Origin of the sequence: Clostridium sp. AF34-13 (assembly GCF_003477845.1) — a bacterium.
Taxonomy (GTDB): domain Bacteria; phylum Bacillota; class Clostridia; order Lachnospirales; family Lachnospiraceae; genus Butyribacter; species Butyribacter intestini.
On record NZ_QUEB01000018.1, the window covers coordinates 1 to 57671 of the forward strand.

Annotated in this window: 75 protein-coding genes and 1 pseudogene (1 of these 76 running past the window's edge); all 76 read left to right on the forward strand. The window is 33.2% G+C overall.

The genetic code is table 11. From position 1 onward, the window contains the following. The first annotated feature begins 50 nt into the window (after positions 1–50). On the forward strand, positions 51–482 hold the full coding sequence (locus DWZ63_RS13410; protein ID WP_118500129.1) for a hypothetical protein: 432 nt from the start codon (positions 51–53) through the stop codon (positions 480–482). Continuing rightward, entirely contained in the window at positions 482–1075 is a 594-nt protein-coding gene (locus DWZ63_RS13415; protein ID WP_118500130.1) for a hypothetical protein, read from the forward strand. Before DWZ63_RS13410 ends, DWZ63_RS13415 begins: the two co-directional genes overlap by 1 nt. Before the next feature lie 104 nt (positions 1076–1179). Further along, the gene (locus DWZ63_RS13420) at positions 1180–1689 is read left to right on the forward strand and encodes an isochorismatase family cysteine hydrolase (RefSeq protein WP_118500196.1); all 510 of its coding nucleotides are present in this window, start codon (positions 1180–1182) and stop codon (positions 1687–1689) included. A 3-nt stretch (positions 1690–1692) separates the two neighbouring features. Then, positions 1693–2529 carry a ribose-phosphate pyrophosphokinase gene (locus DWZ63_RS13425; protein ID WP_118500131.1) on the forward strand — a complete coding sequence of 279 codons (837 nt, stop codon included), beginning with the start codon at positions 1693–1695 and terminating at the stop codon, positions 2527–2529. Positions 2530–2533: 4 nt separating this feature from the next. Further along, positions 2534–3994 carry a nicotinate phosphoribosyltransferase gene (locus tag DWZ63_RS13430; RefSeq protein WP_182431531.1) on the forward strand — a complete coding sequence of 487 codons (1461 nt, stop codon included), beginning with the start codon at positions 2534–2536 and terminating at the stop codon, positions 3992–3994. Beyond that, positions 3957–4403: a hypothetical protein gene (locus DWZ63_RS13435; protein WP_147353237.1), complete on the forward strand. Its 447-nt coding sequence runs from the start codon at positions 3957–3959 to the stop codon at positions 4401–4403. Before DWZ63_RS13430 ends, DWZ63_RS13435 begins: the two co-directional genes overlap by 38 nt. Beyond that, positions 4396–5139: an NAD(+) synthase gene (gene nadE, locus DWZ63_RS13440; protein ID WP_118500134.1), complete on the forward strand. Its 744-nt coding sequence runs from the start codon at positions 4396–4398 to the stop codon at positions 5137–5139. The genes DWZ63_RS13435 and nadE overlap by 8 nt, the downstream gene beginning before the upstream one ends. A gap of 88 nt (positions 5140–5227) precedes the next feature. Next, the gene (locus tag DWZ63_RS13445) at positions 5228–5518 is read left to right on the forward strand and encodes a hypothetical protein (protein WP_118500135.1); all 291 of its coding nucleotides are present in this window, start codon (positions 5228–5230) and stop codon (positions 5516–5518) included. Positions 5519–5526: 8 nt separating this feature from the next. Then, positions 5527–6021, forward strand: coding sequence for an SLOG family protein (locus tag DWZ63_RS13450; RefSeq protein WP_243020633.1), 495 nt, complete (start codon positions 5527–5529; stop codon positions 6019–6021). A gap of 172 nt (positions 6022–6193) precedes the next feature. Beyond that, the gene (locus DWZ63_RS13455) at positions 6194–6814 is read left to right on the forward strand and encodes an NAD(P)-dependent oxidoreductase (protein ID WP_118500136.1); all 621 of its coding nucleotides are present in this window, start codon (positions 6194–6196) and stop codon (positions 6812–6814) included. Further along, on the forward strand, positions 6802–7119 hold the full coding sequence (locus DWZ63_RS13460; RefSeq protein ID WP_118500137.1) for a DUF3848 domain-containing protein: 318 nt from the start codon (positions 6802–6804) through the stop codon (positions 7117–7119). Before DWZ63_RS13455 ends, DWZ63_RS13460 begins: the two co-directional genes overlap by 13 nt. Before the next feature lie 73 nt (positions 7120–7192). Next, positions 7193–7627: a hypothetical protein gene (locus DWZ63_RS13465; protein ID WP_118500138.1), complete on the forward strand. Its 435-nt coding sequence runs from the start codon at positions 7193–7195 to the stop codon at positions 7625–7627. Continuing rightward, a complete protein-coding gene (locus DWZ63_RS13470) occupies positions 7624–7854 on the forward strand; it encodes a hypothetical protein (RefSeq protein WP_118500139.1) in 231 nt (76 codons plus the stop codon). The genes DWZ63_RS13465 and DWZ63_RS13470 overlap by 4 nt, the downstream gene beginning before the upstream one ends. Positions 7855–7943: 89 nt before the next feature. After that, on the forward strand, positions 7944–8201 hold the full coding sequence (locus tag DWZ63_RS13475) for a hypothetical protein (RefSeq protein WP_118500140.1): 258 nt from the start codon (positions 7944–7946) through the stop codon (positions 8199–8201). Between the two features lie 10 nt (positions 8202–8211). Then, positions 8212–8388 (forward strand): hypothetical protein, encoded by a 177-nt coding sequence (locus DWZ63_RS15810; protein WP_182431532.1) that lies wholly within the window; start codon positions 8212–8214, stop codon positions 8386–8388. Positions 8389–8436: 48 nt separating this feature from the next. Continuing rightward, positions 8437–9072: a hypothetical protein gene (locus DWZ63_RS13480; protein WP_118500141.1), complete on the forward strand. Its 636-nt coding sequence runs from the start codon at positions 8437–8439 to the stop codon at positions 9070–9072. 68 nt (positions 9073–9140) lie between these two features. Next, complete coding sequence (locus DWZ63_RS13485; protein WP_118500142.1) at positions 9141–9767, forward strand: hypothetical protein; 627 nt, start codon at positions 9141–9143, stop codon at positions 9765–9767. Positions 9768–9859: 92 nt separating this feature from the next. Beyond that, entirely contained in the window at positions 9860–10054 is a 195-nt protein-coding gene (locus tag DWZ63_RS13490; protein ID WP_147353238.1) for a hypothetical protein, read from the forward strand. Between the two features lie 42 nt (positions 10055–10096). After that, positions 10097–10309 (forward strand): hypothetical protein, encoded by a 213-nt coding sequence (locus tag DWZ63_RS13495; RefSeq protein WP_118500144.1) that lies wholly within the window; start codon positions 10097–10099, stop codon positions 10307–10309. A gap of 18 nt (positions 10310–10327) precedes the next feature. Next, a complete protein-coding gene (locus DWZ63_RS13500) occupies positions 10328–10534 on the forward strand; it encodes a hypothetical protein (protein ID WP_118500145.1) in 207 nt (68 codons plus the stop codon). Positions 10535–10902: 368 nt separating this feature from the next. Next, on the forward strand, positions 10903–11985 hold the full coding sequence (locus DWZ63_RS13505) for a phosphoadenosine phosphosulfate reductase family protein (protein WP_147353239.1): 1083 nt from the start codon (positions 10903–10905) through the stop codon (positions 11983–11985). A 129-nt stretch (positions 11986–12114) separates the two neighbouring features. After that, on the forward strand, positions 12115–12891 hold the full coding sequence (locus tag DWZ63_RS13510) for a site-specific DNA-methyltransferase (protein ID WP_118500147.1): 777 nt from the start codon (positions 12115–12117) through the stop codon (positions 12889–12891). Positions 12892–12951: 60 nt separating this feature from the next. After that, on the forward strand, positions 12952–13341 hold the full coding sequence (locus DWZ63_RS13515) for a hypothetical protein (RefSeq protein WP_118500148.1): 390 nt from the start codon (positions 12952–12954) through the stop codon (positions 13339–13341). Between the two features lie 38 nt (positions 13342–13379). Next, a complete protein-coding gene (locus DWZ63_RS13520) occupies positions 13380–13721 on the forward strand; it encodes a hypothetical protein (protein WP_118500149.1) in 342 nt (113 codons plus the stop codon). 14 nt (positions 13722–13735) lie between these two features. After that, positions 13736–14203: a hypothetical protein gene (locus DWZ63_RS13525; RefSeq protein ID WP_118500150.1), complete on the forward strand. Its 468-nt coding sequence runs from the start codon at positions 13736–13738 to the stop codon at positions 14201–14203. A gap of 79 nt (positions 14204–14282) precedes the next feature. After that, entirely contained in the window at positions 14283–14594 is a 312-nt protein-coding gene (locus DWZ63_RS13530; protein WP_118500198.1) for a hypothetical protein, read from the forward strand. Next, a complete protein-coding gene (locus DWZ63_RS13535) occupies positions 14595–14882 on the forward strand; it encodes a hypothetical protein (protein WP_118500151.1) in 288 nt (95 codons plus the stop codon). A 15-nt stretch (positions 14883–14897) separates the two neighbouring features. Continuing rightward, positions 14898–15212: a hypothetical protein gene (locus tag DWZ63_RS13540; RefSeq protein ID WP_118500152.1), complete on the forward strand. Its 315-nt coding sequence runs from the start codon at positions 14898–14900 to the stop codon at positions 15210–15212. A gap of 51 nt (positions 15213–15263) precedes the next feature. Next, entirely contained in the window at positions 15264–15590 is a 327-nt protein-coding gene (locus DWZ63_RS13545) for a hypothetical protein (RefSeq protein WP_118500153.1), read from the forward strand. A 34-nt stretch (positions 15591–15624) separates the two neighbouring features. Continuing rightward, complete coding sequence (locus DWZ63_RS13550) at positions 15625–15909, forward strand: hypothetical protein (protein ID WP_118500154.1); 285 nt, start codon at positions 15625–15627, stop codon at positions 15907–15909. Between the two features lie 49 nt (positions 15910–15958). After that, complete coding sequence (locus tag DWZ63_RS13555; RefSeq protein WP_118500155.1) at positions 15959–16234, forward strand: hypothetical protein; 276 nt, start codon at positions 15959–15961, stop codon at positions 16232–16234. A 21-nt stretch (positions 16235–16255) separates the two neighbouring features. Beyond that, complete coding sequence (locus DWZ63_RS13560; RefSeq protein ID WP_118500156.1) at positions 16256–16615, forward strand: hypothetical protein; 360 nt, start codon at positions 16256–16258, stop codon at positions 16613–16615. A 52-nt stretch (positions 16616–16667) separates the two neighbouring features. Continuing rightward, positions 16668–17204, forward strand: coding sequence for a hypothetical protein (locus DWZ63_RS13565; protein WP_118500157.1), 537 nt, complete (start codon positions 16668–16670; stop codon positions 17202–17204). Positions 17205–17268: 64 nt separating this feature from the next. Next, complete coding sequence (locus DWZ63_RS13570) at positions 17269–17559, forward strand: S24 family peptidase (protein WP_270467181.1); 291 nt, start codon at positions 17269–17271, stop codon at positions 17557–17559. Between the two features lie 71 nt (positions 17560–17630). Further along, complete coding sequence (locus DWZ63_RS13575; RefSeq protein WP_118500159.1) at positions 17631–18035, forward strand: hypothetical protein; 405 nt, start codon at positions 17631–17633, stop codon at positions 18033–18035. A 37-nt stretch (positions 18036–18072) separates the two neighbouring features. Next, a complete protein-coding gene (locus tag DWZ63_RS13580) occupies positions 18073–18582 on the forward strand; it encodes a hypothetical protein (protein WP_118500160.1) in 510 nt (169 codons plus the stop codon). A 551-nt stretch (positions 18583–19133) separates the two neighbouring features. Further along, a complete protein-coding gene (locus DWZ63_RS13590; RefSeq protein WP_118500161.1) occupies positions 19134–20324 on the forward strand; it encodes a hypothetical protein in 1191 nt (396 codons plus the stop codon). Between the two features lie 70 nt (positions 20325–20394). Then, on the forward strand, positions 20395–21375 hold the full coding sequence (locus tag DWZ63_RS13595) for an AAA family ATPase (RefSeq protein WP_118500162.1): 981 nt from the start codon (positions 20395–20397) through the stop codon (positions 21373–21375). A gap of 63 nt (positions 21376–21438) precedes the next feature. Next, positions 21439–21897, forward strand: coding sequence for a hypothetical protein (locus DWZ63_RS13600; protein ID WP_118500163.1), 459 nt, complete (start codon positions 21439–21441; stop codon positions 21895–21897). Between the two features lie 11 nt (positions 21898–21908). Beyond that, positions 21909–23417 (forward strand): replicative DNA helicase, encoded by a 1509-nt coding sequence (locus DWZ63_RS13605; RefSeq protein WP_118500164.1) that lies wholly within the window; start codon positions 21909–21911, stop codon positions 23415–23417. Positions 23418–23557: 140 nt separating this feature from the next. Continuing rightward, positions 23558–24520, forward strand: a complete 963-nt coding sequence (locus DWZ63_RS13610; RefSeq protein WP_243020635.1) for a DNA primase — start codon at positions 23558–23560, stop codon at positions 24518–24520. Next, a complete protein-coding gene (locus DWZ63_RS13615; RefSeq protein ID WP_118500165.1) occupies positions 24493–25662 on the forward strand; it encodes a PD-(D/E)XK nuclease family protein in 1170 nt (389 codons plus the stop codon). Before DWZ63_RS13610 ends, DWZ63_RS13615 begins: the two co-directional genes overlap by 28 nt. Positions 25663–25680: 18 nt before the next feature. After that, positions 25681–28914, forward strand: coding sequence for a PHP domain-containing protein (locus tag DWZ63_RS13620; protein ID WP_147353240.1), 3234 nt, complete (start codon positions 25681–25683; stop codon positions 28912–28914). Between the two features lie 14 nt (positions 28915–28928). After that, positions 28929–31172 carry an AAA family ATPase gene (locus DWZ63_RS13625; protein WP_182431533.1) on the forward strand — a complete coding sequence of 748 codons (2244 nt, stop codon included), beginning with the start codon at positions 28929–28931 and terminating at the stop codon, positions 31170–31172. 8 nt (positions 31173–31180) lie between these two features. Then, complete coding sequence (locus DWZ63_RS13630; RefSeq protein WP_118500167.1) at positions 31181–31924, forward strand: HD domain-containing protein; 744 nt, start codon at positions 31181–31183, stop codon at positions 31922–31924. Between the two features lie 116 nt (positions 31925–32040). Next, entirely contained in the window at positions 32041–32781 is a 741-nt protein-coding gene (locus tag DWZ63_RS13635; protein ID WP_118500168.1) for a hypothetical protein, read from the forward strand. A gap of 47 nt (positions 32782–32828) precedes the next feature. Continuing rightward, positions 32829–33173 carry a hypothetical protein gene (locus tag DWZ63_RS13640; RefSeq protein WP_118500169.1) on the forward strand — a complete coding sequence of 115 codons (345 nt, stop codon included), beginning with the start codon at positions 32829–32831 and terminating at the stop codon, positions 33171–33173. Between the two features lie 34 nt (positions 33174–33207). Further along, positions 33208–33471 (forward strand): hypothetical protein, encoded by a 264-nt coding sequence (locus DWZ63_RS13645; protein ID WP_118500170.1) that lies wholly within the window; start codon positions 33208–33210, stop codon positions 33469–33471. 52 nt (positions 33472–33523) lie between these two features. Next, complete coding sequence (locus DWZ63_RS13650; RefSeq protein ID WP_243020637.1) at positions 33524–34255, forward strand: hypothetical protein; 732 nt, start codon at positions 33524–33526, stop codon at positions 34253–34255. Positions 34256–34288: 33 nt separating this feature from the next. Continuing rightward, positions 34289–36277, forward strand: coding sequence for an NAD-dependent DNA ligase LigA (ligA, locus tag DWZ63_RS13655; protein ID WP_118500171.1), 1989 nt, complete (start codon positions 34289–34291; stop codon positions 36275–36277). 13 nt (positions 36278–36290) lie between these two features. Next, positions 36291–36539 (forward strand): hypothetical protein, encoded by a 249-nt coding sequence (locus tag DWZ63_RS13660; protein ID WP_118500172.1) that lies wholly within the window; start codon positions 36291–36293, stop codon positions 36537–36539. Then, a complete protein-coding gene (locus tag DWZ63_RS13665) occupies positions 36536–36748 on the forward strand; it encodes a hypothetical protein (RefSeq protein WP_118500173.1) in 213 nt (70 codons plus the stop codon). The genes DWZ63_RS13660 and DWZ63_RS13665 overlap by 4 nt, the downstream gene beginning before the upstream one ends. Before the next feature lie 56 nt (positions 36749–36804). Continuing rightward, a complete protein-coding gene (locus tag DWZ63_RS13670) occupies positions 36805–37044 on the forward strand; it encodes an HPr family phosphocarrier protein (protein ID WP_118500174.1) in 240 nt (79 codons plus the stop codon). Between the two features lie 10 nt (positions 37045–37054). After that, a complete protein-coding gene (locus tag DWZ63_RS13675) occupies positions 37055–37276 on the forward strand; it encodes a hypothetical protein (protein ID WP_118500175.1) in 222 nt (73 codons plus the stop codon). 18 nt (positions 37277–37294) lie between these two features. Then, positions 37295–37438 carry a hypothetical protein gene (locus DWZ63_RS15815; protein ID WP_182431534.1) on the forward strand — a complete coding sequence of 48 codons (144 nt, stop codon included), beginning with the start codon at positions 37295–37297 and terminating at the stop codon, positions 37436–37438. Between the two features lie 13 nt (positions 37439–37451). Beyond that, positions 37452–37991 (forward strand): AAA family ATPase, encoded by a 540-nt coding sequence (locus DWZ63_RS13680; protein ID WP_118500176.1) that lies wholly within the window; start codon positions 37452–37454, stop codon positions 37989–37991. Positions 37992–38001: 10 nt separating this feature from the next. Continuing rightward, complete coding sequence (locus tag DWZ63_RS13685; protein ID WP_118500177.1) at positions 38002–38334, forward strand: hypothetical protein; 333 nt, start codon at positions 38002–38004, stop codon at positions 38332–38334. Between the two features lie 484 nt (positions 38335–38818). After that, the gene (gene nrdD / locus DWZ63_RS13690; protein WP_347474866.1) at positions 38819–40078 is read left to right on the forward strand and encodes an anaerobic ribonucleoside-triphosphate reductase; all 1260 of its coding nucleotides are present in this window, start codon (positions 38819–38821) and stop codon (positions 40076–40078) included. 232 nt (positions 40079–40310) lie between these two features. Further along, positions 40311–41270 (forward strand): annotated as a pseudogene (nrdD, locus tag DWZ63_RS13695) (anaerobic ribonucleoside-triphosphate reductase); the annotation flags it as partial. 5 nt (positions 41271–41275) lie between these two features. Next, positions 41276–41824, forward strand: coding sequence for an anaerobic ribonucleoside-triphosphate reductase activating protein (gene nrdG / locus DWZ63_RS13700; RefSeq protein ID WP_347474867.1), 549 nt, complete (start codon positions 41276–41278; stop codon positions 41822–41824). Positions 41825–41959: 135 nt separating this feature from the next. Continuing rightward, positions 41960–42709, forward strand: a complete 750-nt coding sequence (locus tag DWZ63_RS13705) for a hypothetical protein (protein ID WP_118500178.1) — start codon at positions 41960–41962, stop codon at positions 42707–42709. A gap of 13 nt (positions 42710–42722) precedes the next feature. Continuing rightward, on the forward strand, positions 42723–43172 hold the full coding sequence (locus tag DWZ63_RS13710) for a hypothetical protein (protein WP_118500179.1): 450 nt from the start codon (positions 42723–42725) through the stop codon (positions 43170–43172). A 33-nt stretch (positions 43173–43205) separates the two neighbouring features. Next, positions 43206–43643 carry a dUTP diphosphatase gene (locus tag DWZ63_RS13715; RefSeq protein ID WP_118500180.1) on the forward strand — a complete coding sequence of 146 codons (438 nt, stop codon included), beginning with the start codon at positions 43206–43208 and terminating at the stop codon, positions 43641–43643. Beyond that, on the forward strand, positions 43615–43893 hold the full coding sequence (locus DWZ63_RS13720) for a hypothetical protein (protein ID WP_243020639.1): 279 nt from the start codon (positions 43615–43617) through the stop codon (positions 43891–43893). The genes DWZ63_RS13715 and DWZ63_RS13720 overlap by 29 nt, the downstream gene beginning before the upstream one ends. 205 nt (positions 43894–44098) lie before the next feature. Continuing rightward, positions 44099–44233, forward strand: coding sequence for a hypothetical protein (locus DWZ63_RS16155; protein ID WP_270466965.1), 135 nt, complete (start codon positions 44099–44101; stop codon positions 44231–44233). Then, a complete protein-coding gene (locus tag DWZ63_RS13725) occupies positions 44211–44930 on the forward strand; it encodes a Stp1/IreP family PP2C-type Ser/Thr phosphatase (RefSeq protein ID WP_118500181.1) in 720 nt (239 codons plus the stop codon). The genes DWZ63_RS16155 and DWZ63_RS13725 overlap by 23 nt, the downstream gene beginning before the upstream one ends. 90 nt (positions 44931–45020) lie before the next feature. Beyond that, a complete protein-coding gene (pknB, locus tag DWZ63_RS13730) occupies positions 45021–47132 on the forward strand; it encodes a Stk1 family PASTA domain-containing Ser/Thr kinase (protein WP_182431535.1) in 2112 nt (703 codons plus the stop codon). Further along, positions 47132–48010, forward strand: coding sequence for a ribosome small subunit-dependent GTPase A (rsgA, locus tag DWZ63_RS13735; protein WP_118500183.1), 879 nt, complete (start codon positions 47132–47134; stop codon positions 48008–48010). Before pknB ends, rsgA begins: the two co-directional genes overlap by 1 nt. A 33-nt stretch (positions 48011–48043) precedes the next feature. Further along, positions 48044–48691, forward strand: coding sequence for a ribulose-phosphate 3-epimerase (rpe, locus tag DWZ63_RS13740; RefSeq protein WP_182431537.1), 648 nt, complete (start codon positions 48044–48046; stop codon positions 48689–48691). Position 48692: 1 nt separating this feature from the next. Further along, positions 48693–49499 (forward strand): PilZ domain-containing protein, encoded by an 807-nt coding sequence (locus DWZ63_RS13745; RefSeq protein WP_118500185.1) that lies wholly within the window; start codon positions 48693–48695, stop codon positions 49497–49499. Next, positions 49492–50184 carry a thiamine diphosphokinase gene (locus tag DWZ63_RS13750; RefSeq protein ID WP_147353241.1) on the forward strand — a complete coding sequence of 231 codons (693 nt, stop codon included), beginning with the start codon at positions 49492–49494 and terminating at the stop codon, positions 50182–50184. The genes DWZ63_RS13745 and DWZ63_RS13750 overlap by 8 nt, the downstream gene beginning before the upstream one ends. An 82-nt stretch (positions 50185–50266) precedes the next feature. Then, positions 50267–51832 carry a methyl-accepting chemotaxis protein gene (locus tag DWZ63_RS13755; RefSeq protein ID WP_118500187.1) on the forward strand — a complete coding sequence of 522 codons (1566 nt, stop codon included), beginning with the start codon at positions 50267–50269 and terminating at the stop codon, positions 51830–51832. 271 nt (positions 51833–52103) lie between these two features. Continuing rightward, a complete protein-coding gene (locus DWZ63_RS13760; protein ID WP_022013141.1) occupies positions 52104–53282 on the forward strand; it encodes a M20 family metallopeptidase in 1179 nt (392 codons plus the stop codon). A gap of 134 nt (positions 53283–53416) precedes the next feature. Next, entirely contained in the window at positions 53417–54835 is a 1419-nt protein-coding gene (locus DWZ63_RS13765) for an MFS transporter (protein ID WP_118500188.1), read from the forward strand. A gap of 111 nt (positions 54836–54946) precedes the next feature. After that, positions 54947–56986 (forward strand): ATP-binding protein, encoded by a 2040-nt coding sequence (locus DWZ63_RS13770; RefSeq protein ID WP_118500189.1) that lies wholly within the window; start codon positions 54947–54949, stop codon positions 56984–56986. Positions 56987–57127: 141 nt separating this feature from the next. Beyond that, a protein-coding gene (locus tag DWZ63_RS13775; RefSeq protein WP_118500203.1) for a phospho-sugar mutase crosses the window boundary here: on the forward strand, positions 57128–57671 show its 5' portion. 1169 nt of this gene lie beyond the right edge of the window; 544 of the gene's 1713 nt are visible here — the first part of the coding sequence; it begins with the start codon at positions 57128–57130; its stop codon lies off the right edge, out of view.

The following is a 57671-nucleotide window of genomic DNA, read 5'->3' on the forward strand; positions in this document are numbered from 1 at the left end:
AACCAAGTAGTCTTGTTTGACTACATCATTATTATACTAGGAGGTATTTTATGAAGATACGAAGTGATTATGTAACAAATTCAAGTAGTAGTAGCTTTGTTATTGCGTATAAGTCTCTTCCAGAAATTGACGATGAGACATTAAAGAAGTATCCATTTTTAAAAAACTACGGAAATTTAATTGAAAAAGTACTGTTTACAGAGGGTGATAATGAAACAACTGAAGGAACAGTTTCAAGAACAAAAGAGGAATATGATAAAAACTTCATAGAAGACTATGGATGGGGAGAATATAACACAGTAGAGAAGATTATTGAAGATGAAGAATATTTAGCAGATGAGTATAACAAAGCAGTTGAATATATTGGAAAAGGGTTCAATATCTTGAATAAATCGGTAGGTTATAGCGATACATATTGTTCAAATATGATTCGAGAACTGGCAAAGGATGAAGAAAATTTTGTTATATTGGAGGTTGAATAATGAAATTTAGAAAAGATTTTGTTACAAATAGTAGCAGCTCAAGTTATGTTTGTGAGATTTGTGGTCGCACTGAAAGCGGATGGGATATGGAACTATCTGAAGCAGAAATGATGGAATGTGTAAATGGACATACTTTTTGTTGTGATGAAGCGTTAGATAAACCATCAAAGAAGAATCTCATTAAGATGATTCTTGAAAATGAATGGAATAAGGAAGTATGGGATTCAAAGATTAAAGGCTGTAGAGATTATTCAGAAGATGAATTACTTGTTATGGAAGATGATGATTTATTTAATAATTTCTGTAGTGAGAATGGGTATTATGAAGTTCCAGAGTGCGTGTGTCCTATTTGTCAGTTTATTGAATACTCTGAATATGATTTAAGTGCTTATTTATTAAAAGAATATGGCATACCAAGAGATGATGTATTTGCAGAAGTAAAGAGGTTGAATAAGAGACGAAAGAAATTATATGAGAATGAATATATCACTTATGTATGTAAGAAATTCAATCTTAACCCTACTGAAATAGTGGCGAATTGGAAAGAAAAATTTGGCACATATAGCAATTTTAAGAAGTGGTTAAGAGAATAAGTAAGCAAGTATTGAAACCGACATTTCATGGCAAGTTTGAAGCTACATATAGTGGTTGAATGAATTGTAAAAGACAATATATAGTAAAGAAAGAAAGGAATATTATGAGTAAAACACTAATTGTAGTAGATATGCAGAATGATTTTATTGATGGCTCACTTGGTACAAAGGAAGCACAGAATATCGTACCTAATGTGGCAAAGAAAATCAACGAGTATCAGGATCGTGGAGATAAAATCATCTTCACTAGAGACACACATGATACAAATTATCTCAATACACCAGAAGGAAAGAAGCTTCCGGTAGAACATTGTATTTATGGTACTCAAGGTTGGGAAATTGCAGACGGATTAGAAGTAGAGAATTGTCACTATGTTGATAAGCCTACATTTGGATGGACACATTGGAGTGATTTAATCTTTGAAGACGAGATAGAACTTGTTGGTCTTTGTACAGACATCTGTGTAGTGTCAAATGCTTTAATCTTAAAGGCAACATACCCTAATGCAGATATTATAGTAGATGCAAGTTGTTGTGCAGGTGTAACACCTGAGACTCATAAGGCTGCATTAGAGACAATGAAGATGTGTCAGATTAACGTGATTGGAGAATAGAATATGATTAAAATTAATGGTGAAATTGTAGCAATCAACAAGTTCCCAGATGGAACACCAAGAGTAAATATTGATACAAACAACATTGAGGAAGACACTTATGATGGCTCTCCTTGCATTTGGATTGAATGGATTTATGAGAGTAACGATGAGATGTTTTATCTGATGTTAGTAAGGAAACATCTTGAAAGATTTTTTACTAATGTGGATTATTATTTATATCTTCCATATATTCCTAATGCACGAATGGATAGAGTAAAAAATGATGATGAAGTATTCACATTGAAGTATTTTTGCGATTTTATCAATTGGTTAGGATTTTCATCAGTTTATGTTTTAGATGCTCATAGCGATGTTTCTACTGCATTACTCAATAATTGTGTAAAAGAAAAACCAAAAGAGTATGTTGATAAAGCTATTTCAAAGATTGGCATGAGAAATCTTGTACTTTATTTCCCAGACGCAGGTGCAGCTAAGAGATATTCAGATTTATTCCCTGAGTTACCATATTGTTATGGTGAAAAGAAAAGAGATTGGAAGACTGGCAAAATCCTTGGATTAGACATTAGAACAAATGGTATTGACCTAACAAATAAGGCAGTATTGATGATTGACGACATTATTGCATATGGCGGTTCTCTTTATTATAGCGCAGAAGAATTAAAGAAGAGTGGTGTAAATGAGATTTATGCTTATGCAACACATACAGAAAATTCAATTCTTGATAAAGAAAAGGGTACGTTGATTAAGTCTTTGGAGAATAATACAGTGAGAGCATTATTCACAACAAACAGTATTTTTACTGGCAAGCATGAAAAGATTACAGTTATGGAGGTTTAAAATTATGGATAACACAATGGCTTTATTACTTAGTGATACTTATAAGCAGTGTCATGATCGTATGTACCCAAAGGGATTAACTAAGTTAGTCTCATATTGGGTGCCTCGTAAATCAATGTTGGAAAATCAGAATCATATGGTTTTCTTCGGATTACAGGCTTTTATTAAGGAATATCTAATGGGATATTTCCAGAAGAATTTCTTTGAATTATCAGAGAATGAGATGTTATCTCTTTATACAGATTCAATGGATGTGCAGATTGGCAGAGATAATTACGACTTAGAGAAGATTGTAGAACTTCACAGACTTGGTTATCTGCCACTTGAAATTAGAGCTTTACCAGAGGGAACACTTGTACCAATGGGAGTTCCTTGTATTGAAATTACCAATACAGATGACAAATTTGCATGGCTTGTTCAGTGGATTGAGTGTATCCTTCAGGTTGAATTATGGAAGCCTTGCTGTCACGCAACTATTGGTCATATGTATCGTGAGATTGCAGATTATTGGTATAACAAAACAACAGACGGTTCACCTGGCAATATGGCTTGTGCCGATTTTGGTATGAGAGGTATGTCTTGTATGGACGAAGCTACAAGATGTTCTGCTTCATGGTTATTATCTTTCAATAAGACTTCAACTATTCCTGCCATTACATATATTGATAAATATTACAATGCTGATTGTAAGAATAATGGTATTGGAATTGGTGCAGTATCAACAGAACATTCCGTAATTGGAGCAAATTACTCAATTGATGGTGATGAGATTACATTTGTTAAGAGATTGCTTACAGAATTATATCCAAATACTTCATTCAGTATGGTTTCAGATACTTATGATTATTGGAATATGGTAAACAATATTCTTCCACAGTGCAAGGAAGAAATTATGAATCATAATGGCAAGTTACTTGTTCGTCCTGATAGTGGTGATATTGTAGAGATTTCAGTCAAGACAGTAGAAAGATTATGGGATATTTTTGGCGGTTCTATCAACGGTAAGGGTTATAAGGTGTTAGATCCTCATATTGGCATTATCTATGGAGATGGATGTACTCTTTCTAATGTAGAGACTATTTGGAGAGAGTTAGAAAAGCGTGGATTTGCAGCCAATAACATTGCTTATGGTGTAGGTGCATTTTGTTTCACAGCTATTGTCGAAAATGGAAAGATGATTGTTGTTACAAGAGATACTTTTGGAATTGCAATGAAAGCTACTTATGGAGTTATTGATGGTAAGAAGCTTATGATTTTCAAAGATCCGAAGACTGATACAAGTCATTTAAAGAAATCTCATAAGGGATGTTGTAAGGTATATGGGGAAGATGGCGAACTGAAGTGTCAGGATCAGTTACTCGATATGAACGAAGATAGTTTGCTTACAACTGTATTCAAGAATGGAGAATTAGTAAGAGAGGATACATTTGAGGATATTAGGAACAGAATGTATGGAGGAAAGTAATATGGATTTTTATCTTCAAGCCAATAATTCCTACAATAGATTAGAGGAAGAATTTAAGAAATATGGCAAGCTTATTTTTTGTGTAGATTTCGATGATACGATTTATGACTTCCATAAGAAGGGTAGGACATATGAGAATGTCATTAATCTTTTACAAAGATGGGAGAATTATTCAGAGATAATTATTTTTACTGGGAATGGTGAAGATAAATACGGAATGATTGAGCAGTATCTAAAGGACAACAATATCAAGTATAGAGGTATCAATTGTGACGCATCTGTAGCTTTTGCTGGTAGAAAAATATATGCAAATGTTTATATTGATGACAGAGGCGGTTTAATTCAGGTGTACAATGAATTACTTACATTGATTGAAAAGATTGAAAAAGGAGAGATAAAGCATGAGTAATTTTGACGCAAAGACAGTAAAGAATGAAGTAGTACAGTGGATCAGAGATTGGTTTGAGAAGAATGGCAAGGATTGTAATGCAGTAGTTGGGATTTCAGGCGGTAAGGACTCAAGTGTTGTAGCTGCTCTGTGCGTAGAAGCTCTTGGAAAGGATAGAGTGTTTGGTGTACTTATGCCACAGGGAGAACAGTCAGACATTAGTTATTCTCATATGCTTGTTGAACATCTTGGAATTGATAGTTGTGTTGTTAATATTGGTAATACAGTTCGTACATTAAAGCATGAGATTAAGCCACAGTTAGGAGATCATTGGTCAAAACAGACATCTACAAATCTTCCAGCTCGTATCAGAATGGCTACACTTTATGCAGTATCTCAGACAATCAATGGTCGTGTTGCTAATACGTGCAATCTTTCAGAGGATTGGGTAGGTTATGCGACCAGATATGGAGATGCAGCAGGTGATTTTAGTCCGTTATCACAGCTTACAGTTTCGGAAGTTAAGGCTATTGGTCGTGAATTAGTGCTTCCATCAGAGTTAGTAGATAAGACACCTACTGACGGTCTTTGTGGAAAGACTGACGAGGATAACCTTGGATTCACTTATGACACTCTTGATAGATATATCAGAACAGGAGAAATTGATGAGGAGGATGTAAAAGCGAAGATTGATTCAATGCATGAGAAGAATTTATTCAAGCTTCAGCTTATGCCATCATTTCATCCAAATTTCTAAAAATATGTGCTATATATAGTAGCATATAGAGATGGATAACCACTATATATAGTGTTAAATTGAAAGCGATATTTCATTAGGAAGGATTATGGAAGTAAGAAAGCACAGAGTAAAAAATAGATGGATATATGGTGAATATGATTTCTATATTGGAGAAGAATTGGTAGCTCAATTAACTACACAGCTTGTAGGTGTTGATTATGCTTATCTATACTTTCTTCCTAAGATATATAGAGATAATGATAGAACCAGAATTGATTTGAGATACATAACATACGATGAAGTGCTAGAAGAAGCCATTAAAATTGTAACAAAAAAGTTGTATCTACAATCAATGAACATTCTTGGCAGCTTAAAAAGTATTGAGGTTGAGGAGTGAATCCAACCGTGAAAGGGCAAAATATGAAAATATGTGTAACAGGTCACAGACCAAGTAAATTATATGGTTACAACTTATCTGATCTACGTTGGCAGAACTTAAAAAAACAGTTTAAATCAATTCTAAAAGAGAATAATTGTACAGAAGCTATTACAGGAATGGCTCTTGGAGTTGATACAGTATTTGCATTGGCAGTATTAGAACTCAAAGACGAAGGTTATGATATTAAATTACATTGTGCTATTCCTTGTAAGAATCATTCTTGTAAATGGATCAAGGAAAGTGTTGACCAGTATAACGAAATTCTTTCTAAAGCAGATATAGTAAAACTAGTATCTGAAGAAGAATATAAGCCTTGGCTAATGCAGAAAAGAAATGAATATATGGTTGATTTGGCAGACAAAATAATTGCAGTTTGGGATGGTACAAAAGGTGGTACTGCAAATTGTGTTAAGTATGCTGAAAAGGTTGGAAAAGAAATCATTAAAGTCAATCCATATTAAAATAACAAGTAGGTAAAGAATAAAACAAGAAGAAATTTTGGTTTCTTGGCTTGTCACGAAAACTATACAATATTTGAGACAAAAAGAGAATATATCAATGTAATTACAATTAAGGAAAGGATAAAAGTTCACATGTGAGTAAAGCTGCGCAGCTACTAATGGTGAACAAAAATTGAGTAATAATACAGAAAAAGATTGGACAGGCAATAAGAATAGTATTTTTAAGACTTTAGGTGCAAGTAATCATACTGATAAGGAAAGACAGAATGAAGATTATTATGCGACAGATCCTATTGCAATTGATGTTTTATTGAAAGATGGTAATGTCACATTTGACAAACCTATCTGGGAATGTTCTTGTGGCGAAGGACATTTATCTGAAAGATTAAAGAGCTTCGGTTGTGAAGTTCGATCCACTGACCTGATCGATAGAGGTTATGGTGAAGGTGGAATTGATTTTCTTACATATAATCAGCCTTGGAATGGCGATATCTTAACAAATCCCCCATACAAATATGCAAAAGAATTTATTGAACATGCAATGACATTAATTCCTGATGGTTGCAGAGTATTTATGTTTCTTAAAGTTCAGTTTCTTGAAGGAAAAGCTCGTAAGGAATTATTTAAAAAGTACCCACCAAAATGTGTTTATGTTTCAAGCAGTCGTATCTTATGTGCGAAGAACGCTCTTTTTGATGAAATGAGAGCAGGTGGTGGTAGTGCGGTCGCTTATGCGTGGTACGAGTTTGAAAAGGGTTATACAGGTGAAAGTAAACTAAAATGGATAAACTAACGCAAAGATTAAATGAAGAGATGAATAGTTGGATTGGTGATTTAGTCACCAATTCTGACTTATCAAGTGAGAAACTATTAAAACAATATTCATATGAGTATTGCATTAAAGAAGAAATTATTAACTATTTTTCAGAGAATATTATATCAGACAAATTTGAAGAGTTCTTATTAGATAAAGAAGATACATTATCTTACTTATATGTTGAGTATATGAAAGATGATACGGCAAATATTCATAATGAGATAGAAGGATTTGTAAGTAATCTCTATTATCGACTTAAAGCAATCTCTGAAATGCCCTAAAATCAAGGCTTTTAGAGGTTGAAAAAGCTATTGAAAACCACGTTTCTTTTGGTTATGAAAGTAGGTGAGAATAATGTATTTTGATTTAAACATTGGAGAGTGGGAGTTTGCAAACGATTATGAAGATATCTACTTTCTTATCCATTGTTTATATAATGCAAAAACTGAGTTGTATGACAGAACTCTTACTGATATGAGAAGTAGATATGATCCGACTGAGGCTTATATAAATTCTTATAACAAAAAATGGTCAGACTGGTACGCAATTAACCTTTATAAGAAATGTCGCAAATGTATAGAATTGGCTACACTCAAACCATTTAATAATCAAAAATGGATAAATTATAAGTGGAGATACAAGGTTTCTGCACAGGGTTGGATAAATTTATATCAACAGCTACTGCAAGATAATAAATATGCAGATTGGATAATTAAAGAAACATGTATCATTAAGGATGAAGAATTAGTTATAGAGTATCATGGATTAGATAGGAGAATAAAATTATGAGCAAGGTTGTAGATATGAGTAATTTTGATCCATTATTTGATAATTTGGAAAAGTATGTGAATAAACAAGGGTGTACTCTCGGTAAAGACGCTGAGAGGTTACAAGAGTTATTACATTCAATTCAGTATTGTTATATACATGGAGTATTAACAGATAGTCAAAATGAATCGGCTTGTAAGAAATTTAGAAAACAGTTTCAGAAAGCTTTATACGAAATACAGGAATGAAGCATTTCTTTTGGATTTTATCTAAGAGCGTTTCTGCTCACAATTTCCAAATAAAAGAGAGAATAATTAAATATAAGGAGGTATAAAACTTGCAGATAAGAATTGTTGGTTTTAGTGACAGATATGATGATTATAAACTTCTTGGATACACAGAAGTAGAGAATATATCAGAAGTTTTTAAGACACTAGATTACATGAGAAAGAATGAAATTCCGCTAATAATCAACACAAACGATATCATTGATACAGACGGAGAAGAATATTACATAGATAGTATTACAATGGTATTCCCAAAAGTGAGTGGTGAGATTGGAAGTTGTATTACTGTTTATGTAGAAGATGTTTAGGAGAATAAATATGTGTAACCGTTGTAATTATGACTCACCCGACAATCAGATATATGTTGATCCACTGACAAATGAATATTATTTGGATATAGAAACATCAGAATGGGACGAATATGACGACGGTTTTGTTCATCAGCAAGAATATATTTCGTATTGTCCTTGGTGTGGAAGGAAGTTGGGAGAATAAATTTAAAAGTAAATTCAGGTTTCTTGGTTATAATATGGAGGTGAAAATTTGAAAGACATTTTAGGTAGAGAGATTAAAGATGGTGATATGTGTATTGGAATGGCAATAGGTAGAAATTCACCAGGAATGCATATTGGAGTTTTTCAAGGTAGCTCAGTTGTTTATTTAGGATATAGAGAAGAATATATTAATAAAAGTTGTACAAGCAATACATATCTGATCGAAAATCCAACGAAAAAGGAGTTGGAAATTAGAGATAAAATAAATATACTCCTTCAGAAAGAAGCAGAAGATCGAGAGCGAAAAGCAAATTTAAAAACAATTCCGTTAAGTAAATTAGAAGTGGGTGGAATTTACAAATCAACTCAAGGGGAAATGTATTTATATCTTGGTAAGAAAAAAGTAATTTTCGAAGATTTTGATTATGGTAATACTGATATAAAAGAAGGGTACTGTTTTGCTTATGTATATAATAGTGATTATGAATCAGATGAAAAAATTTTAGAAAGAGCTTTGAAAATTGATACATATCGAAGAAGCCATTCTATTTCAGTTTTAAAAGGCAATAAAAAGTTGACAGATATTGTTAGAAAGGTTGATTTGAAGTTTCCACTAATCAAAGAGGAAAAGCAAGAAGGTAATTGGAGAAATCATGGAAGCAACATGAAATTGACCATCAAGTAGAGAATATTAAAGCAAGAATAAAATCAATGATTTTTATAATTAGGAAAGATAAAAGAGGTGAACGATTAATGTCTTTGGCATATAAAAATGACACATACAACTATAATGGCGAATATGAAATGGGTTCATTAAATAAATTTGCACGAGTAGAAAGAAGATTGTCTGCAAAGAAGCAGGCATTGGATGATATGAAGAACGAATATGACCTTATTGAACAACAGGCATTTCGCACTTATAAAGAAAATATTCAGTATATGTTACTCGATCAGACATCTACAATTAAAACGTGTAGAGAATGGTTAAATATGTTATCAAAGAATCAGGATGCTGATGGGAACAAACTTGATAAGAGAAAGAAGTATAAAGAAAAGGAAATGTACGACTGGTATATTGATTATATTAAAAAGCTTCTTGATATTGAGTATATGAATAATGTTAAATTCATTGATTTTAATTTTGGTCAAGCTACTAATATTCAGTTTGAATACAAAGAACATAATTGGTATTTAGAAATTCCTCATATTAATGCTATTAAATTAGATGCATATAGGAATTATGGTGGCAGTGTATTTAAACTTGCGTTAGTACACAATGATACAGAATGTAGTTGTAGTTGGTCACAGTTTGGCTCTACATATGAAGAAGATGAATTAAAAGATATTATGACACAAGGTATTGAGAAATATTGCAATTAGTTGGGGGAGGTGACTTCACAAGAAAGTAACATATTATCCGATTTACGAAAGGACAAATACAAATGAATTTAAAGAAGATTAAAAGCGAAGATTTGATTTTTAGTAATGAAATTGAAGACGATAGAACCAATACATATCTCACATTAAATGATTACGACTGGATAAATTATAATCTGTCTACTCGTTTTAAAACAGAAGAGATGGGTGTATTAGAAGTCGAGTTTGAATTTTTTGGCTTCTCTACTTCACAAATGAATGTAAAACAGACATTAAACGGTAATGTGTAGGAAATTACATATGAATATCCAACTGACATCTTCAGTAAAAATTTGATTAAGTTCTTAGAAAAGCATATTAGATATTGGAACGAGAAGTATGCATTTAATGGCGAAGAAGAAGTCATAGAATTTTTTAATGAAGTTCTTGATAAAGGAACTGTTAAAAATGCTACTGAAATCAATGAACACGATAACAGACCACAATGCTGTATAGACCATGATAAGTATTTTTCAACATGTGACATTTGTGAGTTTGGAGAATAATACATTGGAGGTGGAATTATGGATAATTATAAGAATTATATTGTAATTGGATATAGATATAATTGGTTAGGAGAATCTGATGATACTGATAGTTGGGACAATGTAAAATATGATTTTAATACAGAAGATGAAGTAAAAGATTTTCTGAGCATGAATCCATCATATTTATTTCATTTAAAAGCAATTTACAAAGTAAAAAAATTGGATATTAGTCATTTTGTTTAAGCATTAAAGGTTAAAAACACAAGAATCCAATCTTTCAAGCGAATTTTCAATCTTTACTCGATAGAATTTATGTTCATTTCCTTGCTTATCAAATCCTTTAATAATGGATTTATCTAGCCAAAAGTATCCTTCTTTCAGATCTTCTAATGGCTGTTTGGTCGTATCTCGCAAGAACGTAAGATACTCGTTATAAATTGGGTTCACTCATATACCTGAGTGTTATGTACATAACCTTTTACCTAGGATTATCTTTACCTTTCTTTGATTTTATGGTATTTGCAACTACCATTTATGTTGTTATTTGACCAAAATTTTCCAATGAAAGATTGGATTGTACCAAATTGAAATCCTATGACAATATATCAGATGTGGATTTAGCAAGTTGGCAAGATTTAATCGAATTACAGAAAGAACATCTAACGCAGCTTGAAGCTGATTCATTAGAACTAATCAAAGAAAAGATGGAGAAGTTTAATACATATACTTCAATAATTCCAGTATCTATGGGTAAGGATTCAATGCTTACCTGTCATCTAGTCAGAAAATTATATCCAACCAAAGCAATATTTAATAATACATCGCTTGACTGTGCTGATACATACAGAATGGTTAAGACTTTTCCTAACTGTGAGATTATGAATCCTGAGAAGGGATTTTACCAATATATTAAAGAACAAAATATTATATTTAATAGAATTTCTCGTGGTTGTTGTAGAATCTTCAAAGTAGGTGAAATGGTTAGGCGTTTAGACCATAACAAACCATATTTAATGTGGATGGGTATGCGAAACGAAGAATCTAATACTAGAAGCGGATATCAAGATGAATGGGTAAACGAAGCTGAATGGGGAAATACATGTTGGCAGGGAATACTACCAATAAGAAAATGGGACGAAATAGATGTCTGGTTATATACAATATGGAAAAATATTGAAATAAATTCAAAGTATAAAAAGGGATATTCAAGGGTTGGCTGTGCCGTATCGTGCCCTTACTACACCAAATCAACGTGGATTCTTGATAAATATTGGTATCCAACAATGAGAAATCGTTGGGAGAATATTTTAAAAGAAGACTTTATAGACAATTCAAAATGGTTAGTTATGAATTGCACAGTAGATGAATATATCAATCAAGCTTGGAATGGTGGTGTGTTTAGAGATGAACCAACAAAAGAGGTTATTAAAGAATATGCTAAGTATAGCAATTTGGATGAGAAAATTGCTGCACAGTATTTTAACAAATATTGTGATAATGGATGCAAGTCTCAATCTGGTAAATTGAAGCGAATCAAAGCAAAGGATGTTATTGGTATGAATTTAAAATATCATGGAAGAAATATCAGTAAATTTTACTGTAAGAAGTGTCTTATGAAAATGTATAACATGGATGAAGAAAAATGGAATAAACAAGTCGAAAGTTTTAAACAATCAGGATGTGATTTGTTTTAAGAGAGAATAATGTTATGTAACAGTTAAATATATCTAAGCCATTCGGCTATGGGAATCCCAATTACTATAGAAAATCAGAAAGGAAAAGTTAGGTAGCTACTAAGGACATGTCACTTTCTGAATAGATAAATGCAAAATATTGAATTATGGCAAGGAGATTGTCTTGTAAAACTACAGGAATTAATTGATAACGGTGTAAAAATAAATTCAGTCATATGTGATATTCCATACGGAACAACAGCTTGTTCTTGGGATGAAGTAATCCCATTTGATAAGATGTGGGACTTACTTTATAAAATCACATACGATGATTCGCCAATCGTTCTATTTTCTAGCCAACCATTTACTTCAAAATTAATAAATTCCAATATTAACAATTTTAGAGAAGAGATAATCTGGCTTAAAAATAAATCTGCGAGTGGTATGCAATATAAACAGAAACATTTGAAAGTACACGAAAATATCATTGTCTTTGCTAAGAATGGTAAATATACATACAATCCTCAGAAATGGGAAGTTAAAGAAAAAGAGTTTTTAACACAGAGAAAAACAATGAGTATTTATGGTGAAACAAATAATGTCTATGGGAATATGAAACGCAATCGAAAGCCTGATGATGGTACAAGAAATCCAATCAGCGTAGTAGCATATAAATGTCCTATCACAGCAGCCAAATCCAAAACATATAGTCCAGATATTGATATTAGAGTTCACGAAACACAAAAACCATTGCTTTTAATGGATTATCTTGTAAAAACATTCTCAAATGAGGGCGATGTTGTACTTGATTTTTGTATGGGAAGTGGAACGACAGGTGTAGCATGTATGAATAATAAACGTAAGTTTATTGGAATTGAACTTGACGAAAAGTATTTTGATGTTGCAAAACAGAGAATAAATAATTAGAGGTCACGAAAGCCTTGAAAAATAAGGCTTTTAGAACCTCAAAGACTGAGAGGTGATCATTTGATAGAAGAACCAGAGTTTTATGTGCAGGAATTAATATCTACGGAATATATGGACAAAAGAGTTTTAATCCTATATCCGTATGAACTTAGCAATGAGCCGATATTAAAAGACAATATTCCCCAAATGGCAAAAGTGATAAGAGAATATATAAAAGAGTCTGAAATGTATAGAAAATGTGTAGATACAATTCCAAATCTTATATGGGATTCTCAAAAATTGTCTATACAGAATGAAGCTGATGAGTATCAAAGAAAAGCCGATGAACTTGCAGAGAAAATGAATGAAGGTATTAGTCCTTATGCGTGGTATGTCAAAGGTAGGTTTAATGGAGAGATAGGTGGATTTCATTATAATGTAGATAATATAGTTTATTTGGATAAAAAATAAAAGGAAATTTTTCTTTCATTTGGAGGTGATATATAAAGATGACAGAAAAAGAAATGATGATAATATCTGAACAAATCAGTAAACAAGAAGGCAGGAAATATCCATGTAGTAATCAGGTTGTCGTTTGCGGATTCTTTTCTACAGAAGAAGACTGGAACAAATTTGTAAATGATAATTTAGACAAAATTAAAATCCGAAGAAAAGACGAAGTTGTATTTAATAACGGTGAGAGATGGTGTTATTTTAGTTATTTTGATTTTTCGCAAAGAGGATACAGGTTTTATAAAATAAAAGTATCTCGAAATATTGATAGACAAATATTTTTAGAACATATTTATCCTTTATGTGCATTGTATTGTAATGAAATCGAATGGCTTTAATGGAGAATAAATATATGAGACTAAGTGAAATTGCAGAATTTATAGTTGAACATAACCAAGATTGCTGTATGTATTACAACAATAATGTTGTTAAAGGTTGTCGAGAAGATTGGTATGAAGAATATTTGATTGATCCGTTAATGGGTTATTACATGTACGAAGAATTGAACTTATGTGGATGTGGAAATCCAGAATTTACATATTCAGCAATTAGAAAATATTTACATATTAGAGAAGATTGGTGTATGGACAAACTTGGATATGATGGTGTTGTGCAAAGATACAAAGAAGATTTACATATTGATGATAACGATTCACTTCAATCAGGATTATTACAGTTTATGATGTATGTTCTTGATTATAAAGGATTTACTGAACACGGTGGTAGCATTGGTGGTTGTTGGCTTACAGATAAAGGTAGGAGATTATTAACTGTGCTAGATGCATGGAATAATGTTAATAGTAATGAAGATGAATTATAGGAAAGCTAAAAAATCCATTGAATCGAAAGTTTCAAGGCTTTCACAAAAAATAAAATATAAATATAAGGAGAATAAAATTATGGAGACAATTTTAAGATTATTAATGGAGAACCCTGAGAATTTAGGAGAGGTAGTAAAGAGTTACATTACAAAGTACAAAGAGCCTGTATATGATGTTTTGAAGGAGCTTATGGTAATTATGAAAGATTATTCTGAGAACACTGAGTATCCTGCTATTTGTGCAAAGATTAAGAAGAATACATATGATGCATATGTAAATGCTGGATTTACAGAGGATCAGGCATTAGCACTTATGATTAACGACAACATCCGATTAATAGAGAATATTAAGAAGTCAAGCAATAGAGTTTCTGCAAAGAAGGACAAATAAATGTCAATAGGTGATGGAAGAAAAACTTATTCAGACAGCACATTAAAATCTATGACGAAAGATGGGCTAATTGAAGTTATTCGTTGTTTGGAAAGTAATCTTAGAAATGCTCATGAAACAAATGATATTCAATATGAGAATTGTAAAAGGTTGTTGAGTGAAGAAAGAAACAAAACTCTTGATGAAGTTTTGCGTACTTGTGACATTGAGTGTGGATTATATAGTGGTGATGTTAAAAATCTTACAAGACACGTTTTGATGAGAGTGTTAGATGGATTGAGAAAATAAACAAGAGTGCGCATTATGAAAATTATAGCAGGTAATTATTTTGGCAAAAATATTCAGTTTGTGTGTAGATGCTGCAACTGTGTATATGAAGTTGAATCAAAGGATGATTGGAATATTCGAATGGTATTTCCTAACTATTGTAGTTTTAAATATAAAGTTCCTGAATATGAAGTAGCTTGTCCTAACTGTGGTCATAGAGAATATCTTGGTTTTGATCAAGATGACTTAATAGGAACTGAATCTGAAAACTTACACTGCCCTTGGATTCCATTGCTAAAGAAGAGAGAAGATTGGAATAAACGATATAGAGTTGAGCCAATAAGAGAATAAATTGACAGGAAAGATTCGTTTCTTGCGGAAATTTGAAAGGAGAATAAATATATGACTGGTAAAGAATTATGCAAAGTACAGTTTATGAAAATCTTTGAAGATTACTACGATTTTGAGCAGAAAAACATTATCTTAAATTCAATTAGAGTAGCAGTATTGTATGATGATAAACATTTTAAAAAGATTCCATTTGATATTCAAGTAGCAGGTGAAAACGGATTTCGTGTTAAGCCATGTTTTTCAAAAGGAAAGTTTCTTGTAATGTATGAATGTATGATGGAAGCATATAAGGTTACAATTCCAGCTAATGCGTTTCCTTATCATATGAATGAGAATGGGGATTTTGACATCTGCATTCCGAGTGAAGAGCATAAATAAGTAGGAAGTATCGGTTTCATGTGGAGGTGAAAAAGTGAGAATAGAAGAAATTGCTTTAAGACAGGAAGCAAGACAAATGTTATGTGAAGCTGGTTTAAGTAAAGAGGAACTTAAAGAACTGGTATTGAAAGATATGGATGATAAAGTAATTCAAGCGATTGAAAGTAAAATCAAGGGTGTTGATTTTGAACAAATGATTATGGATAGAGTCGATAGAGCTTTAGCCAAAGCAGTTGATGATGTTGTTCGAAGAGAAGTAGAAGGATATTTTTATAATAGAAGGCTCAACATTCGTGCAACTGCTTCATTTGAAGAATAAAAAATCGTAAGAATTTTCGATTTCTTTGGAATGAAAGGAGAATATATAAATGAACGAAGAATTTTTATTAATCGTAGAAAGCTTAGAAAAGTATAAGGATCTTTTAGAGAGTAAGAATAATGAAGTTTGCGATGGAATGACTGATGGCGAAAAGAGAGCATATCAGTTAGGAATTATAAATATGTATGAGATGCTGCGACAGATAATTGAACATGATCGTAACGAAGGTAATTATAATGTATTTGTTCCTGAAATTAAGGAAGAAGAATCTGGTGAATATGATTTAGAAGATTTTGTTAAATGGGATTCTAAGAACAGAGAATAAATAAACAAGGAGAATATATCAATGAATGAAGAAATTAAGAATGACGAAGCAAAAGTAGAAGAAGTTAATCCAGCAGATGAATATTTGAATAATTACAAAGAACAGAAACTTGCTGAATTTTGTGTTCAGAAAGATAAAGAGATTGCAAGCCGTAAAGAAGAAAGGCAGAAACTCATGGAACAGATTTCAAGTATGAAAGTTACGGTTAAGCAGCATGACGAAACGTGGAAGAATATGGATAGTTTGTATGCTAAGATTAAGAAATTATCTGTAAATGATTATTTGAAGTTATATCATATGATGAATAACGATATTGCAGGAAATTACTCAACAATTACAACTGTACTTCCTAGTCATGTTGGTATTAATGGCAATTGGTAAAATAAGAGTACATGAAACTGACATTTCTTGGTGCAGATTGGAGAATATTATTATGGAATATAAAAGAGGTCGTAGGGCGTGTCTTAATTTAATACGAGATCCAGTAGATAATTATATAGAACATAGAGATGAAATCGAAGAAGTTCTTAAACCATTCACAGTATTTCCACGAAATAAAATATCTAAAATAGATACAGACCAATGGTTATATATTAGTTCGGCTTGGCAAGATAAAAATTATGTAAGAGCTGTCGAGATTTGTAAAGGTAGTAAGATTTACAGTACAGATGAAAATGACCTATGTAAATTAGACAAAGAATTGAATGAACTTGGATTTAAGACAAGAATGGGTAGAAATTGTGATACAGGAACTTTGAGCATTGCAGTCTTGGAAGAACTTGAAGAGGAGGATTATAAAATGAGCGATATTTGTAAAGATAGAGAAGCTTTAAGACCTGAATACGAACAGTTTGTTCAGACTGAGAGAGGTAAAGAGTGGAAACATTTTTGGCAGAGTCAAACAGGTTCAGAAAGAAGTGGAGATTTTGGTGATTATTTGTATGACTTTTATCCAGAAATGTTGCAGTAAATAGAGAATATATAGTTGGAGGTGAGAAATTATAGAATACGATTTTGAAGGAAAAGAAAACGCTATTACGGCAGAACATTTAAGAAATGGTCAAACTTGTAAAGTAGTTGGATTTGGTCAGTCAATGACACCAATACTTAAACCAGGTCAACCAGTAATTTGTAAGCCTGTGACAGAAGATACAGAGTTAAAAAAGAATGATATTGTACTCTGTAAGGTTAAAGGTAATTATTATTTACATAAAATTTCAGCAATCAAAAATGGTGTCAGTTACCAGATTTCAAATAATCATGGACATATCAATGGCACAATTACAAGAAGCAATATCTTTGGTATTGTTGTTGAAATTCTTTAAGATTCATTCGAATCACAATTCCCAATAAAAATGAAAATCGAATAGAGAATAAATATATAAAGGAGGATTTTATGTCAGAAGAAGTAATTAAAATTTTAGACGCTCTTGCAGAAAAGTTTGGTCTTGCAATTGACTGGACTTCTGCAAATGTACTTCCATATTTACAGCAACTATGTGGTAAGTATGTTACATACGAAATTGCAACAAGTGTTGTGTGGATATTAATTGGTATCTGTCTGTTGTTTGTTGGAAAATATGCGATTGGAAAAACAAAATATTGTTATGGAAAGTATAAGGAAGATTGGCATTCATGTTATGATGTGGCTACTATTTTGCTTGGAATCTTAACAGGATGTGTAATTGTTGGAGGAATTATTGTTATTTTATGTCAGACATTTGATATTGTTACATGCGTTACATTTCCTGAAAAGATTATCATTGAAGAATTACAGTCAGTTTATTCAAGTTTGAAATAAATAAATCACTGTTTCATTGGTTGTTAGGAGGTGAAAAATGATTGCAGTTAAAGCAAGCTTATCAGATGCAAATAAAATAATAAATGAATATGAAAGCTTGGGATATAGATTTATTAGGTCAACACAATATTCTGATTGTGTAAATCTTTTCTTTGAAGAAGTCCATATACCAAAAGAGAATAATGTAACAGATATAAAATTTAACATCGGAGATTTTGTAGAAAATAGAGATGGAAGAATTGGATACATTTCAGATATATGCCATTGCGATGAATGTAAAAAACGTGGGTTCTTTGAACCAACAATTCAGTATTCAGATGGTACAAGTGATTACATATCCAATTATTCTGTAAAACATGTTTCCAAAGACTATAAACAGATTGGCATTCAGAAGTTCGATAATGACTATTATGAGAAAGAAATTGAAAGCTTGAAACATCAATTAGAGATGGAGAAAAGTAAAAGTGCTTATTGGAAGATGAAAGCCAATGGAGAAGAACCTGTTTTAATGGGTACAAGAGAAGGAATGATTCACATTCTTCGATAGTAACAGAGAATATACAAGTGAGGTGATATGTATAGAAGTAATTGAAACAAATCTAATCATTGATGAAAATAATTTCATTCGAGATCATCAATCAAGAGTAGTCGAAGCAGACAGTTGGGACGAATATTGTAAAGCACATAAGAATTATGATGGTAAAGCAGTTTTGTTCAAATCAAAAGTTATGAAAGGTAACAGCATCCAATCTAATTGTAAAATTTCAAATCTGAAATATGATGAAATGCATTTGTCTTGTAATATCACAAAATTAAAAGATAATGGAGAAGAAATCTTTACAGATAAAAGATTAGCATATCGAATAGTTGATCCGACTTAATCAAGTCAAAAAAATTCCAAAAAATCAAAACTGAATAGAGGATATATGAATGGGTGGAAGAACAGCATACCCTTGAGTTTGTATACTCAAAAATCACTGATTATACATAGATGTTTACATAAATTAACTTCTGTGTTCCGCCCATTTAGGCGTTTAGATAGATTGTTTTATTAACAATATTTACATAAATTTTTTAATTTTAAGGAGGACAAGTAATTTGGCAAAGACAAAGGAAAGAAAAGCGTTAAAGAAAGGTAAGGCAGCATTTAATCTTATTGGACGTGTAAAAGTAACAGACAAGACATTCAATCTTGACAACAGTTATGATTCTGGTTGGACAGATAATAGTATGTATGTTGGTGTTGATTGTGGCAATGGTAATGTGGTTTATGCAGAGATGCGAAGTGGTTTCTTCCCTGATAAGGATAATGTCATTCGTGCGTATAGCAAGGATGAAAAGGATGATTCAGGAAAGAGTAAGTCAGTAGAGATTGCATGGGAAGATCGTCTTGATGAGTCTTTATATGACAGTATTTCAGATTCTTCTTTCTTAACAGTTGGTGTTGAGAAGGATGTTAAGGATAAGACTGTATATAAGAAGTTCCTTACAGCTTATGACGCAGTTGAATATCTCAATGAGCATCTTGAAGACGGAATGATTGTGAACGTAAAGGGAACAATGGGTTATAGCGAGTACGAAGGGAATGTATCTACAAAGAAGGAAATTACATCTATTGTTCTTTCAAAGGTTGATGATGAAGCAGATTTCAAGGCTACATTCTCACAGACAATCCTTGTAGATTCTAAGAGTATTGGAAAGAAAAATGAGGACAAGGGGACTATGGAGCTTTCTGCATATGTTGTTGATTATGTTGGCAAGCCTAAGATTGATGGAGAAAAGGTTGAGGTTAAGAAGAATGTTACATTCCCTAAGACATTTGAGGTTGCTATCAACGAGAATCCAGAAATTACAGCAAAGATGCTTCAGAGATTCTTCAAGCCTAAGAAGGGTAAGATTACTGAAATTACGGTTACAGGAAATTTAGTTGAAGGTGGTTCAGTAGTAAATATCACAGAAGATGACATTCCTGACGACATTAAGGAACTTATCGAAATGGGACTTTATTCAGAGGAAGAGGCTGAAAAGAAGTGTGCCGTAGGAAATGGTAATCGTGAGAGAAGAATGATTATTGTTAAGCCTGATATTACATATGTTGGTGATGGTGATGATAGAAAACCAACTGTAGCATTTGAAGATGGTAAGTATGATGAGGATGACCTGTATTTCTACGAACAGGCATTAAATGATGCTGGTGTAGAACCAAGTGATGATGGCGATTCTGAAACAAAAAGTGACAGCTCATCAGAAGATGATGATCTTCTTGCAATGCTTGAAGGTATGAACTAAAAAATATACTTGCCCTGTTATAAACAGGGTGAGCACTTTATAAAAAATTAAATTCTAGGAGGATAAACAATTGGCATTTAGAAAAGCAAGAGAAGCAAAGATTGGTGGAAAGTTTTTAGCATATGGTTATGAAGGTTCTGGAAAGTCATGGTTCGCACTTACATTCCCTAAAGTTGCATGTATTGACTCAGAGACTGGTATTGCACACTACGAGGGTAAGGATATTACATTGGCGAATGGTAAGACATACAATAATCTTATCTTAGTAGATGATACATCAGATCTTGATGATTTAGAGGATGATATTGATGAAGCAGTTGATTCTGATGAAATTCAGACACTTGATATTGACTCAGAGACAAAGTTTTATGCAACTATGCAGGTTGGAGCAACAGAGGTTGAAGAGAAGAAAACACGTAGAAAAGGTGGAGATGTTGATGATACAGTAGTTTCTCAGAGACAGTGGGGACGTATTAAGATTATTAACATGAAGCTTCAGCAGGCTAAGATTGATCTCTCTGCAAAGGGTAAGCATGTTGTGTCAGTTGCACAGGCAACAGAAGTGTATGAAGGAACAGGAGATAACCGTAAGTTAGTTGGCATTAAGCCTGATATGCATAAGTCAGTTAAATTTGATTATGATACAATCCTTGAGTTCTATAAGGAAGAGAATGGTGAGGATGTTCGTTATTTTGCAAAGGTTAAGAAGGATAGAACAAATGTAACTAAGGTTGGACAGATTATTGAGAACCCATCTTATGATATTTGGAAGGATTATTTTGAGTCAATGCATGATCTTGAGACAAATGAGACATCATACAAGAATGACTTAAAGACTTCTACAGATTCTATGGTTGACAAAGCTGAAAAAGCAGAAGAGTTAGCGACTGAGTTTAAAGATGTATTAAAGTCACTCAAGGATAATAAGGATGCTTTGCTCAAAGTAAACAAGCAGATGAAGGATAAGGATGTTTCATTAAAGAATCTTGAAATGCAGTCACCAGATACTCTTACAGAATTAATTGATTTTGCCAAGTTACAGTTAGCCTAATTAAAATTATGCTCCGACAGGTTATCTGCCTGTTGGAGTTTTTAAGAAAGGATGATTTGGTAAATGAGAAATATAAAAAAGAAAGATAACGAGCAGTGGATTGAATTATGTGAGTATGTAAAGAAAGAGATTCTTGAATACGATGATAATATGAAATTTCCACAGTATCTCGCATTAAAGTTACAAGGTATTAAACGTGGCGAACATATAGCGAATAATAATCATGAAGCAAAAGCTAATTATGATGATTACACAATTTTATGTACTTTTAAGTTGTGTAAGAGAAAAATTGTTACATATTTACATGAGAATGAAAAGAAAATCAAAGATGAAAAACATAAAATCAATCTTATTATGAAAATGATTGAACCTGAAATCAACGATGTGTATTTGAGATTACAGAATGTTAAAAAGACTGAAGAGAGAGTTGAATCTAAAGACTTCAATAATCAGAGTAATGAGAATGCTGGATATGTAAAAAAGACTAAAGAGACAAGTGACAGAATGAAGAAACTGTTTTGAGGAGGTACTAATTGGCTGAGAAAAAAGAGAATAAAAAATTAACTCCTTATCAGGAAGAAGTATTAAAATGTGCAAAACAGATTCGAGAATACAAGATAATAGCAGAAGCTAATATAGTTGCTATTTTATATAAACAACCAGAATTAATTTTTGATTATACATTGCAGCTTGAAGATTTTAGTGAAAATACATGGCGAGTCTATTGGCAGATTGCAAATGACATTATTGTAGTAGAAAAGAAATCAGTATTGGATGATATGACTGTTGGTTTATATCTTGAAAAGCATCAAAAACTCAAAAAGGAATATGAGGATTATGGTGGATATGAAACGATTGATAAAGCCAAAGAGTATGTAAACATCAACAATATGGATGGGTATGTCAAAGAGCTATACAAGTGGAAAACAGTTTTGGAGATGTTAAAAAATGGATTCCCTGTAAATAATCGTATCAATGAATTCTGTGATATGTCTTTAGATGAAATATATGAAGAATATGAAGCAATGTTAAATCATATTTTCATCAATGCAGATGATGATGTACAGTCATATTCATTGGCTGATGGCATTTATGATTTAATTGATGAATTAGATGCTGGCGCAGCAGTTGGACTTCCATACAATAATATGGATATTCTTAATAAAGAAACTGGTGGTCAGTTACCTGGTAATATTACATTGATTGGTGGACTATCTAATATGGGCAAAACTACACTAACAAGATCAATGTTGATTCCAAGCACAATAAAATATGAAGAAAGACTTGTTATTTGTGTCAACGAAGAGGGAAAAAAGAAATGGCAGAGAGAGTTGTTGGTGTGGACTGCGAATAATATTTACAAACAAGATTTGCAAAAATTCGTTGTTAGAGATGGTAAATATTCTAGCGAAGTTAAAGATTTGTTAAGAAAGTGTGCAGATTGGATTACTGAAAAAGCTGAGAACAACATGCTTATAATAGTTCCATTCAAAAGATACAAAACTCAGAAATTCATAAAAGTTCTAAAGAAATATGCAAACCTTGGTGTTAAGTATTTCATTCTTGATACATATAAAGCCGATTCAGGCAGTCGTTCCGATAAGATGTGGTTAGATATGCAACAGAATATGGTTGATATTTACGATACTGTGAAGTGCAAAGAAGAGGGTGGATTGGAAGTTCATGTAACTATTACATTCCAGTTGGCAAAGTCTTCAGCACGTCAAAGATTTTATAGTCAAGATAATATTGGTATGGCAAAAAGTATTGTCGATCCTGCGAGTACATGTTTAATGTTAAGAGATGTATTTGAAGATGAGTATACAGGTGAGAAAAATGCTTTAAAGGTATATAGATTTGATGGGAAAAATAATAAATCAAAAATACCTGTCAAATTGGACGAAGGCAAACATTATCAGCTTATATTCATTTGTAAAAACCGTGAGGGTGCTGCAAGTAGTATACAGATTGTATGTGAGCATGATATGAGTAGAAACATACTTAAAGAAGTTGGTTTTACTTCTGTCCCAGTTGATTTTTAAATTTGTGATGGAGGCGGTGAGCGTGTATTAATGCAGATGAACTAAAAGAATACATTATAGAGAATAATTGTATAGAACAGATTTTATTATCGTTGAAATGTCATGGACTACACGAATATCTTCATGAATGGAGAGCCGCCTTGCCACAAGGCAATAATAAAACTGCTATATGTGTAAAGAAAGATACATTATCAGTGGCGATTAGAAGTTCGGAAGAAAATAAGCGTGGAGATATTTTTACATTGGTTATGACAATAAAGGGTATATCTTTTGGGAAAGCTAATAAATATCTCCACAATATTTTAGGTTTGAAATATTCATATAGTAAGAGTGACAACAAAGATAATAAGAAAGATCCATTAGCAATCTTCAAAAAGGTGAAACGCCAAAGATACACAATTGATAAAGATGTTCCAGTGTATGATGATTCGTGTATGAAAGAATATACTGATTTACCATATATTGATTGGGTTCGTGAGGGCGTTATGCCCTTTGCATGTAAAAGATTTAACATTGGATATTCATATGATAGAAAACGAATTGTTATTCCTGAACGAAAATGGGATGGAGATGACAATGAATATATAGGTATCAGTGGGAGAACTACTGTACCAAACTATGAGATGTTTGATATTCCTAAGTTTTTTAAGTTATCCAAAACATATCCAAAAGGAATAAATGTATATGGGTTAAATGAGAATTATCAAACAATTCAAGAGGCTGGTTATGCAGTCGTTTTGGAAGCGCAGAAATCGGTGCTTAAAAGGTATTCACGAAAAGATGGTACGGCTGTTGCAATAGGAAATTGTGAGCTTACAGAAGAACAAGTTAGGATACTGATTAGTTTAAATGTAGAAATTGTAGTGGCTTTAGATGAAGGAATTGATATAAACCATATTAGACAGGAATGTGATAAATTTTATCCTATTAGAAAAGTAAGTTACATATATGATCGTTGGGATTTGATTAAAAAAGGTAGTAAAGACAGTCCTGCTGATATGCCAAATAAAGTATACAACTTCCTTCTCAAGCATCGTGTTTTATATGATGAGTCAGAAAGGAGAAAGTTAAGAGATTGGCAAGAAAGACAAGTAAAGAATTAACAGAAATTTGTAACAAGTTTGGTGTTGATACATTATGGTCATGGTCAAGGTATCATTGTTACAAACAAGATAGATGGGAATATTTTTTGAAATACATCCTACACAAGAAAGAGGATAGAACAAATAGTATTTATTGTGTATCTGGTGGTAATGTACATGATATTATTGAGCAGCTATATACTGACAAAATTAAATATGAGGATATGCCAGATTTATATGAAGATAGCTTATTTACAATGAATTGTGCAGAACTCAAATACAATCGCAGTGATTCTGATAAAAATGATGCAATAGCAAATAAATATGAAAATTGCATTAGACATTTCTTTAAAAATCATAATCTGATTACTTTTCCACATAAAGTTGAGCATTTTATTACAATTAAAATTTCTGATGATATTTATATGCAAGGATATATTGACATGCTTTATATCGAGTCATACAAAGATGAAAATGGCAATGCGAAAAAACGTGTACATATTGTAGATTGGAAGACATCTACACGTTATCAAGGTACAAAAATTGACGCTGAATGTGGTCAGTTGGTTATTTATGCTGAAGGTATTAGACAAGCATTAAATATTCCATTGGAAGATATTGTATGCGAATGGAATTTCTTAAAATATGTCACAGTTACCATTGAACAGAAAAATGGTAAGAAAAAAGATAGATATATAGAAAGAAATTCTATAGGAGAAAGTCTTATCAATACGGCAAAAATGTGGCTGAAAAATTTCGGATATGAAGATGATATTGATAAATATGTTGATGAGATGGTGTTAAACAACAATATTGATTGCTTGCCAGATGAGGTTAGAGAAAAATTCGAAATCCATGATTGTTATGTACAAGTACCTCTAACAGAAGAAAAGATTAACGATTTAAAAGAAGACATTATCAATACGGTCGAAGAAATTAACTCTAAAGAGAGAGAATATAAGAATAGTAAAGATGAAAATATTTTTTGGCAAGAAGTGACAGATGCCGATGAATTTAGATTGGCAACCCTCTCAGGATATTCTAGGTCGTTGCATAAACCATATGACCAGTATCTGAAAGAGAAGGAATTGTTCAAAGAAGAAACTGAATCTGATTCTGATGCAGACAAAGATGATTTATTGGCATTTGTGAATAGTTTATAGATATAGGTAGGTGAGAAGTTGAGCAATTTAACAGTATTACATTTACATAGTATGGATTCTAACCCATATAGCGGTCTTGAAGTTGACTCAATCACCCCTTTTCAAGCTTATATTGACAAAGCAAAATCAGAAGGAATGAAAGCCATTGCTTTTACAGAGCATGGCGCAGTCCTTCATAATGTTGCAAAAAGACAGGCATGTGAAAAGGCTGGGTTGAAATATATTAATGCAGAAGAATTCTATGTAACAGAAAAAATTGATATGGGTAATCTGCAAAGAGACAACTATCATTGTTGCTTATACGCAAAGAATTATGATGGGGTATTAGAACTTAACAAACTTTCTTCTGATTCATTTAATCGTAATGATGGTCATTTTTATTATAATCCACGAATTACTTTAGAGGAACTTGAGAATACATCAGATAATATTTTAGTATTAACAGCTTGTGTTGCAGGTATGTTATGCAAAGGAACGAAAGAAGTACAGGAAAGATTTCTGAAATTCCTTATTAAAAATAAGCATAGATGTTGGTTGGAAATACAGCCACATAATTTTGACGTTCAGATTTATTACAATCAGTATTTGTATAGAATTGCTCAGAAATATGGAATGAAGCTTATTGCTACAAGCGATGTACATGCTATTGATAAGGATCATATGATGGGTAGAGCAGTAATGCAGAAATCAAAAAATGTTAATTTCCATGATGAGGATGCGTGTGATTTATCATGGAAATCTTATGATGATATGGTTACTGCCTTTGAATTACAGAATGCATTACCAAAATCAATTTATCTTGATGCAATCGAAGAAACAAATAGATTCGCAGATAATATTGAATCATATGAATTGGACTATAGTAATAAATATCCAAGATTATATCCTGATGCTGAGAAAGAATTTAAGGCACGAATAGTTCAAGGTGTAAAAGAACGTGGAATAAGCAAACTCCCAAATTATAAAACAGAGTATATTCCAAGGATACAGGAAGAGTTAGAAACATACAAACATAATGACGCTATTGATTTTATGTTACTCGATTCAGATTACAAGAATTGGCTGCTGAAAAATAATATGCACTATGGATGTTCAAGAGGTTCTGTATCTGGTAGTGAGATTGCATATTTGATTAAATGTACTGATGTTGATTCAGTTAAATATAAGCTTAACTTCTCACGATTTATGAATCCTGAAAGAATGTCATTGGCTGATGTAGATACTGATATTTACGCAGAAGATAGATATAAAGTGCGTGAGTATCTATTTAATAAGGAAGGTTTGTATTGTTGCAACATTATTACTTTTAATACAATTCAGTTAAAAGCAGCAATAAAAGATGTCGGTAGAGCATATGGAATGACTCCTGATCAAACACAAGAATTATCAAATATGGTAGAAACTGATGATAAAGGCAAAGATTATATGCCAGGAAAAATCAGAGAACAATATCCAGAAATGTTTAAATATGTTGATATGGTAATTGGCACGATTACATCACTTGGCAGACATGCAGCAGGAATTGTTTGTAGTCCTACAGATATAAGATATGATTTTGGAACATTATCTATTACATCAGATCCACGTCCTGTAAGCCAAATAGACATGCACGAAATTGATTCTTTAAATTATGTAAAGTTAGATTTGTTAGGATTAAATGCTGTTGGATTAATTGATGGTGCTTGTAAACTGGCAGGTATAGATTATTTAACACCTGATAAGGTTAATTTCTCAGATGAAAATGTTATTAACTCAATAGCAAAAGATACTACATTGATATTCCAGTTTGAAAGTGGTTTTGCAAGTGATTCATTAAAAAGAACACTTAGTAAGGAAACTTTGGAGAATATTAAAGCACAGAATGATAATATCTCATATCTTGATGTAATGGCTATGGTTAGTGGTGCTATTAGACCAGCAGGTGAATCTTATAGAGAGCAGTTATTTAATGGTATTTACAAGGACAATGGCAATGAAGCACTTAATGAGTTTTTAAAACCTACACTTGGTTATTTAGTATATCAGGAACAGATTATTGATTTCTTACATGATTTCTGTGGCTTTACTATGGGACAAGCAGATATTGTCCGTAGACATTTTGCTAAGAAAACAGGTACTGAAGCAGATATACCTATTATTGAAAATGGTGGATATATGGTAGATATTCACGGTAATAAAGATGATAGATATATTCCAGGATTTATTGCAATTGCACAAGAGAAGTATGGAATGACAGAAGCTGAGGCAAAAGAAACTATAAAATCATTCTTGATAGTAATCGAAGATGCATCTAATTATTTATTTTCACGAAATCATTCCGTTCCATATAGTATGATAGGTCTATTTATTGGATGGTTAAGGTATTACCATAAGATTGAGCTATTAACATCAGCATTAAATGTTTATGTAGACAATAATGAAAAAATGTCAAATATCAAAGAATATATCAAATCACAGGGAATAGAAATCAAAGGAATAAAATTTGGCAAATCCAAAGCACAGTATTTTATGGATAAAGACGAAAATGCCATTTATCAAGGAATCTCTTCTATAAAATATTGTAATGATCAGATCGCAGACGAATTATATGAATTGTCTAAAAATCATTATGATAATTTTGTCGATTTACTTTCTGATATTATATCAAAAACATCTGTGGATGATAGACAATTACATATTCTTACAACACTAAATTTCTTTTCTGAGTTTGGCAAGAATAAATATTTACTATCAATTATTGATATGTACAATTTGTTAGGAAAATGCAAGAAATTGAAAAAAGATAAAATTGTATCACTGAACATTAGAGAAGAAGATGTAAGAAAATGTGCAGAGAAAGAGACACCTAAACAGTATAGTAATGTTGATAAAGACAAACTTGTTAAACTTATGATAAGCGGTTTAGAGAATAAGCCATTATCAATAAAAGAACAGATTGTATATGAACAAGAGTATCTTGGAAACATAATGTATAAAAATCCGAAAGCACCAAAAGATATGTATTATGTTCTTGAGTGTAAGTTCTATAAGGATAAAACAAAACCATACCTTATGCTTTATAACATGAGAGATGGTGAGTATCTTAAAACAAAAATCACTTCTGGAAAGTCATTTATTGAATCCCCATTTATAGCAGGTAATGTCATCAATGTAAAAGAATTTGGTGAGAGAAATAAAATGAAGAAGGTTGGTGGCGATTGGATTAAAACAGATGAAAAAGAGAGAATAGTAAAGAAGTGGGACGTATATTAGAAGGAGATGTAAAGTTGGATAAAATAATTGAGTTTAAATGTGTACCAGAAAGACTTGTATATAATTCTACTGACTTCAAAATATATGGCGTTTCTGTCAATTCATTTGAATATCCTGATGTACAGATTGGCAAATATGGCACAGCAACTATTAAAGGTAATATTTCAGAACTTAATCTTGGAGTTGATTACATTGTAAAAGCAAAGGAGGTATCCGATTCTCATGGAGTCGGATACGATGTAATCAATATTAAAAGAGAGAAACCTACTACATTAGCAGCAACAAGAAATTTCTTATATGAAATATTAACACCAAATCAAACGGATGTATTACTTGAAGCGTACCCTGATATTGTAGATAGGATTATGAATAACAGATTAGATGATATTGATTTGAATAAGACTAAAGGAATCAAGGATTATACATTCAATGTCATTAAAAATAAAGTTATAGAAAATTTCAAGTTAGCTGAGATTGTTGAAGAGTTCAGAGGTTTATTCAATCTTTCAACAGTAAAAAAGTTGTATGACAAATATACATCAGTAGATAAAATCAAGGAAGTTATCAGAGAAGAACCTTATCAATGTTTATGTAGACTTGGTGGAATTGGTTTTAAGACCGCCGATTCATTATTACTTACCCTTGATAAAGATGGCAAGGAATGTCAAAAAAATGGAAAGAAACCAGTATTGTTTTTTGGATTTGATTTGATTACATCATACCAAAGAGCAAAAGCATGTGTAGACTATTTACTTGATGAAAATGAGAACAATGGCAATACATATATGCATGTTGGTGATTTGAAGAAACAGTTTGATGTTTTAGTTCCAGAAGCAAAAAATAATTTGCCACTCATATTAAAAGGTGAGAATGATGTTATATTTGATAGAGAATTATTAAGTGTATGTAAAAAAGAAACATATGAAACAGAGAAATATATATCAGATAGGATTAAAGAAGGATTACAGATACATACAAAATGGGATTGTGATTGTTCAAAGTTTCAGGAACTTGATGGTTTTAAACTGACTGAGAATCAGTGTAAAACATCACAATATATGTGTGAAAATAACATTGTTCTTCTTGTTGGATATGGTGGTAGTGGTAAATCTTCAAGTACACAGGCATTTGTAAATATGTTAAATGCTTATAACAAAAGGCATTTACTTTTAGCACCAACTGGTAGAGCTGCAAAGGTACTGTCAGGTTTTACAAATGAAAATGTTATGACAATTCATAGAGGTCTTATGTATATGCCACCTACTGATTGGGGATTTAATGAAGAGAATAAATTACCATATGATGTAGTAATTGTGGATGAGTTTTCAATGGTAGATATTTTTCTTTTCAGAAAATTGCTTGAAGCTATAGATTTTGAAAAAACAAAATTACTTCTTATTGGTGATGATGCACAGATTCCTTCTGTTGGTGCTGGCAATGTACTTTATGATTTGTTGAAATGTGAGGATATTCCTACTATCACGCTTGATAAGGTGTTCCGTTATGGTAAAGGTGGTTTATCTACTGTTGCTACAGATACACGAACTGGTACTGAATATTTAGACAAGACCAAAACAGGTATGCAAGTGTTTGGTGAAGATCAGTCATATATATTTATGCCGATTCTTCAAGATCAACTTGTTGGATATACTGTAAAACTTTATCAGACATTATTATCCAAAGGATATTCTGTTGATGATATTGCAGTATTATCTTGCTATAACGTAGGTGATTATGGAACAGTAGCATTAAATAAGAAGATACAAAACGCAGTTAATTCTAATCCGAAAGCGAAAATTACATTTGGAGATACAGAATTCAGATTGAATGACATTGTAATGAACTATGCTAATGATTACAAAGCAATTATCTATAATGAGGAATATATTGATGATAAAAATACAACATTTATTGCTAATGGTGAATCTGGTAGAGTTGTAAAAATTCTAAAAGATGCAATGGTTGTTGATTATGATGGAACGCTTATTTATATCCCAAAAAGTTCTATGAAAAATATTCGATTAGCTTATGCTATCAGCACACACAAATCTCAGGGTGGTCAGTTCAAGGTGGTTGTTTTAATTACGCCTAAAGCACATACCTTCATGTTGAATTCCAATTTGTTATATGTAGGAGAAAGTAGAGCAAAAGAAAAATGTTATCACCTCGGAGAAATTCGTACAGTAAATAATGCACTTAAAAAGAAGGAAAATTTTGATAGAAAAACAATGCTACAGATATTTATGAAAGCAGAATAGGAGAATATATGAATAGTAAGTCAAACATTTTTGATTCGATTTTAAACACAATTGAGTCAGAAGATATTAGAAAATTTGCAGAAAGATGTATTGAAACAATCCCAGATTATTTTTGGAATGTAGGTGCGTCAAGTACGGGAAAATATCATCCTCAATATGCTCTTGGCGATTTAGGATTGGCAAGACATACATGTGCTTTGGTAAGATTCTTAAATCATATTTTTGCGGTTGATTGCTTTGGCAAGAATTTTACTCAAAGAGAGAAAGATTTAATGAGAGTTGCAGGAATGATGCATGATTCACGAAAAAGCGGAAATGATGATGACTTCACAAAAAATAAATATACAAAGTTTGATCATCCTCTTTTAGCAGCTGATGTTATTCGTGAGTTAAAAGGCAATGAACTTTCTGATGAAGAAATCGAAATGATTGCAACTACAATTGAGAGCCATATGGGTGCATGGAATACTGATAAAAGAAGTTCAACGGTATTGCCATTGCCTAAAAACAAATATCAGACAATTTTACATTTAGCAGACTACCTTGCAAGTCGTAAAGATATTGAAGTTCTGTTTGATGGATTTGAAGTACCAAAAAAGGAAGTCGTTAAGTTAGAGGATTATGTTTTGAACTTTGGAAAACACAGTGGCGAGAAGCTTATTGATGTTGCTCAGTCAGATCCAAGTTACATATCATGGGCTAAAGAAAATATGAATAGAGAGCCAATTAAGAGTTTATTAGCCAAACTGTAGAGAATAATACAATAGATGATTTCTGGAATGCCCATAAATAGGGCGTTTCAGAGACTCAAAAAGCCAATGAAAGACGGATTTATTGTCCGTTATTTATTGCATAGAAAGGAGAAAATATGAATTCAAAAGGTATTTTGGCAATTAGAGATACTAAAAATTTATGTTACAAGTGTCTAAAAAAGAAAGATAAGATACAAAAAATCAATATCGGAAGTAGAGGATATGGTAGTTATTTTGATAATTTTAGTACAAGCCTTCAGCTTTGCGATGCTTGTTATGAGGAATCTACAAGAGATAAACCTATTTGGAACATGAAATCGTTAGATGATAATGACATGTATGATGATTCTTATCTATATGACAATGAAATGTCTTCATATTTACATAATCTTCCACTTGAAAGTCGTGAGTTGGTATTTAATAGAAATTCATATGGAGCATGTGCGGGTTGCAATATGAAGCCACAGGATTATATAGATTATGAATTAGATGAATTACCACATAATAAATGTAAGCAGTATTGTATGTATTCACCACAGGAAAGAGCTGCATATAAGGAAAGATTCCCTAACTGTGAATGCGTGAAAATTAAAAAATATAGTGATGGTTCACAGGGAAGTAGTTGTCCTTATGGTGCATTTGGTGATAAGGATGGGAATATTGGATTAAATATAGCAGATGAATGTTATATGTGTACTCATTATAAACCAAGACAAGGAGATATTAAAATTATTGATGAGGTTGCTGAGTATTATAAAAATGAAAAAGATAGGCTTATACATATGATTCAGTATGCTGGTAGTAGACTTGGAGAACTTGAAAAAGATGTAAAAGAATACATAGACAAACATAAATAAAAAGTAGCAATAAACGACAGTTTCTTTGGAAGATTTGGAGGTCGTATATGATGAATGATAGAGCAGTTACAGAATATAAGCTAATTATAAAAATTTGTGACCAGAAAAAATGTGCAGAATATGATCCGTTTGGATTATGTTATGTAGATGATTGCATGAGTTGTCCAAATTCAAGAATAAAAATTATTCGTGAAGACGGAGTAGTAATGCGTGATGATTTTAAAGATAACAAGAACACAACTGAAAAAGATAAATTATGGTCTTATAAAAGAATGTTTGAAAGAGATGGTATAGAACTATTTGAAAAAATGTACAATGTTAATTTTTCAAAATGGCAGAAGAGATATCTTTCAAAAATATTTAATAAGCTAAAGAGTGAAAAGAACAATTAAACCATTATTTCATGTGGAGATTAGGAGGCAGAGAATGAAAGTAATTTTACAGTATACAGATTGTATGTCTGACGATAAGAATATTTTTGGAGTATTAGCCAAAAACAATGTAGAAGTTATTAAAACGAAACAAAAGCAGTTTTCAATTTATCCACTTGTCACGATTAGAGTCAAAGATACAAATACACTTAATAAAATTTTAGAACAGTTAAATGAAAAATCTGTTTACGGGGTTAGGATTGTAAAAGTGAAATCAGATAAATCATTTATTGAGAAATTGAAGATGTTATTTAAATAAATTCACAGTAAACTAAACTTTCATTGAAATTAAAAAGTAGGAGGATTAAGATTTGAAATTTAAAAATACAGAGGTATGGGGATTTGAACACAGTCTCCGTGGAATGAGAAATCCTAAGAATAGTTGGGACAAAAGTGATAGTGGAACAAATTATGATTGTATGAATGGTTGTCGTGAAGATTGCCCACATTTAAATATGGATTGTGACGAAGAATATTGTGATGAATTTAGAATTGGAGCAAATGATATGAAACTTGCACAGACACTTATTAAAGCAGGAAATGAGCATAGAAAGTTTATGCGACAGATTTTTGTATCGGTTGATATTACAGCTCCTTTATATTGGTGGAAAGAATTTGATACGTATAAGGTAGGGACGGTTGCGAACTCAACGAGTACAATGCACAAGCTTGCTACAACACCAATTACATTAGATTGTTTTGAGATTGATGATTATGACAGGAACTTATCTCTTGCTGATAATCCAAAGAATAATGACGGATTAGATAATATTTCAACATTTGAAGAGGATATTATTTATGTATTAGAAAATATTCGTCAGAAGTATCTTGAGACGAAAGATAAGAGATACTGGAAAGAGCTTATACGTTGGCTTCCTGAGAGTTGGTTACAGAAGCGTACAATAACAATGAATTATGAAAATATCCGTAATATGTACTTTCAGCGTAGAAACCATAAGCTTACAGAATGGTCAGAAGCCTTTATTAAATGGGTAGAGTCGCTTCCGTATGCAGAAGAGTTAATTATATATGACGATAAATAAATGTTCATTTTATAGGAATTAGAAAGGAGAACAATGAATAGAAATCAGATAGTTGATAGAGTCAATGAACTCAATAAAGCTTCCGAAGCTTATTACAATACTGGACAGCCTATTATGAGTGATGCTGAGTTTGATAATAAACTTGAAAAATTAAGACAGTGGGAAGAAGAAACTGGTATTGTATTATCTAATAGCCCGACACATAATGTTGGTGCAACAGTATTAGACAATATAAAAGAAGTCACTCATAAAACACCAATGCTCTCACTTGAAAAGTGTCACAGCACAGAAGAGATTGTTAAATTTGCAAATAATCATAATCTTGTGGCTTCTGTAAAATTAGATGGTTTAACAGTGCGTCTCACTTATAAAGATGGTGATTTAATTTTGGCAGAATCCAGAGGGAACGGTACAGTTGGATCTGATGTGACAGAACATGTTAAACAGTTTACTAATGTTCCATTACATATTAATAAGGAAGGAACTTATATAATTGATGGTGAAGCACTAATTAAAGTAGATGATTTTGCAGAGATTAACAAAAATGAAGAATATAAGAATAGCCGTAATTTAGCAGCAGGCACATTATCAAGTCTTGATACATCGGTTGTAAAAGATAGGAAATTGTCTTGGTATGCGTGGGAAGTAGCTGAAGGAGATAGTGATAATTCATTCTACAAAAGATTATTAAATGCTCAGAATTTAGGATTCGATGTAGTTCCGTGTTACGATATTACAATAAATGAATTTAATCAGTTACAGATACATATTGATAATTTTATTAATATTGCAGAAATAGAAAATCTTCCCCAAGATGGTGTTGTATTTAAGTTTGATGATATTACTTACGGTAAATCACTTGGTAATACAAGTCACCATTTCAGGAATGGAATCGCTTACAAAATATTTAACGATTCTGTAGAAACAACATTGAGAGATATTAAATGGAGTTGTGGCAAAACTGGCGTATTAACTCCTGTAGCCATTTTTGACACAGTAGATATTGAAGGAAGCGAAGTTAGTCGTGCATCACTTCATAATGTTTCTGTAATGAATGAGATTCTTGGAAGAAGTTGGAAAGGTCAGAAGATTAGCGTTTATAAAGCCAATATGATTATTCCTGCTATAAGGTGGGCAGAGCAATTTGATTCAAGCAAGTTTGACGATTTAGTTTTAGATGTATCATATATCAATATTCCAGATAAATGTCCTATATGTGGTCAGTCTACTAAGATCATAAAAGACAATAACTCGGAATTACTTGTATGTACCAATGATAATTGTAAGGGCGAGCTTCTTGGTAAGCTTATACATGCGGCTAGTAAGAACGCACTTAACATTGATGGTCTTTCAGAATCTACAATCGAGAAATTCATTAATCTTGGTTGGCTAAACTCAATTAAAGACATATATCATCTATCAGACCACGAAAATGAGATAAAAACCTTGAATGGTTTTGGTAAAAAATCTGTTGAAAAACTTCTTTTATCTATTGAGAAATCACGCAATACATCTTTAGAAAGATTTATCTATAGTTTATCAATTCCATCAATCGGAAAATCAGTAAGTAAAGATATTAGTAAATTATGTGAAGAGAATTTTAATAATTTTATTGCTTTGATGAAATCTGCGCCAGAAAAATTATTAACCATTAATGGCTTTGGTGTTGTTATGATGAATTCAATGGCAAAATGGTGGCATGAAAATTCATTATGGGTATATGACTTGTCAAAGGAATTTACTTTTGAAAAATCTAAATCTGTATCAAACGAAACTTCAAACACATTACAAGGTAAAACATTTGTGGTAACTGGTTCTGTTAATCATTACAAAAATCGTGATGAATTAAAAACTGATATAGTGGCTCATGGCGGCACAGTAGTAGGTTCTGTAAGTTCTAAGACAAATTATCTTATTAACAACGATATAAATTCAACAAGTTCTAAAAATAAGAAAGCAAAATCTTTAAATATCCCAATTATAACTGAAAACGAATTTATAAAGATGTTACATAATTCATAAGAAAGAGGAATTCATGAAAGAAGAATTTACCATAGGACAAATAGTGTTTTATACTCGTATACTCCCAAAAGTGGGAATATACGACTTATTAGAAATAAAGTTACGCACAGTAGAAGACACATATATCGTAGGATGTGATGAAAAGGATCATACAGCCTATCTAATATCAGAAATTGAAGCAGAAGCTAGTATTTTTATATCTCGTAAAGATGCATTGAATAAAATTAAAGAAGAAAAGAAGAAAGGAAAAGAGAATATTTGAAAGGAAGAGAACTAAAGAAGTTGATTCAGGACACAGTAAGAGATGATGATATTGTGTGTCTAGGAGAAAGAAATGATAGTTTAGGAAGATTTGATAGAAAAATTATAGGTGTTGAAACTCGCAATGTTGGATTTGATAAAGACAATACTTATAAAGCTATTATATCAGAAAAATTTGATTCTAATGGAACTATGAAGTTTTGGAGATAGTTTCGGAGAATATATAAATGTAACTAATATTTTGTTTTTTTATTTAGGAGGTTTTAATGTTGGAATTTAAAGTTTTATTAAATATGATTGAAGATGCTAAGAAATTTGTATCAATTGCAAGTAAATATAACATGGATATTATTGCAAGAAATCCTAAAAGTATTTATGAGGTAGACGCATCGTCTATTATGGGAATGTTTTCACTTGATTTATCCGATCCAATCATAATAACGACTAACAATGATGAGCTTGGTAGAAAATTTAAAACAGAAGTTAAAAAATATATTGTACATTAAGGAGGTTGCTATGGCAAAATTTAATGCTGTTGAAAAGAGATGTAATATTGCTGTTATGCTCTTAAACGAATCTAAAGATTTAAAAAATACTAAAAATAAGGAAGATGCAAATAGAATTAAAAAAGAGTGCGTTAATCAGACCAATGAAGTAAATAATATGATAAATGCTCTGAAAGATGCATTGGGAAATTTAGCAATAGCTTGGAAAGAAGCAGATAATTATGCAGACTGAGAGGAGAATATATACGATATGATTACAGTAAAAAGAAAATCTAAAAAAGAAATAAAAAATTACGATAATTTAACATTGGAAGACATCATCAATAAATATGAAATTTATCATGATTCAGCAATTATACATAATGGACATGTTGTTGGTTTCACACATGAATAGGAGAATATAATATATGTTAAAAAATTTATATTTGATATGTGGAAAATCAGGCAGTGGAAAGACATGGATAGTGGACAAATTACATAATGAATATAATTATAAAGTTTTAAAGTCATATACAACTCGTCCTAAACGTCATCCGTCTGATAATGACCATATATATGTATCTCTAAGCAATTATTACATTGATAAAGAAAACGATGGAATTGCAGCAGATACTTACTTCAATAAAAATTTTTATTGGTCTAGGCACGCTCAATTACTTGAAAGTGAGCTATATGTGATAGATAAAAAAGGCATTGAAACCCTAGTTTCATCGGAAAATATAGATCGAAAATTCGTAGTAATTTACATAAAATGTTCTGAAGAAAAGAGAATAGAACATATGAGAATGCGTGGAGATAAGCAGAAAGACATTTATGAGCGTCTATCAAATGATGAGAAAGAGTTTGTAGGTATCGAACATTTTGCAGATTTTATTGTCAACGGCAATTATGATGAAAAATGGCAAACAGTAAAAAATATTATTGATAAATGTGAAAAGGTTTCTTAAGGAGGAAATTATGAACAATATTACAACAAGAAAACAGATTGAAGACATTGCTGAGGTTTTAGGTATTGAAAATATCTTATGTCAGTTGGCAGAAGAATCTTCTGAATTATCTCAGGCTTGTTTAAAGTATCGCAGAACACTCAATGGGCTGACACCAAAAACAAAAGAAGAAGTGATAGACAATCTTATTGAAGAAATGGCTGATGTTCTTCTTAATATAGAGCAGATATATTATCTTTTAGGTAATGATATAAAACCTAAAATTGAGAATATGCAGAATTTTAAAGGCAGTAGATGGTATCGAAGAACTTTTATTACAAATAATCGACCTGAATTAGAATAATATTATATGAATATATGTGGTGGTGGAATATGTAGACACAAGTATGGCTATCGAGTAGAGAGAAATTTGGTAACACATAAAGGAATATCGCCCATCAGTTAAGTGGGAGTACGGTGGTTCTTCATCCTTGGTAGCCCAAGATCTGTACAATAAAAATGTACATGTAGGGTGAAAATCCTTACCCACATATGATTTTATTATAACAATAAAGGTTTAGTTAAATGGAGACATTTATAATAATTTTTATAATACTGTGGTTGGTTGTAACAATTTGTTTGTCGTATATTACATATCTAATAGGATATACAAGAGGGTTTAATTTGAATCAACAGACAGATGATGAGAGAGGAGATTTATAAAGTATGAAGTTTAATATGCTTGATTGTATAGAGTTTGAGATTGATTGGAAAGCCGTGGCAGCTATTGCGGTATGTGTACTTGGATATGCATTGATTAACAGTATTTAAATAGGAGGACATACATATTGACAAATGTAATTAAAAAAGATGGTACAATAGAGCCTTACAACGAACAAAAAATCATAAATGCTTGCAATAAAGCTGCTAGACGTGCTATGTATGAATTATCAGAAAGTGATTATGCAATAATTTTGAACGATGTATTAGCAAAAATAGATGAAAGTTACGATGAAGATACAGATATTGAAATTTACGATATGCATAACATTGTAGAATCTGTTTTGGAAGAAGATTTTCCAACGGTTGCAAAAATGTATAAGGAATATAGAAACTACAAAAAAGACTTTGTACATATGATGGACAAGGTATATGAACGTAGTCAGTCTATCAGATATATTGGAGATAAAAGCAACGCTAATACAGACTCAGCATTGGTGGCAACAAAAAGAAGTTTAATTTATAATGAACTAAGTAGAGAATTATATAAAAAATTCTTTTTAACATATGCGGAAAAACAGGCTAGTAAAGATGGATATATATATATTCATGACGAAAGCGCAAGACTTGACACGGTTAACTGTGATTTGTTTAGAGCTGGAAAGGTTATGAATGGTGGCTTTGAAATGGGTAATATTTGGTATAATGAACCTAATTATCTTGACACAGCATTTGATGTAATGGGAGATATTATTCTTTCAACGGCTGCACAACAGTATGGAGGATTTACAGTTCCAGAAGTAGATAAAATTCTTGTACCATATGCAGAAAAAAGCTATCAAAAATATAAGCAGGAACATTATAATATTTTAACTGAATCAGGCATTTGTATATCGGAATTAAATAGAACAGATTGGGATGAAAAAGCTTCTGAATATGCTAATAAAAAAGTCCAGCGTGATTTTGAGCAGGGATGGCAAGGGATTGAAATGAAGTTAAACTCTGTCGGATCAAGTCGGGGGGATTATCCTTTTGTCACAATGACAATTGGATTAGCAACATCAAAATTTGGTAAAATGGCAGCTATTTCGCTCCTTAAGGTTCATTCAGAAGGACAAGGTAAGAAAGGCTTTAAACGTCCTGTATTATTTCCTAAAATCGTATTTTTATATGATAAAAATATTCATGGTGATGGCTCAGATAAATATCCAAGTGCAGATGTATTTAATGCTGGAATTGATTGTAGTAGTAAAACAATGTACCCCGACTGGTTATCATTAACTGGTGATGGATATGTTGCAGAAATGTATAAAAAATATGGTAAAGTGGTTAGTCCTATGGGTAAGTGCAAATCAGCCCATGTAAAACGGTATTTAACTGTTGCTTAACAGGTGTGGTCTATACGACTGCTAACAGATAGGTCTATGGGAGAAGAAATTCGTCTGAACCATAGATGAAGCTGTGCCTTACAAATAAGGTCAATCGACTATCGGTGATGAGTGTAGCCGAGTAGGAGTGGAGATAAGCACCAACTCCCAAAGATACCGCCCTATGACGAGAATTAGGACATCTCAACAGGGAAAAGCTAGTCAGTGCATATGGTAACATATGATTAACATGTGTAGAGCATTTTTATCACCTTGGTATGAAAGAGGTGGTATGCATCCAGCGGATGAAAGTGATACACCAGTGTTTGAAGGACGCTTCAATCTTGGTGTTGTTTCTCTTCATCTTCCTATGATTCTTGCAAAAGCTCGTAGAGAATCTAAAGATTTCTATGAAGTTCTTGATTATTATCTTGAGTTAATCCGTGGATTACATAAGAGAACATATGATTATATTGGCGAATTAAGAGCAAGTGTAAATCCAGTTGCTTTCTGTGAAGGTGGTTTGCTTGGTGGTAATTTAAAGCCAACAGATAAGATTAAAACAATTCTCCCACCAATGACAATGAGTTATGGAATTACTGCATTGAACGAACTACAAAGACTTTATAATGGTAAATCTATTCGTGAAGACGGGCAGTTTGCATTAGAAGTCATGCAATATATCAACGATTATACAAATCGGATTAAAGAGGAAGATCATATTTTATATGCAATTTACGGCACTCCTGCCGAATCGTTGTGTGGTCTTCAGATTGAACAGTTTCGCAAGATTTATGGAATCATTGAGAATGTATCTGACAAGCCTTATGTAAGTAATTCATTCCATTGTCATGTATCAGAACAGATGTCACCTATTGAAAAACAGGATAAAGAAGGACGTTTCTGGAATTTATTTAATGGTGGAAAGATTCAGTATTGCAGATACAATCTAGGATATAACAAAGAAGCAATTAAAACGCTTATTCTTCGAGCAATGGATAAAGGTTTTTATGAGGGTGTAAATCTTGCTATGTGCTACTGTGAAGATTGCGGATATCAGCAAGTAGAAATGGATATATGTCCTAAGTGTGGTAGCAAGATGATTACTAAAATTGACAGGATGAACGGATACTTGGGATTTACAAGAGTACATGGTGAGACAAGATATAACGAAGCTAAGAATGCAGAAATTGCAGATAGAGTTTCAATGTAAGGAGTGTGGTTCATATCAATTATCATAATATTACACATGACGATATGAACAATGGTGATGGTCTGAGAGTTGTTTTATGGCTCTCAGGCTGTTCTCACCATTGTTATAATTGTCAAAATCCTCAAACTTGGAATCCTGATAGTGGCATTCCATTTGATGAATCAGCAAAACAAGAGATATTTAACGAACTATCTAAAGACTATATATCAGGCATTACTTTCAGTGGTGGCGATCCACTATACGAAAATAACCTTGATGAAGTTCTCAAATTAGTCAAAGAAATCCGTATTTCTTTCCCAACTAAAACTATCTGGTTGTATACGGGATATTCTTATTCAGAAATCTTTCGGGGACAATTATCATGTTGGTCTCAAGAAGGATTAAATAATTTTAAACGCAGAGAAATCATTAAGTTATGTAATATCATGGTTGACGGAGAATATATAGATGCGCAGAAAGACCTATCATTGAAATTCAGAGGTTCAAAAAACCAAAACTGTATTGATGTGAAACAATCTCTTGCCAAAAATAAAATGATTTTGTACTGTGATTAAAAACGAAAAGAAAGGAGCATATATGATTAAATTTTTAATAGGAATGTTTCTAGGGTTATGTATAGGAGTTATAGCTGGTTTTATGATGTGTGCATTATGCAGCATTTCTAAAGAGGAAGGAGAGGATCATTTAGAATGAGTAATTTTCTCATTAAAAAATATAAAGGAACTTATACACTCAAATGTGAATTTGATAAACAGTTAAACGACTTTAACCGTAAACTCAATGGTACTTATGAAGACATAGATGTTTATATCAAATGTGCAAATAATTCTAAAATATTCTATTATGGTAATCGTGGAACTCTACAGTTTTATTGTCCATCACTTTCAAGAGGTCGAAACATTGTTAGAGAAATATATGCTAAATATATAAATCCTAGTAATGTAGAAATATCAATATCAGAGATACAAAAAGATGACAAGATTATAACTCGTAACACTTATAGAATTAAAGATATAGAATTGTTTCAAAAAGATATAAGTAATACAGAGAATATAATATTTGAGGTTGAAGAAACGGATCAGGAAGTCTTGTTTAAATTCAAATATCAGAATATTGACAAACTTGTAGAACTTTTGAAACCATTAACTTCGGGATCTAATCGCTCACCTTTTTCAACAAAATATCTTCTAAAATCCAATTATAAAATACCAGATGAAGACTTAAAGAGGTATAAAGTTATAACCTCAAATTTACCTCAAAACAAGCTTATATCCTTAGTACATACATCACAAAGATTTTTAACAACACTGGCTACATCTCAGAAAAAGCAGGACGAGATGAGAGGTGAAATGAAAAGACTTGGCATGAAAATAAAGGAATATTATCATTATATTCATAAGTGGGACGAGTATTTGGACTATTTAGAGAAGAATATATAAAGGAGATTTATTTATGACAAACAGAGAAAAATTTAAAGAAAAAATCATTGATGTTGCATTGAAAAGTGGTGACAGTTTTGGTTTGGTGAATGGTATAGGAAAAATTAAATCTTGCAAAGAGATGGATTGTTCAGAATGTTCCTTTGATGGATTTAGAGATTGTAGTAAGCAGCGAAAAAAATGGTTAGATAAAGAATGTGAAAAATATATAAATTGGCAGGATATGACTATAGATAGTCCAATTTTAGTAAAGAAAAAAAGAGATGATGAATGGAAAAAAGCATATTTTGCAAAATATGAACATGGTAAAATATATGCATGGGATAGTGGAGCTACAAGTTGGAGTGTCGTGAATGGACTCGCATGGGGATATAAATATGCAAAATTGATAGATAGAGCAGAATATATCAATACATTACTATTTTCTATTCCTACTCATACTCGCACATATAGTTATAAATAAAACAATGAAAAATAGCAACAAGGAGATTAAATCATGGAAACAATAAAGATTAAATATTTTGATAAAGATATTGATAAACTTGAATACATCGGTGGTGATAAATCTAATTGGATAGATCTTCGTTCAGCCGAAACAGTACACCTGAAGAAAGGTGAATTTCATCTAATTCCACTCGGAGTCGGGATGAAGCTACCAGATGGTTATGAGGCGCATGTAGTTCCAAGAAGTTCTACATATAAGAATTTTAAAGTAATACAGACAAATCACATGGGGATTATTGATAATTCATACTCTGGTGATACTGACCAGTGGATGATGCCTGTGATTGCTATAGAAGATACTACAATCAATAAAAATGACCGCATTTGTCAGTTCAGAATTGAAAAGATTCAGCCAGCAGTACAGTTTGAAGAAGTAGAACATTTAGATGAGGTGAGTAGAAGTGGATTTGGAAGCAGTGGAATTAAATAATAAAGTTTATTATATTATGCCAGATTTTTCTGGGAAAAATATACCTGTTAAAGAAGTAGCAAAATTAATGGGAAAAGACCAACAGTTTATTCGACAGGGTATAATAAATGGGAAATTACCAATAGGAACTGCATTTAAGAAAAAAATAATTGATACAAAATGGAATAAAGAAAAAGAGTCTTCTCAATACGACTTTTATATAAGTCCAAAACTACTTTGGGAATATACAGGAATAATTTATAAAGAATAATAAATAAGAATAGGGATAAGTTAATGATGATATAATAAACATCGTTGCAATGACTTGCCCTATTCTTTTATTTATGTTAATATGGAAAGGTCGAAATGATAACCTTTTATTATGGATAAAATTATATGATATACGCTCTAAATATGTGTGGTACTTGTATAGTAAGACGCATTACAAGACGCATATATAACAAGGAGGTTAATAAATGGGGGATTGTAAGACGATTCTATTTAATGTTACTATAAGAAGAGAGATGGGCAGGGATATTGATGCCGCCTGCGGTCAGCTTAGAAATAAAGAACGAGGAGGAAACGACGATGAAAGCATATGCAAAGACTGATATCGGGAGCAAACGAGCCATGAATCAGGATTCCGTTTACTGCAATGAAAATTCAGTTGGTGGTTTCCAAAATCTGTTTATTGTAGCAGATGGCATGGGTGGACATAAAGCAGGAGATTATGCGTCAAAGCTTTGTGTTGAGAAAATGGCTGAATCCATAAAAAACAGCGAAAGTATAACACCGGTAACGACATTGGAGGAGGCGGTAAAGGTCGCCAATAATGCCGTTCTTGCAGAAGCAAAAGCGAATGTTGAATATGAGGGCATGGGAACTACTATGGTAGCATGCACTGTTATGGATAATACATTATATATTGCTAATATTGGGGATTCTCGTCTGTACATCATAAGTGATGATATAAAACAGATAACAAATGATCATTCATGGGTAGAGGAAATGGTCAAAAAGGGTGAACTCACCGAAAGCCAGGCGAGGATACACCCACAGAAGAATATTATTACGAGAGCTTTAGGAATTGACGAGACAGTTCACGCAGATTATTTTGAGGTAGATGTAAAGCCGGATGATAAGATACTTATGTGCAGTGACGGTCTTACAAACATGGTTGAGGATGATGATATAGAGTATATAGTGCGTCATAGCGGCTCTATAGAAAAAGCAGTAGACAGTCTTGTTGAGAAAGCTAATGAGAATGGTGGGAAAGATAACATTACAGTTATTTTGGTTGAAATATAGACCAAATACATATAGCCGGATCCGGATGCATACATCCGGAAAAAAAGATTATAAATGAGATTTATGCCTGATGGCAGAATGGAGGAAAGTATGATTAATCCCGGAATGATGATCAGTGACAGATATGAAATTATTGATAGAGTGGGTTCGGGTGGAATGGCAGATGTCTATAAGGCCAAATGTCATCGTTTGAATAGATATGTTGCAATAAAAGTTTTGAAACAGGAATACAGCAGTGACGCAAAATTTGTTGCAAAATTCAGGGCAGAGGCACAATCCGTTGCAGGATTGTCACATCCGAATATAGTTAATGTGTATGATGTTGGAGAGGACAATGGACTTCATTATATTGTCATGGAACTTGTTGAGGGCATCACATTAAAGAAGTTTATCGAGAAAAAGGGCAAGCTTGATGTGAAAGAGGCTGTCGGCATCGGAATACAGATAGCACAGGGAATGGAAGCAGCCCACAATAACCATATTATACACAGGGATATTAAACCACAGAATATAATCATTTCAAAAGAAGGAAAAGTAAAAGTAACGGATTTTGGAATTGCAAAAGCGGCAACATCAAATACAATTACATCAAATGCTATGGGTTCTGTTCATTATATAAGTCCTGAACAGGCAAGAGGCGGTTACAGTGATGAGAAGAGTGATATATATTCGCTCGGAGTGACTTTATATGAGATGCTCTCAGGAAAAGTGCCTTTTGAGGGAGAGAGTACGGTCACGGTTGCCCTCGCTCATATACAGGATGAAGCGGTTCCACTTCAACAGCTTGATCCTAATATACCGTTAAGCCTTTCAAAAATTGTGCAGAAATGTATGCAGAAGAAACCGGATATGCGTTATATGTCTTCTGCGGCACTTATTTCTGATCTTAAGAGATCTTTGTCAGAGCCGGATGGGGCATATGTAAATATTGTAGATGATGAGGATGATTTTTCGCCTACAATCAAATTTTCAAGTGACGATGTAAACAAAGTAAGAGATGCATCAAGAGGAAGATATGCTCAGGAGGAGAACATAGAACCGCAGGAGGAAGAAATCGGCGATGATGATGCGATAGACCCTAAGCTTGAAAAGATATTAAAAATATGCAGTGTGGTTGTTGCAGTTATTATTCTTATAGTGATTCTTTTGATAATCGGAAAAGTGAGCGGCTGGTGGGGCAAGGGCTCAGGAAAAGACGATAAGGATGTGACTTCAATAACAACGGAGGCACCGGCAGAAACAACAGCAGAGGCAACAGAAGAACCTAAGGCAGGCATGGTAGAAGTTCCTAATATAAGCGGCAAAACACTTGAAGAAGCACAGGAGATACTTGAAGAAAAGAAACTTAAGTGGAGACTTGAACCGGTGGAGTCAGATGAGACACCAAATACGGTCTTAGAGCAGAGTCCTGATGCGGGAAGCAGCGTTGAAGAATATTCACGCGTAACCATTAAGTATAGTAAGGGAAGCAGTGGTGTTACGATACCGGAGCTTACAAAGTTTACAAAGGATGATGCTACAAAGAAACTTGAAGCTTTGGGACTTTCCGTTTCATCAACATCAGAAGAATACAGTGATACGGTTGATAAGGGACTTGTGTGTGGCACGGATCCTGTTGTGGGCTCAAGTGTAAAATCAGGCTCATCCGTAAAACTTATCTTAAGTAAAGGTCCTGAGAGTGATAATGTTACAATGCCAAATATCGTTGGTATAAAAGAGGCAGTTGCGCTTGACAGGCTCACGGCAAGAGGTCTTACGGGAAATTCATCAAATGTTTCTTATATTTACTCAAGTAAGTATGCAAAAGGAATCGTTGTAGGTCAGACTATCGAAGCCGGCACAAAAGTTCCGGTCGGAACAGTTGTGGATTATACAGTCAGCATGGGAACAAAAAGCTCTGACACGAAGCCGACAGCAAAACCAACACCAAAGCCAGTATATAATTATAGTTATGAGGGCAGTGTTACGGTAAGCGGCAATCCGTTTGATTATGAGGATGATGAACCTGCTGTTATCAAACTTGTTCTTGAGCAGGATGGAAAGACTAAGACTATATATAAGGGAACACTTTCCTATGATGATTTCCCAAAGAAATTTTCAATAAAGGGCTGGAGTGAGAACAATGGTACAGTAACATTGTATAAAGGCGATGTTGCAACTGGTAATTCATACAATGTTGAATTTAAAAAGGTTAGGCAGTAATGCAGGGAAAGATTATAAGAGGAATAGGCGGCTTTTACTATGTTGATACAGACTTGCCGGGAGTTGTGGAATGTAAAGCAAAGGGAATATTCAGAAATAAAAAAGTAAAGCCGTTAGTTGGAGATAATGTAGAAGTTAAGATACTTGACAGGGAAAGAATGCTAGGGAGCATTGAAAAGATACTGCCGAGAAAAAATTCCATAATAAGACCTGCCGTTGCAAATGTGGATCAGGCTGTTGTGATATTTTCGGCATCAGTCCCAAAGCCAAACCTTAATCTGCTGGATAGATTTCTGCTTATGATGCAGACACAGGGGATTGCAACAGTTATCTGCTTTAATAAAAAAGATGATGCAGATGAAAAATATCTGGCAGAACTTGCGGATAATTATCGTGGGTGCGGCAGCCGGATATTTATGACAAGCACATTTACAGGCGAAGGAATCAAAGAATTTGGAGAGTGTCTTAAAAACAAAACATCTGTACTTGCAGGACCATCAGGTGTAGGAAAGTCATCTATAATAAACAGACTGTTTCCGGAAGCAGGGATGGAGATTGGTGAGATAAGTGAAAAAATTAAAAGAGGAAAGCACACAACAAGACATTCTGAACTTTTTTCACTTGGTGACGGAATTTATATTATGGACACACCGGGATTTACTTCTCTTGGACTTCCAAATCTTGAAAAAGAGGAACTCAGGGATTATTATCCGGAATTTGAGGAGTATAAAAATAGCTGTAAGTTTTTGGGATGTGTTCACATACATGAGCCACAGTGCAGTGTAAAGATTGCACTTGATGAGGGCAGGATTCCAAAGGGACGATATGATAATTACAGACAATTTTTTGATGAAATTAGCAATAAAAGAAAATATTAAGCACAGGAGGAACTCTATATAATGGAGGAAAAAATAAGTAAACTTGCACCGTCAATACTTTCGGCAGATTTTTGCAAATTAGGGGAACAGATACACGAGCTTGAAGAATGTGATATTGAGCTTCTGCATATTGATATAATGGATGGAGAGTTTGTTCCGTCTATATCTTTTGGTATGCCGGTTATAAAATCAATCAGGAAAATAACGGATATGTTTTTTGATGTGCATTTAATGGTAAATGAACCGGTAAGATATGTTGAGGATTTCGCTAAGTGTGGAGCTGATCTTCTGACGGTTCATTATGAGGCATGTAAAGATGTAAGGGCAACTTTGGAAAAGATTAAAGAAGCAGGCATGAAATGTTCTGTGGCGATAAGTCCTGATACGGAAGTGTCAAAATTAGAAGGTCTTTTGGACATTGTTGATGTTGTACTGGTGATGAGTGTATATCCGGGATTTGGCGGTCAGAAATTTATAAGAGAATCATTGGAGAAAGTTAGAAAGCTTGACAATATCAGAAAAGAAAGTAAATCTGATTTCCTGATAGAAATAGACGGTGGAGTAAATATTGAAAATGCAAAAGAAATAGCTGAAAACGGAGTTGACTGGATTGTCGCCGGAACTGCTGTATTTGGCGGTGATATTAAAGAAAATATAAGAAAATTAAAGGGGGAATTTTAAATTGCTTCTCGAAAATATACCTTTAGGAAGAACGGTAGAAATATTTGTTGATAGAGAGGGGTATAGGTACAGACTTACCAGTAAGGCAGAGTATGTTGACAAAAAAAAGATCTGCGTGACACTTATTGCTGCAAGAGGAAAAGTTTTTAAGTTTAATCCTGAGGATTCTATAAGTATTGTTTACAGAGACAGTGATAATATGTGGAAATGGGAAGAATGTCGGGCAGGTATGGCAAAGCTAGACAATAGTCTTATTCATTTTTTTGAGATAAAGGATAAAGGGAAATCCTTTAACAGACGGAATGCATACAGGGTAGATCTTGATACAGAGACTATGTTTGGTTTTTATATGGATGCGAAAACAGGACTTAAAGTTTCAGAAATGCCTTATCCGGATGTTGATGACCCTGAATTTGCAGCATATAAGACACCGGTTCCGGAATTTGTGCAGGGATTTATCAAGGATGTCAGTGAAACAGGAATAAATATCTGTCTTAACATAAAATTAAAGACGGATGATGCGGTATTTTTTAATATTCCATCAAAATTCGGCCAATTAAAAGCTAAGGCACAGGTCGTAAGAAAAAGCGATATAACGACAAAGGGAAGTAAGTATTCATATTCATATGGCTGTGTATTTTTGCAGACAGATAAAAGGCTTATAAAATACATATATGATATTCAGCGTGAAGCGTTGAAGCGTCAAAAAGAGATGTATTATATGGAAAAAGAGTTGCGAAAGAGCCATCAGACAAAGACAGGAGAAATTCCAAAGCCCGAAAAGGAAGAAATAAGTGAAAATGACTGATAATAAAACATTTGGCAAAACATTGCTTCTTAGTGGAGGCAAAACAGACATAGACTTTGTGAGTATATACCTTAAATCACATAAATTTGATACAGTGGTATGTGCTGATTCAGGACTTGAAACAGCATGTAAACTTGATGTAAAAGTTGACTGTTTTATGGGGGATTTTGACAGTGTATCACCTGGAATTCTTGACAAATATATGAATAAAATGATAAAATCCTCAATAGATGCACAGTTTATACGATATCCTGCGGAAAAAGATGCGACAGATACAGAGCTTGTTCTTGATTATATTTTAGAAAATTACCCGTCACAGATTATTATAATAGGTGCAACAGGAGGGAGGATTGATCATCTTCTCGCAAATATTGGAATATTATCAAAAGCATTGGAAAATGGTGTTGAAACATATATCATTGATTCTTACAATAAAATTTATCTTATAGACGGGGAAACAGAGTTGTATAAAGATGATATATGGAGTAAATATATTTCATTTTATCCTTATACGGATGAAGTGAAAAATTTACGATTATCAGGATTAAAGTATGAACTGGAAGGAGTTGATGTAATAAAAGGCAGCAGCAGAACAGTTAGTAACGAATTTGCAGAAGGTGTTGATAAAGCTTATGTATCGTTTGACAGTGGGATTTTGACAGTTATACAGTCGAAAGACAAATGATATGAAAGTGTGGACTAAGGTTGGTTATGCATACTTGCCAACGATAGTCTTAGTATAGGTATGCAGGAAGAGAGAAGTTTTTATGAGTTTAAATGAAAAAGATAAGCTGGAAAAATTTGAAGAAAAGATTGTTGTAAAATACAGAAAGTACAGTAAAAAAACAGAACGTGTGAAAAAGACAAATCAGATGGTTATAGTATGTATGTCCATAATAAAAGGTTTTTTATTGCTTGGTTTTATAACTCAGATCTTATTGGGTGAACAGAGAACAGGATTTATGGGACTTCCGACAGTTTTGCTGGGACTCAGTCTTATAGCAGACTGGGTATTGTATTTAAAAGATCATTCATCTGTTATTTTGAAAGCTGTCATGCTGTATGGATTTCTGCTTGTCTATGCAATACTTAATTTTATGAACGGTTCTCAATTTGTTATTCTTTATATAATCCCTCCATTATTTTGCTGTATGCTTTATTATCATAAGCAGTTTAATGCAAGTATAGTTATAATTGCAACAGCTATACTGGCAATACGTGCCGTAAAAGATATTATAACAGTTGGAAATATCAATCAGTCAGAATTTATGATGATAGTGATTACTGTTATGGCAATGTTGTTTTTTCAGTGGTCAACAATGGTTCTCAAACAATTTGATCATGATGCCATACATACGATGAGAGATGAGCAAAAACGACAGAGTGCCATGATGAAAGATATTTTGGGTGTTGCTGATACAACCAGAGGTAAAGTAGAAGAAACATCAGAAAGGATGATGTCATTAAAGGATTCTACAAGTCATGTAAATCAGTCATTACATGAAATAGCACAGGGAATATTAAGTACGGCAGAAAGTATTCAGGAACAGTCAGAGATGACAGGAGAAATTCAGAAAGCTGTCAGTGTAGCAAAAGAAAATACGATTGAGGTTGTTAAAGCAGCTCAAAATTCATCAGAGCAGATGAGTAATAATTCAAAAAGAATGGAAATACTTAGAAATCAATCAGAAGATATTGAATCTGTAGAAAGAGATGTACAGATGGCGATGAATGAGCTTAAAGCAAAGGCAGAAGAAGTTTCGGAGATAACAAAGGTCATATTTTCGATATCAGACCAGACGACTCTTCTTGCATTAAATGCATCCATTGAAAGTGCGAGAGCAGGTGAGGCGGGCAAAGGTTTTGCGGTTGTTGCAGATCAGATAAGAGATCTTTCAGATCAGACCAAAAAGTCTACCGAACAGATTGAACAGATTGTTAATGAGTTAAACAATAATGCAGATCTTACTGCAAATCTTATTGAGAGATCAAAAACCGCAACAAATCGTCAAAAAGATCTTATTGAAGAAAATGTCAAGAGTTTTGATGAACTTAGCAGGCAGTCAGAGGAGTTATCAGGAAGTGCAGATAATCTTGAAAGAGAGATAGAGAGACTCTTTGAATCAAATAACCGAATTGTAGAGAGTATTACACAGCTTTCTGCTGTAAGTGAAGAAGTAACAGCAAGTACTCAGGAAGCAAGTAATATGAGTGAAAATGACATGAAAGAATTAGATTCAGTCGCAGCAAGTGTAAGAGGATTGCAAGAAACAGTGGAAGAACTAAAAAAATATAATTCCGGTACAGAAAATGATGCAAACGAAACAGTATAATTGTAAGTTTCAATAAATATATCGATTAAAAATCCAATTTGCAAATAAGATGCAGATTGGATTTTTTGTTTCAGACCAAACTGTTGCGGTTGATGTCAATACAATGAGCAAGCTCAGATATTACCGATTATATTTTTATGGCTGAACTGTTACCGTTTGATAATAAATTTTTTGTGATTTCTTGTATTTTTATATTTGCTTTGGTAAAATATATTAAATAAAGTAAATTCCGTATGTCAAATTCGGAAATGACCTAAGAGGAGGACTACAGATGGATTTTTATAAACGAGCAGTTGAACTTAAAGATGAGACTATAAAAAACAGGCGTTATATACACGAACATGCTGAGACGGGTCTTGATATACCTGTGACAAAGACATTTGTTATAGAGAAACTTAAAGAATATGGCATAGAGCCCAAAGAGTGTGGATATGGTATTACTGCAGTTTTAGGAAAAGGCGGAGGAAAAGTGCTTTTACTTCGTGCTGATATGGATGCACTTCCGATGCCGGAGCAAAGTGGTGAGGAATTTGCCTGCCCTACCGGAAAAGCAGCACACACCTGCGGTCATGATTTTCACGCAGCAATGCTTCTTACGGCGGCAAAGATGTTAAAGGAAAACGAAGATATACTTGAGGGAACGGTCAAGTTTATGTTTCAGCCGGCGGAGGAGACATTTGAGGGAAGTAAAAATATGATAGAAAATGGCATACTTGAAGCACCGAAGCCTGATGCAGCACTTGCATACCATGTTTCTCCGGGAAAGATGCCCGTCGGAATATTTATGTATAACTCAAAAGACACAATGATGTATTCGGTAGATGGATTTAAAATAATCATAAAGGGAAAAGGTTCTCATGGTGCATATCCTCATGTTGGAGTCGATCCGATAAACATTGGTGTCCATGTTCATCTTGCTTTGCAAGAACTTATCGCCAGAGAGAGTGATCCTTCAAAAGCCTGTGTTCTTACGATAGGTCAGTTTAAAGCGGGAACGGCAGCAAACATCATACCGGAGGAGGCCATTTTGCAGGGGACTATCCGCACAAATGACAATGCCGCAAGAGAAAAGCTTGTCAGAAGAATGAAAGAAGTTGCACAAAAGACTGCTGAGGTTTACAACGGTTCAGCAGAGATAGAAATGATCTCGGAGGTACCGCCGCTTATATGTGACACTGATATGACAAACGAGATAGTTGGTTTTATGAAAGAACTTGATATACCGGGACTTACACCGTATCCTGATGTATCGGCAAGTGCTTCGGAGGATTTTGCGGTCATAGCTGAGAAAATACCAAGTACATTTATGTATTTGTCAGCAGGTTACATGGACGAGCGTGGAGAGTTTCCGGCACATCATCCAAAGGCAAGATTTAATGAGGATGTATGTCCTATAGGAAGTGCGTGCCTTGCACACTGTGCTGTGGAGTGGCTTAAAAAACATAAATAAAAATAGTGATTTGAGATATCAGTTGTGGCAGAATGTTTTTTGTATATGCCATCATACAGATACTTAATTAGTGTGATAAGCGTATATAGAGTGGATGATAATATTCTAACAATCAGAAGTACGGGGAGAAAAATATGGCAGACACACAGAATATACAGGTGGCGATACCGCTTCCAGAAAAAAAGAGGAAATTTGTTCAAGCAGGATGTATATGCATGATGCTTTCTGTAGCAATGTACGGACTTGTTTTTGCAACTTTGACATCACCGATATTGGAGAGCGTAAATGCTATGGGATATGTCGGACTGTTTTCGATATTTTCAGCACTTGGTCTTTCAATAATGACACCGATAGGCGGAAAACTGGGAGACTTAATAGGGCGAAGAAATATAGTTGTTATACCGGGAATCATTTGTGCTGTATGTGGCATAGCATTTGCATTTGTCCGTTCACTTGTTCCACTTATGATATTAAGATTTCTGATAAGTCTTGCACAGGGAGCATTTACTGCTGCACCGTACATTATAACCGGATTGATAAATGAAAGAAAAAAGGTTCCAAAGGCAATGGGGATGCTTGCAACATCGATTGCGGTAGGAGGATTTGGTGGCAGTATTTTAGCTGGTGTGCTTACTGATATGGGTATGCTTAAAGCAGCAATAATAATGCCTGCCATACCTCTTATAGCAGGAGTTATGCTTATAGGCTTTAATCTTCCAAATCAGAAAAATGAAGGAAGTGTATCACTTGATATATCGGGTATCATAACGCTGGTGATAGCATTGTGCGGTATATTACTTCCGCTTAACTTTGGTTCATCAATGGGATTTGCACATCCTGCAATTATAACAGGTTTTGTTATCGGTGTTATAGCATTGATATTGTTTGTGAAAATTGAAAATAAAACAAATGAGCCGCTTATTCCAATGTATTTGTTTAAAAATAAGAAATATACAGTTCTACTTGTGATAGGATTTATATGTTATTTTTACCAGAATGCGATGAATGTTTATGCACCTGTTGGAGCATTGCAAGTTATGAAAGCATCTGCAAGTCTTACAGGTGCATTGCAAATGCCAAGAACAATTCTTACTATTATACTTCCTACAATAGCGGGAGTCTGGGTTGGAAAAAAGACAGCAAATGCGTGGAAAGCTATGGTTGTTGGAACAGTATTTGTAGCAATACCTATGTTTATGATGGCATTTACGACACCATCTACATCAATAATATTATATTTTGCAGCACTTACAATAACAGGTATTGCTGAGAGTTTCAGAGCCGTTTCAATTACTCCATCGGCACAGTCTGCATTAGAGCCGCATGACATGGGAGTTGGCACATCGCTTGTGAATTTTGCTAATTCACTTGCACAGACTATTTCTGCAGCAGTTTTTGCTGTTGCATATAATGCCTGCACAGCATCAGATCCGACAAATACGACATTGATAAAAAATGGTGTAAATGCGGTATTTTTGGTAGCGGCAGTAGTGACGGTAGCAGGATTTATTCTTGTTGTAACGGTGATAAGACCACTTATGGATGAGAAATAAATACAATATACATTAAGAAAATTGACAATGTTAAACTAGTAAATTGTATTTTTGCGGTCAGAGTGTTTTAAAGCCTGTTGACCGCAAAAAGTATATATAGGGAGAAAAAGTATGTCCGATGATAAAAAAGATATTTGTGAAAATATGCATATTATGGATTATGGTGATATAGAAGATACCTTATATAATGCCGGAATTGGTATATGGTCGATAGAACTGCACGATGACAGTGAGCCATGTATGTATGCGGACAAAACCATGAATATGCTTTTAGATATAAAAATTGAAGATACACCTCAGTATAGGTATCAGGAATGGAGCAGCCGGATTGACAGTGATTATCTGGAGCAGGTGATGAAGTCTGTTGATAGTATGGTCAAAAATGGCAAATCAGAATGTACATATGCGTGGCATCATCCTAAATTAGGGAAGAGATATGTACGATGCGGTGGTGTCTGTGACAAAAAATTTAAAAATGGCATAAAACTAAAAGGTTATCATCAGGATGTAACGGATATACAGTTAAAAGAGGAAAAACATAAGAGGGTACTTAGTGAGCAATATGCGGTTATTGACGCTTTTAGCAGTATTTACAGTGTTGTTTGGGCATATGATATAAAGAAAAATACTGTCAGAGTCATAAATCAGGATGCTGCACTGTTTACACCGGCAGACGAAGCCGGGTATGATGCGAAAAAGACAATAGAAATAGTAATAGACAGGTGTGTAGCAAAAGAATATCAGGATATAATGAGGAAGTTTTATAATCTTGACAGGATTGCTCTGCAGCTCGAAAAAGAAAAAAGTATATCAGAGGAGTTTGTTGACACAATACTTGGATGGTGCAGGATAACGGCACTTCCGATAAACAGGGATAATTCCGGAAAAGTTGAACAGATCATCGTAGGTATTCAGAAGATAGATGAGGAAAAGAGAAAAGAACTTGAGTCACAGACATTACTTGCAAAGGCATATGAGGAAGCAAAAAGGGCAAATGTTGCAAAAACGGAATTTCTTGCAAGAATGTCACATGATATAAGAACTCCTATGAACGGTATTCTTGGAATGGCGAAAATAGCTGGAAAGTGCATTGATAATAAAGAAAAGATATTATATGCACTTGAAAAGATAAATGATTCGGGGAAACAGCTTGAAGCACTTATAAATGATGTGCTCGACATGAGCAGGCTTGAAAGTGGGAAGACTGAACTTACAAGAGAAAGGTTTGATATATGCAGCCTTATGACAAATTGTTTTGAGTCTCTATCCACGATGGCAGTGGAAAATGATGTTGTGATGGTTGGAGTGCATTTCAATGTGAAGCACAAAAAAGTGGTAGGGAGTCCGTTGCATATTCAAAGAATATTACTTAATATTTTGTCAAATTCAGTTAAGTATAATAAAAAGAATGGAACAACGGAATTGTGGCTTGATGAAGTATTTATGAATAAAGAAAAATCCATGTATTGCTTTACGGTAAAAGATACCGGAGTAGGTATGAGCGAGGACTACATAAAGCATATCTTTGAACCTTTTTCAAGAGAACATACGGATGCGGGAACGGATTATCATGGAACTGGTCTTGGAATGGCAATTACTAAAGAACTTGTTGAACTGATGGATGGAATTATAGAGGTAGAAAGTACACTCGGTCAGGGTTCTGCATTTAAATTCCAGATACCATTTAAGGTTTGCGAGGATGAAATGCCGGTATTTAGACAAAGAAGTGTTCCTAAAGACATAACCGGTGTAAATATTTTGCTCGTTGAGGATAATGAACTTAATATGGAAATAGCCAAATTTCTGCTTGACGATGCAAAAGCAATCGTTACTACGGCATATAATGGTTTTGAAGCTGTAGAGAAGATTAAAAAATCCTGTGAAGACGGAGTGGATAGCAGATATGATGTTATCCTTATGGATATAATGATGCCTGAGATGAATGGTCTTGAAGCATCAATGGCAATCAGAGAAATGGGCATGGATTATACAGACAATATACCTATAATTGCCATGACGGCAAACGCTTTTACGGAAGATGTAAAAAAATGTTTCGAGGCAAAGATGAGTGATCATATAAGTAAGCCTATAGATATTGATAAGGTGACAAATGCCATATACAGGCTGGTTCATAAATCAGATGGCATATAAATTTATGAGTTAATAAGAAGAAAAATTAAAGCGGATAAAATAACTTAAATTACTTGACATTTAAGTAATTATATGAGAAAATTTAAGTAAATTTAAATAGTGAAATATGTCAATGCAATATTTTGCGGAAATGGGGAAGAAATGGACTTTAAAAAAGAATATGAAAAATGGTGTACTGATGAATATTTTGACGATGAGACAAAGAAAGAACTTCTTGCGATAAGGGATGATGAGGAAGAGATAAAGGACAGATTTTATCGCAGGCTTGAGTTTGGAACGGGCGGACTCAGAGGAGTAATCGGTGCAGGAACAAACAGAATGAACATATACACGGTAAGACAGGCTACACAGGGTCTTGCCAACTACATAATAAGTCAGGACGAACAGGAAAAAGGTGTTGCCATCGCTTTTGATTCAAGGATAATGTCCCCTGAATTTGCAAAAGAAGCTGCATCCTGCCTTAGTGCAAATGGGATAAAGGTATATTTATTTGAGTCGTTAAGACCAACACCTGAACTTTCGTTTTCAGTAAGGAAATTGGGCTGCATAGCAGGAATTGTAATAACGGCAAGCCACAATCCGAGAGAGTACAACGGATATAAAGTATATTGGGAGGACGGTGCACAGATAACTCCGCCACATGATAAAAATATACTTGCAGAGGTTGCGAAGGTCAATGACTATG

Coding starts and splice junctions, on each gene's coding strand:
- DWZ63_RS13410 (WP_118500129.1), top strand. CDS start 51: ATGAAGATACGAAGTGATTATGTAACAAATTCAAGTAGTAGTAGCTTT.
- DWZ63_RS13415 (WP_118500130.1), top strand. CDS start 482: ATGAAATTTAGAAAAGATTTTGTTACAAATAGTAGCAGCTCAAGTTAT.
- DWZ63_RS13420 (WP_118500196.1), top strand. CDS start 1,180: ATGAGTAAAACACTAATTGTAGTAGATATGCAGAATGATTTTATTGAT.
- DWZ63_RS13425 (WP_118500131.1), top strand. CDS start 1,693: ATGATTAAAATTAATGGTGAAATTGTAGCAATCAACAAGTTCCCAGAT.
- DWZ63_RS13430 (WP_182431531.1), top strand. CDS start 2,534: ATGGATAACACAATGGCTTTATTACTTAGTGATACTTATAAGCAGTGT.
- nadE (WP_118500134.1), top strand. CDS start 4,396: ATGAGTAATTTTGACGCAAAGACAGTAAAGAATGAAGTAGTACAGTGG.
- DWZ63_RS13445 (WP_118500135.1), top strand. CDS start 5,228: ATGGAAGTAAGAAAGCACAGAGTAAAAAATAGATGGATATATGGTGAA.
- DWZ63_RS13460 (WP_118500137.1), top strand. CDS start 6,802: ATGGATAAACTAACGCAAAGATTAAATGAAGAGATGAATAGTTGGATT.
- DWZ63_RS13465 (WP_118500138.1), top strand. CDS start 7,193: ATGTATTTTGATTTAAACATTGGAGAGTGGGAGTTTGCAAACGATTAT.
- DWZ63_RS13470 (WP_118500139.1), top strand. CDS start 7,624: ATGAGCAAGGTTGTAGATATGAGTAATTTTGATCCATTATTTGATAAT.
- DWZ63_RS15810 (WP_182431532.1), top strand. CDS start 8,212: ATGTGTAACCGTTGTAATTATGACTCACCCGACAATCAGATATATGTT.
- DWZ63_RS13485 (WP_118500142.1), top strand. CDS start 9,141: ATGTCTTTGGCATATAAAAATGACACATACAACTATAATGGCGAATAT.
- DWZ63_RS13500 (WP_118500145.1), top strand. CDS start 10,328: ATGGATAATTATAAGAATTATATTGTAATTGGATATAGATATAATTGG.
- DWZ63_RS13510 (WP_118500147.1), top strand. CDS start 12,115: ATGCAAAATATTGAATTATGGCAAGGAGATTGTCTTGTAAAACTACAG.
- DWZ63_RS13520 (WP_118500149.1), top strand. CDS start 13,380: ATGACAGAAAAAGAAATGATGATAATATCTGAACAAATCAGTAAACAA.
- DWZ63_RS13525 (WP_118500150.1), top strand. CDS start 13,736: ATGAGACTAAGTGAAATTGCAGAATTTATAGTTGAACATAACCAAGAT.
- DWZ63_RS13530 (WP_118500198.1), top strand. CDS start 14,283: ATGGAGACAATTTTAAGATTATTAATGGAGAACCCTGAGAATTTAGGA.
- DWZ63_RS13535 (WP_118500151.1), top strand. CDS start 14,595: ATGTCAATAGGTGATGGAAGAAAAACTTATTCAGACAGCACATTAAAA.
- DWZ63_RS13540 (WP_118500152.1), top strand. CDS start 14,898: ATGAAAATTATAGCAGGTAATTATTTTGGCAAAAATATTCAGTTTGTG.
- DWZ63_RS13545 (WP_118500153.1), top strand. CDS start 15,264: ATGACTGGTAAAGAATTATGCAAAGTACAGTTTATGAAAATCTTTGAA.
- DWZ63_RS13555 (WP_118500155.1), top strand. CDS start 15,959: ATGAACGAAGAATTTTTATTAATCGTAGAAAGCTTAGAAAAGTATAAG.
- DWZ63_RS13560 (WP_118500156.1), top strand. CDS start 16,256: ATGAATGAAGAAATTAAGAATGACGAAGCAAAAGTAGAAGAAGTTAAT.
- DWZ63_RS13565 (WP_118500157.1), top strand. CDS start 16,668: ATGGAATATAAAAGAGGTCGTAGGGCGTGTCTTAATTTAATACGAGAT.
- DWZ63_RS13575 (WP_118500159.1), top strand. CDS start 17,631: ATGTCAGAAGAAGTAATTAAAATTTTAGACGCTCTTGCAGAAAAGTTT.
- DWZ63_RS13580 (WP_118500160.1), top strand. CDS start 18,073: ATGATTGCAGTTAAAGCAAGCTTATCAGATGCAAATAAAATAATAAAT.
- DWZ63_RS13600 (WP_118500163.1), top strand. CDS start 21,439: ATGAGAAATATAAAAAAGAAAGATAACGAGCAGTGGATTGAATTATGT.
- DWZ63_RS13630 (WP_118500167.1), top strand. CDS start 31,181: ATGAATAGTAAGTCAAACATTTTTGATTCGATTTTAAACACAATTGAG.
- DWZ63_RS13635 (WP_118500168.1), top strand. CDS start 32,041: ATGAATTCAAAAGGTATTTTGGCAATTAGAGATACTAAAAATTTATGT.
- DWZ63_RS13640 (WP_118500169.1), top strand. CDS start 32,829: ATGATGAATGATAGAGCAGTTACAGAATATAAGCTAATTATAAAAATT.
- DWZ63_RS13645 (WP_118500170.1), top strand. CDS start 33,208: ATGAAAGTAATTTTACAGTATACAGATTGTATGTCTGACGATAAGAAT.
- ligA (WP_118500171.1), top strand. CDS start 34,289: ATGAATAGAAATCAGATAGTTGATAGAGTCAATGAACTCAATAAAGCT.
- DWZ63_RS13660 (WP_118500172.1), top strand. CDS start 36,291: ATGAAAGAAGAATTTACCATAGGACAAATAGTGTTTTATACTCGTATA.
- DWZ63_RS13670 (WP_118500174.1), top strand. CDS start 36,805: ATGTTGGAATTTAAAGTTTTATTAAATATGATTGAAGATGCTAAGAAA.
- DWZ63_RS13675 (WP_118500175.1), top strand. CDS start 37,055: ATGGCAAAATTTAATGCTGTTGAAAAGAGATGTAATATTGCTGTTATG.
- DWZ63_RS15815 (WP_182431534.1), top strand. CDS start 37,295: ATGATTACAGTAAAAAGAAAATCTAAAAAAGAAATAAAAAATTACGAT.
- DWZ63_RS13680 (WP_118500176.1), top strand. CDS start 37,452: ATGTTAAAAAATTTATATTTGATATGTGGAAAATCAGGCAGTGGAAAG.
- DWZ63_RS13685 (WP_118500177.1), top strand. CDS start 38,002: ATGAACAATATTACAACAAGAAAACAGATTGAAGACATTGCTGAGGTT.
- DWZ63_RS13705 (WP_118500178.1), top strand. CDS start 41,960: ATGAGTAATTTTCTCATTAAAAAATATAAAGGAACTTATACACTCAAA.
- DWZ63_RS13710 (WP_118500179.1), top strand. CDS start 42,723: ATGACAAACAGAGAAAAATTTAAAGAAAAAATCATTGATGTTGCATTG.
- DWZ63_RS13715 (WP_118500180.1), top strand. CDS start 43,206: ATGGAAACAATAAAGATTAAATATTTTGATAAAGATATTGATAAACTT.
- DWZ63_RS16155 (WP_270466965.1), top strand. CDS start 44,099: ATGGGGGATTGTAAGACGATTCTATTTAATGTTACTATAAGAAGAGAG.
- DWZ63_RS13725 (WP_118500181.1), top strand. CDS start 44,211: ATGAAAGCATATGCAAAGACTGATATCGGGAGCAAACGAGCCATGAAT.
- pknB (WP_182431535.1), top strand. CDS start 45,021: ATGATTAATCCCGGAATGATGATCAGTGACAGATATGAAATTATTGAT.
- rsgA (WP_118500183.1), top strand. CDS start 47,132: ATGCAGGGAAAGATTATAAGAGGAATAGGCGGCTTTTACTATGTTGAT.
- DWZ63_RS13750 (WP_147353241.1), top strand. CDS start 49,492: ATGACTGATAATAAAACATTTGGCAAAACATTGCTTCTTAGTGGAGGC.
- DWZ63_RS13755 (WP_118500187.1), top strand. CDS start 50,267: ATGAGTTTAAATGAAAAAGATAAGCTGGAAAAATTTGAAGAAAAGATT.
- DWZ63_RS13760 (WP_022013141.1), top strand. CDS start 52,104: ATGGATTTTTATAAACGAGCAGTTGAACTTAAAGATGAGACTATAAAA.
- DWZ63_RS13765 (WP_118500188.1), top strand. CDS start 53,417: ATGGCAGACACACAGAATATACAGGTGGCGATACCGCTTCCAGAAAAA.
- DWZ63_RS13770 (WP_118500189.1), top strand. CDS start 54,947: ATGTCCGATGATAAAAAAGATATTTGTGAAAATATGCATATTATGGAT.